This is a genomic window from Lysobacter sp. TAB13, assembly GCF_052113885.1.
Lineage (GTDB): Bacteria > Pseudomonadota > Gammaproteobacteria > Xanthomonadales > Xanthomonadaceae > Lysobacter > Lysobacter gummosus.
Window position 1 is genome coordinate 1 of record NZ_JBFRDR010000018.1, and the last position, 57,308, is coordinate 57,308.

Below are 57,308 nucleotides of genomic sequence, written 5' to 3' on the forward strand. Positions count from 1 at the left end.
TTCAACGGCCTGGCCAAGACCACCTTCTACCTGCACCTCAAGGAGTGCGAGTTTCGCTTCAACCATCGCCACGACGACCTCTATCGGGCGACCCTTAAGTTGCTACGATCCAACCCCCTCTGAGGGGCGTTTGCTTCCTAAGACCCTTTGTTTTAACCGCTACGCTCAGCGCACTGCTTCGATCCGCGCCAACGCATCGCGGGCGGTCATGATCGCAATGCGCTGGAATTGTCCGAGGTCGAGCAGATGGCGATCGCCGGAGACGATCAAATCGGCGCGAGCATAAATGCGCTGTTTTTGAGTGCGGCAGGCTTGCTGTTGTTTATATTGGGACTTGAAGAGGTAAACGTCCGGCAGCAGTCAGCCGAATCAGGGCCCGGATATGGAGGGGGACGAAGTCCGTGTTCGACATGCAGCTTCCAGGGCAGCGGTACGATGTAGCCGGCGGATTGAATTGCAGCTTTTTTGGGATTACGAGGCTGGGACGGGACGTTACGCGCATGGTCGAAGATCGCCGTTCTCGTCCGGAAGGGTGCGAAATGGCAGCGATAGCGACGCCGTAACCGCGAGGGCCGGCGTTTGAGGGGGCCACTGGCGTATGCGGATGCACATGGGCATGTGCCTGTGAGGCCGTCAACGAAGACCCGGGCCGGTTGCGAGTCGGTTCAACACATGACGTGTTCGCTGGGTTCGCGCGGGCACGCATCCGGCGCACGGCGCTGCCGGCCCGTGCTGTCTACTGGGCGGCTGACAACGCCCTGAGAAACGCCAACAACTGCCTGCGCTCCTCTACCGTCATCGATAACGGCCGCCCCTTGTTAATACCGCGGTAATAGACCTCCTGGTCTACGGCCTCCTCCAGCGTCGCAACCGAGCCGTCGTGCATGTACGGGGCGGTCAAGGCAACGTTGCGCAGCGATGGGGTGCGGAATGCGGCGAGGTCGGCCGGTTTGCGGCTGGCGACGAAATGGCCCAGGCCGGCGATATCGACTTCGGTCAGAACGAGGTGGCCGAGATTGCATTTGCCGTCCAGACGTGGAATCAGCGCCGCCACTTTGCCGGCGATGGCGTTGTCATTGATGCCGAGGTGATGAAAGTGGTCGTCGGTGAAGCGGGGGCGCGGCTTTTGCATCACATGGCATTCGCTGCAGGCAGCCTTGCCGGTGAACAGGGCCAGGCCGGCTTGTTCGTCGGGGCCAAGCGCGTTGCGGTTGCCGGAACGGTAGCGGTCGTAAGCACTGTCGCCGCTGCGCAGCGTGCGCAGATGCGCGGCCAGGGCAGCGGCCACCGCCTCGGCGGATGCTCCGCCCAGATCCGCGAACGCGGCGGTGTACTTCGGATCGGCGCGTAAGCGCTGCAGCAAATCGTCAATCGAACCCAGCCCCATCTCGACCGGATTGGTCAGTGGTTGCAGTACGACCTGTTCTAGCCGGGTCTCACGTCCATCCCAGAACAGATGCGGCAGCTCGCCAACATCGAGCAAGGTCGGCGCATTGCGGGTGCCGGTTTGGCCGTACACGCCCAGCGAGAGCGGACGCCCGTCGGAGAACGCATGCTCTGGACGGTGGCAGGAGACGCAGCCGGTGCGACCGTCGGCGCCGAGCCGGGTGTCGGCGAACAGGCGACCGCCGAGAACGGCCCACCGGGCGTCCGTCGCCGCCGGCGCGGGCGTTTGGCCGCATCCTGCCGCGAGCACGACCAGTGTGATCGCCAAACACGACAGCCATCGACGGGGCTTGAGTGAAGTGCGCATTGCATTCAGTCCATTGAGGCGAAAAGGTCGCGATCTGGCGCCGCGTCCGGTCACGATAACGCGGCTTCGGCTCGTGCTATTCGTCCACCAACGACCCACCCGGCAAGAAATTCCACGTCCGCGTGACATGCAGAATGTCCGGATTCTCTTCGGTCTTAGGCAACGGCGGATACGGCTCAGCCAGCCGGGCGATACGCAGGGCCGAGGCGTCCAGCAAAGCGATGCCGCTGCTGCGCACGATATCCGCGCGCTCGACGCTGCCGTTGCGGCGCACCGCCACGCTGATCACCACTTGCCCGGCCAGCCGGCGGCGGCGGGCTTCGTCGGGGTAGTTGAGGTTGCCCACGCGCTCGACCCGGTCCACCCACGAGCGCAGGTAGCCGGCCCAGGCGTATTCGGTGGTGCTGGCGGAGACGAACTTGCGGGTCGGGCGCTTGGCGTAGCGCTCCGAGCGCATGTGGATCTCGGCGGCTAGGCGCGCCATCTCGATGTCGTGTTCGATCTTGCGCTCGCCGGGCGGCAGCGGCCGCTCGGTCGGAGTCTGGGTGGCGCGGTCGCGGGCGACCACGGTCTCGCCGCGGGTGCTGCTGACCACGCGCGCGACCGGCTCGGGCTGCGCGGTGGGCGACTGCGCGCGCAGCGCCATCTGCGCCACGCCGGCCTCGGCCTGCGGCGCCGGCCCGGATTGGTTGTCGCGCGGGCGGGTGCTCTTGTCGTGCTCGCCGCCGCCCTGGTTGTTGGCCTGGGCGAGGAAATCGGCCTGCTTGGGCGTCAGCGCGGTCTGGGTCTGGGTCAGGATCACGTCCAGCGTCGGTACCACCGGCGCGGCTTTCTCCAGGGTGTAGCCGACGCCGAGCAGAAGAATGCCGTGGACGATGACCGACAGCACCATGGTGGCGCTGAAACGTTGCGGCTCGGCCAGGCCGCCGCCGGGCAGGGGTGGCGCGATGGAACTCATGCGGCGCGGGCGGCTTGCAGGCGGGCCTCGATGGCGTCGAACAGCAGGCCGGCGATATTGAGGCCGAATTGTTCGTCGAGTTCGCGGATGCAGGTCGGGCTGGTGACGTTGAGCTCGGTCATGTAGTCGCCGATCACGTCCAGGCCCACGAACAGCATGCCGCGGCGCTTCATCTCCGGGCCGACCTCGTGGGCGATCCAGCGGTCGCGATCGCTCAGCGGGCGGCCTTCGCCGCGGCCGCCGGCGGCGAGGTTGCCGCGGAACTCGTCGCCCTGCGGGATGCGGGCCAGGGCGTAGTCCACCGGCACGCCATCGACCAGCAGGATGCGTTTGTCGCCGGCGCTGATCTGCGGCAGGAATTTCTGCGCCATGACCAAATGCCGCCCGCCATCGCCAAGGGTTTCCAGAATGACGTTGAGGTTGGCCTCGCCCGCGCTGGCGCGGAAGATCGAGCGCCCGCCCATGCCGTCCAACGGCTTGAGCACCGCCTGGCCGTGCTGCTGGACGAAGGCCTTAAGCTGGGCCGCGTCGCGGCTGACCAGGGTGTCGATGCAGCACTGCGGAAACAGCAGGGCGGCCAGTTTCTCGTTGTAGTCGCGCAGCCCCTGCGGGTCGTTGACCACGAACGCGCCGGAGCGCTGGGCGACGGACAGGATCTGGGTGTCGTGCAGGTACTCGGCATCGACCGGCGGGTCCTTGCGCATCAGGATCACGTGCGCGGCGCCGAGTTCAATTTGTGACCAGCCACTCAATTCGTGCCAGCCGGCCTTGTCGTCGCGCACGGTCAAAGCAGCGACTTTCGCCACGGCTTTACCGCCCACCAGGCTCAAACCGCCCGGTTCTACATACCAGAGCCGATGTCCGCGCCGCTGGGCTTCCAGTAGCATGGCGAAAGTCGAGTCCTTGGCGATCTTGATCGACCCGATGGGGTCCATCACGACGACGATGTCCAACGGCATGGGAACGGAATCCTGAAAGATTGACGTGATGGTAGCAGGCGGGTCACCGGTATCTGTCATGATGTCGGGGTCGCAAACGGCCGCCCTGCGTCCATTTGCGACACGCAACGATCAGGTCATCGCACGATGCCAGGGGCGACGATACGCAGGTCGATGGAGGGGTTCTGCCGCATCGTGTGATGCGCGGCAGATGTCCTTCGTGACGCCGGTGCGTTGCGTATTCAGTTTCCAAGCACGGAATGCGCGCTTGACAGCCTGCGTGCGGCTTGGAATAAAGACGGCTTCGCAACGCCCGGGGATTTCACGGCGTTTGCAATGGGGGATACAAAGAATGCTCGACGAGGTTCGTAGCGGCAGCCTCGATGGTCTCAGGGTCATGGTGATCGACGATTCCAAGACCATCCGTCGAACCGCCGAGACGCTGTTGAAACGCGAAGGATGCGAGGTGGTCACGGCCATCGACGGGTTCGAAGCGTTGGCGAAGATCGCCGACCAGCAGCCACAGATCATTTTCGTGGATATCATGATGCCGCGTCTGGACGGCTATCAGACCTGTGCGCTCATCAAGAACAATCAATTGTTCAAGGGCACGCCGGTCATCATGTTGTCGTCCAAGGACGGTCTGTTCGACAAGGCGAGGGGTCGCATCGTCGGCTCCGAGCAATATCTGACGAAGCCTTTCACGCGCGAGGAACTCCTCGACGCGATCCGCAAGCACGTACACGCCTGACCGGGGGGTAAGGCACACCATGGCACGCATCCTGCTTATCGAGGACTCGCCGACGGATACCGCGGTCCTGACTCAGTTGCTGCAGCGCAACGGGCACGAAGTCTTCGCCGCGGGCAGTGCCGAGGACGGTATCGAGACCGCCAAGCGGGAACGGCCGGACCTGGTGATGATGGACGTGGTGTTGCCGGGCATGAACGGGTTCCAGGCCACGCGCGCGCTCAGCCGCGACGCGCAGACCAAGGAAATCCCGGTCCTGATCGTCAGCACCAAGGGCATGGAGACCGACCGCGCCTGGGGCATGCGCCAGGGCGCGCGCGACTACATCGTCAAACCGCCGCGCGAGGAAGACCTGATCGCGCGGATCAAAGAATTGCTGGGTAACTGACACGATGACCTTGAAGACGCCGTTCGATGTGCTGAGCGATTACGAGCGCCGCTCCCTGGCGCACGTACCCGGTCTGCCCGAACAGCTCGATGCGCCCGGCCTGTGGCGCGGCGTCGGCTACCGCATCGGCGGGCGCCGGCTGGCCTCGACCTTCACCGAGGTGGTGGAAATCCTCTCGCTGCCGCAGGTCACCCAGGTTCCCGGCGCGCAGCCGTGGATGCTCGGGCTGGCCAACGTGCGCGGCAGCCTGCTGCCCATCGTCGATCTCAAGCAGTTCCTGGAAGGCGAGCGCACCGTGCTGCACGAAGGCCAGCGCATCTTGCTGGTGCGCCAGCCCGGCGGCGACGTGGCGGTGCTGATCGACGAGCTCTACGGCCAGCGCAGCTTCCACGACCAGCAGCAGGTCAGCCTCGAAGAAGCGGCCGGCGACGGCCTCATCGAGGGGCGTTACACCCATTTCATCGATCGCGCCTACCGCATCGATGGCCAGCCCTGGGGCATCTTCAGCCTCGACCGGCTGGCGCGCACTCCCGAATTCCGACAAGCAGCGGCCTGAAGCCGCTCCCTTCAATCCAGCACGCAAACGCACGTACACCTGAGGTTTCCGAACCATGAGCACTGTGATGGACAACGCCGGCAAGAGCCGCCTACTGGGCGCCAATACCTGGCTGATCGTGCTGGGCCTATCGGTGTTGGTGTTCGGCCTCAATACAGGCTACGCGACCTGGAAGGCGGCCCGGTTGGGCGGCGCCAGCTCGGCGGCCTCGCGCCTGCAGGTCAACTCGCAGAAGCTCGCGGTGCAGGGGCGTGAAGCGGTCGGCGGCAACAAGGACACCTTCGCCGAGTTCAAGAAGACCAAGGCGGCCATCGACGGCGACATCCAGCGCCTCAACGACAACTACGGCAACACCGCCGGCGTGTCCGGCCCGATCGGCGTGGTCAGCAAGAGCTGGGAGCCGATGGGCAAGAGCGCCGATCAGGTGATCGCCTCCGAGCAAGCGGTGCTGGCCCTGGCCGGCAACGCCGACAGCTTCTCCGGCCGCGTGCCGCAGCTGCAGGCGCGCCTGGACGAACTGGTCCGCGCGATGTCGGCCTCCGGCTCTCCCTCCTCGCAGGTCTACATCGCCCTGCGCCAGGTGGTGCTGTCGGCGACCATGGCCCGCCGCATCACCGAAATCCGCGCCGGCGGCAGCGGCGCCGGCATGGCCGGCGAAGCGCTCGGCCGCGACGCGATCGTGTTCGGCAACATCCTCACCGGCCTGCGCAAGGGCGACACCTCCTTCGGCGTCAACGCCCTGTCCAACGGCGGCGCGCTCGCCGCGCTGGGCCAGGCCGAGACCCTGTGGCAGGAAATGAAGAAGGACCTGGACGCCATTTCGGCCAGCTCCAAGAACCTGTTCCAGGCCCAGGCCGCGGCCGAAGCCATCACCGGCGGCTCGGACAAGATGCTCAGCGAGAGCGAGTCGCTGTTCAGCGCCTTCACCTCGTTCGGCTCGGTGCGCGACACCAGCGTGTTCGGCAACATCTGGGTATCGATCATCTCCGGCGTGGCCGCGCTGATCGCCATCGGCGGCTTGCTGTTCTCGCTGAACTACGCCCAGCAGCGCCGCTACCAGACCACGAAGGAACTCAACGACCGTAACCAGGAAGCGATCATGCGCTTGCTGGACGAAATGGGTTCGCTCGCGGAAGGCGACCTGACGGTGAAGGCCACCGTCACCGAGGACATGACCGGCGCGATCGCCGACTCGATCAACTTCGCCGTCGAGCAGCTGCGCAGCCTGGTACAGACCATTACCGACACCTCGGTGCAGGTGGCCTCCAGCGCGCAGGAAACCCAGGCCACCGCCATGCATCTGGCCGAGGCCGCCGAACACCAGGCGCAGGAAATCAACTCCGCCTCCGACCGCATCAGCGAAATCGCGGCCTCCATCGACCAGGTCTCGAAGAACTCCGCCGAGTCGGCCGACGTGGCGCAGCGCTCGGTGCAGATCGCGACCAAGGGCGCGGGCGTGGTGCGGCAGACGATTCAAGGCATGGACTCGATCCGCGACCAGATCCAGGAGACCTCCAAGCGCATCAAGCGGCTGGGCGAAAGCTCGCAGGAAATCGGCTCGATCGTCGAACTGATCAACGACATTTCCGAACAGACCAACATCCTCGCGCTCAACGCGGCCATCCAGGCGGCCTCGGCCGGCGAAGCGGGCCGCGGGTTCGCGGTGGTGGCCGACGAAGTGCAGCGACTCGCCGAACGCGCGTCCAACGCGACGAAGCGAATCGAGACATTGGTCCAGACAATTCAGTCCGACACCAACGAAGCTGTGAGCTCGATGGAACAGACGACTTCCGAAGTGGTCGCCGGTGCGCGCTTGGCGGAAGACGCCGGTACCGCACTGGGCGAGATCGAAAAGGTGTCGTCGGATTTGTCGAACCTGATTCAAGGCATTTCCAGCGCGGCCCAGCAGCAGTCCAGCGCGGCCTCGAATATCACCCAGACGATGAACACGATTCAGCAGATCACCTCGCAGACCTCGCAAGGCGCCAATCAAACGGCAGCATCGATTGGAAACCTCGCGCAGTTGGCCGCCGACCTGCGCCGTTCGGTCGCCGACTTCAAGCTGCCGGCCTAAGGGCGGGCAGCCGAGCCGTTTGAGCGAGGTGCGGTGATGGACCGGCAGTTGCAGCAGGCGGCACAGACATACGAAAGGGTTGTACCGAGGATGAAGCGTCCGACACATCGCTGGCTGAGCCATGGACCGCGTCTGCGATGCGGCCGCGTAGAAGGGCGGATCACGTCATGACCGCCCTGCGCGAAGCCATCGACACCACCACGCTGGGCTGGATCAAGCCCGAGCTGGACGAAACCCTGCGTCAGGCGCGGCAGGAGATCGAGGCGTTCGCCGAAGATCCCGCCGACACCTCGCGCATGCGCGTGTGCGCCAACCATCTGCATCAGGTGCACGGCACCTTGCGCATGGTCGAGCTGTACGCCCCGGCGATGGTCGCCGAGGAAATGGAGCGCCTGGCCGTGGCGCTGCAGCAAGGCGCGGTCCACGACCGCGACGAAGCCTGCGCGGCGCTGATGCGCGGCGTGGTGCTGCTGCCCGATTACCTGGAACGCCTGCAGGGCGGCCATCGCGATATTCCGATCGTGCTGCTGCCCTTGCTCAACGAACTGCGCGCCACGCGCGGCGAGTCGGGCCTCAACGAAAGCGTGCTGTTCGCGCCGAACCTCGACCGTCCGCTGCCGGCGCATCTGCCGCCGCCGCTGCCGGTCGGCGCCGCCGGCGGACGCAACACCAGCGCTCCGCATCTGGCCTCGCTGCGCGACGCCCTGGCCGCATGGCCGGAAGACGGCGCGCCGGGCAACGCTTCGCAACTGGCCTCGGCCATCGACGGCCTGCTGGCCGACGTGGTGCTGGAACCGGTGCGGCGCATGCTGTGGGTCGCATCCTCCGTGGCCCACGCGCTGCGCGACGGCGCCTTGCCGCCGACCCGCGCGCTGCGCCAGGCCTTCGGCGGCGTCGAGCGCGAAGCCCGGCAGATGCTGGCCGACGACGGCTTCAGCGCGCCGCGCGGCGAGCCCGCCGCCGAGCCGACCCGCCAACTGCTGTACCACGTCGCCCACAGCGACGGCCGCCATCCGGCGCTGGACGACCTGCGCCAGACCTTCGAACTCGCCGCGCACCTGCCCAGCGAGTCGGAACTCGAACACGCCCGCGGCAGCCTCAGCGGCCGCAATCGCGCCCTGCTCGACACCGTCGCGGCGGCGATCAAGGAAGACCTGCTGCGGGTCAAGGACGCGCTCGACCTGCACCTGCGCACCAACCAGACCGACCCGGGTGAACTGCGCCCGCAGGTCGAAGCCCTGGCCCGGGTCAGCGACACGCTCGGCATGATGGGGCTGGGCATGGCCCGCACCGTCGTGCTGCAGCAGCGCGAGGCCATGAGCGAAATCGCCGAAGGCCGCCGCGCCGCCGACGAAGGCACCTTGCTCGATGTCGCCGGCGCCCTGCTGTACGTGGACGCCTCGCTCGACGACCAGGTCTCGCGCCTGGGCCTGCCCGACGACAAGGCCGAGGAAGACCTGCTCGCCGGCGAAGCGCGCAAGGTGCTCGACGTGGTCGCGCGCGAAGCCATCGCCAACTTCGGCGACGCGCGCCAGTCCTTCGTCGCCTTCGTCGAGACCAAGTGGGATCACGAAGAACTCATCGAAGTGCCGCGCGTGCTCGACGAAGTCGCCGGCGCCCTGCGCATGATCGAGCTGCCGCTGGCCGCCGATTACCTCACCGGCGTCAAGCGCTACACCGAAGTCGAACTGATCGGCCGCCGCCGCGTGCCCAGCGGCCAGCAGCTCGACACCCTGGCCGATGCCCTGGCCAGCCTGGAGTACTACCTCGAAGCGCTGCGCGAGCAACGCCCGAACCGCGACGACATCCTCGACATCGCCCGCCAGAGCCTGGAAGCGCTGCGCTACTGGCCGCTGCCGGACGTGGTCCGGGCCGAGCCGCAGGCCGAACAGGCCGTCGCGCCGGCGACCGCCGAAGCCGCATCCCAGAACGGCGCGCAGGCGCCTGTCGCAACTCCGCCCGCGCAGAACCAGATTCCCGCCGCCGCCGAATGGACCCTGTCCGACGTGCAGGCGCGCGAGCTGTCGACTTCGTCCGAGTCGGTCGACGCCGAACACGGCGCCGCCCAGTACGCCTCGGCCTTCGACGCCGAGCCGAGCACGGCGCAGCAACCGGCCGAAGCGGCCGACATCACCGAACGCGTTTCCGGCGGGCTGGTCAACAGCGCGCTGATGGAAGCGGTGCCATCCTCGCCGCCGTCCTTCCTCGGCCAGTCGCAGCCCGCCCACGGCGGCTTCGAGACCGTGGACGACATAGACGACGAAGTGCGGGAAATCTTCCTCGAGGAATTCGAAGAAGAAATCGCCAACCTCGATCACCTGCTGCCGGCCTGGCGCGAAACGCCGGAAGACCTGGCGCGCGTGCAGCCGGTGCGGCGCGTGTTCCATACCCTCAAGGGCAGCGGCCGCCTGGTCGGCGCGCGTACCCTGGGCGAATTCAGCTGGAAGATCGAAAACCTGCTCAACCGGGTGCGCGAGCACGGCCGTCCGGCCAGCCCGCAGGTCATCGATCTGATCGAGCACGCGCATCGCGCGCTGCCGGGCTTCTACGCCGCGCTGCGCAACGAAGCGCCGCTGAGCGTGGACGTGGCCGGCATCGAAGCGCATGCCGACCTGCTCGCCAGCGGCGAAGAAACGTTCTATCAGGCGCCCGCGCCGGTGTCCGCCGAGGCGCCGGTCGAAGCCGCCGCGCCGCCGGCGGTCGTCACCGAAGGCCCGTACGTGCCGGCCTCGGTCGATCCGGTGCTGCTGGAAATCCTCGACGGCGAAGTCGCCGGCCACCTCGTCACCATCGAGGCCTGGCTCGCCAGCGCGCAGGCCAAGCCGCAGCTGGCCAGCGATCAACTGCAGCGTTCGATCCACACCTTGAACGGCGCCTTCGCGATGACCGAAGTGCCGGTCATCACCGACGTCACCGCGCCCACCGAAGCCTACGTCAAGCGCCTGCTCGCCAGCGGCGCGCCGGCCAGCAGCGAAGGCATCTCCGCGCTGAGCGCGGTCGCCGACGCGATCCGCCGCACGGTCGAGGCGCTGAAGTCGCCGACCCCGCACGTGCCGATGTTCCTCGGCCTGCCCGAACGCATCGCCGCGCTGCGCGACAGCCTGCCCGACGCGCGCTCGCCGATGATCGTGGAAGAGTTCGAAGTCGAACTCGACGAACTGCCCGACGGCCAGGAACTGTCCGAACTCACCGCCACCGATCTGAGCGCTTTCGAAGGCTACGATCTGCAGCGCGAGAGCGAAGACGGCCCGGCGCCGTCGCAGACCGCCACGCCCGCGTCCAACGAAGAAGCCTTCGAGATCAATCTCGACGAGCTGCCGGGCGAACTCGACGCGCACACCCTGGGTGCGTTGGGCCTGAGCGATAACAGCATCGAAAAAGCCCGCGTCGACGCCGAGCGCGCCGTCGCCGAACAGGCCGCGGCCGAACGCATCGCCGCCGAACAGGCGCAAGCCGAGCGTGCCCAGGCCGAACGCGCCGAAGCCGAGCGCGTGGCCGCCGAGCAAGCGCACGCCGCGCGCATCGCCGCCGAACAAGCCGCCGCCGCGCGCGCCGAAGCCGAGCGCGTCGAAGCCGAACGCCTCGCCGCCGAACGCGCCGAAGCCGCGCGTCTGGAAGCCGAACGCCTCGCCGCGGAACAGGCCGAAGCCGCACGCCTGGAAGCCGAGCGTCTGGCAGCGGAGCAAGCCGAAGCCGCACGCCAGGAAGCCGAACGCCTCGCCGCCGAGCAAGCCGAAGCCGCGCGTCTGGAGGCCGAGCGCCTCGCCGCCGAGCAAGCCGAAGCCGCGCGTCTGGAGGCCGAGCGCCTCGCCGCGGAACAAGCCGAAGCCGCGCGTCTGGAAGCCGAACGCCTGGCCGCGGAACACGCCGAAGCCGCGCGTCAGGAAGCCGAACGCCTCGCCGCCGAACGCGCCGAAGCTGCGCGCTTGGAAGCCGAGCGCCGCGAAGCCGAACGTCTGGCCGCCGAAGAGCAGGCCGCCGCCGAACGCCTCACCGCCGAGCAGGCCGAAGCCGCGCGCTTGGAGGCCGAGCGCCTGGAAGCCGAGCGCGTCGCCGAAGAAGAGCGCCTGGAATACGAACGCCTGGAAGCCGAGTACGCCGCCGAAGCGCAACGCGCCGAAGCCGAGCGTCTGGCCGCCGAGCAAGCCGAAGCCGCGCGCCTGGAAGCCGAACGCATCGCCGCCGAACAGGCCGAAGCCGAACGCCTGGAAGCCGAGCGCCTCGCCGCGGAACAAGCCGAAGCCGAGCGTCTGGAAGCCGAACGCCTCGCTGCGGAACACGCCGAAGCCGAACGCCTGGAAGCCGAACGCCTCGCCGCCGAACAAGCCGAAGCCGAGCGTCTGGAAGCCGAACGCCTCGCCGCCGAACAGGCCGAAGCCGAGCGCCTGGAAGCCGAACGCCTCGCCGCCGAACAGGCCGAAGCCGAACGCCTGGAAGCCGAACGCATCGCCGCGGCGCAACGCGACGAAGCCGACCGTCTGCAGGCCGAATATCTGGAAGCGGCCAACAGCGAGCCGGACGAACTCGTCCAGGCTCATCTGCAAGACCTGGCCCGCGAAGCCGAAGCGGCCGCCGCCGCCGAAGCCGCGCAGGCCGCGCGCCGCGCGGCCATGCCGAGCAGCGCCGTGGCCGGTATCTCCGCCGCGCTCGCGGCCGCGTTCGCGCAGGCCTCCAGTGCCGATCCGGACCCGGAAGCCTCGCTCGACCTGAGCGAGCTCGATCCGGAACTGGTCGATATTTTCGTGGAAGAGGGCGGCGATCTGCTCGACCACTCCGACGGCCTGCTCGCGCAACTGCGCGAAGCGCCGAACGAGCGCGAGCCGCTGGTCGGCCTGCAGCGCGATCTGCACACGCTCAAGGGCGGCGCGCGCATGGCCGGCATCATGGCCGTGGGCGAACTCGGCCACGTCATGGAATCGCTGCTGGAATCGGTGGTCGATAACCGCATCGAACTCGGCCGCGACGGCATCGTCCTGCTCGAGCGCGGTTTCGACCGCCTGCACGCGATGGTCACCCGGGTCGGCGGGCGCAAGGCGATCGCCATGCCCAACGCGCTGATCTCGGTGTTCGAAGCGCGCTCGCGCGGCGAAGCGCTGCCGGGCATGGCCGAAGGCTACGAAGGCGAGGGCGCGGCGCAGGCCGAGGCCGTGGACAGCGGCGCGCTCAAGCCGCTGTCGGCGCCGATCGTGGACGCGCCGTTCGCCGACGAAGACGACATCGGCGTGCGCGCTCCGCAGGAACAGGTGCGCATCCGCGCCGACCTGCTCGACCGTCTGGTCAACTACGCCGGCGAAGTGGCGATCTACCGCGCCCGCCTGGAACAGCAGCTGGGCGCGTTCCGCGGCGCGATCGCGGAAATGGCCGCGACCAACCTGCGCATGCGCGATCAGCTGCGCCGCTTGGAAATCGAAACCGAAGCGCAGATCATCGCGCGCTACCAGCGCGAGGGCGAATCGGGCGACCAGTCCTTCGATCCGCTGGAACTCGACCGCTTCTCGACCCTGCAGCAGCTCTCGCGCGCGCTGGGCGAATCGGCGGCCGACCAGAACAGCCTGCAGATCACCCTCGACGATCTGACCCGCCAGTACGAAACCCTGCTGCTGCAACAGTCGCGCGTGAGCTCGGAGCTGCAGGAAGGCCTCATGCGCACGCGCATGGTGCCGTTCGATACGCTGCTGCCGCGTCTGCGCCGCGTGGTGCGTCAGGCTTCCACCGAACTGGGCAAGCAGGTCGCGCTGAAGCTGGAAGGCACCCAGGGCGAACTCGACCGCAACGTGCTCGAACGCATGACCGCGCCGCTGGAGCACATGCTCCGCAACGCGGTCGCGCACGGCCTGGAAAAACCCGAACAGCGCCGCGCCGCCGGCAAGCCGGAAGAAGGCACGGTGCGCATCGCGGTACGCCGCGAAGGTTCGGAAGTCGTGCTGGAAGTGGCCGACGACGGCGCCGGTCTCGACCGCGCCGCGATCCGCCGCCGCGGCGAAGAACGCGGCCTGGTCCGCACCGACGCGGTGCTGTCGGAAGCCGATCTCGACACGCTGATCCTGGAACCGGGCTTCTCCACCGCCGACGAAGTCAGCCGCCTCGCCGGCCGCGGCGTCGGCATGGACGTGGTCGCCAGCGAAGTGCGCCAGCTCGGCGGCACGCTCGACATCCATTCCAACCCGGGCAAGGGCGTTCACTTCACCCTGCGCCTGCCGCAGACGCTCGCGGTCACCCAGGCGGTGTTCGTGCGCATCGGCGACATCACCTTCGCCGTGCCGATCGCCTCGGTGCGCGGCGTCGGCCGCCTGTCGCGCGAACTGCTCGATGCCGGCGATGTGGCTTACCGCTACGGCGGCGAGGACTATCACGTCCACGATCTGGGCGTCCTGGTCGGCCATGCGCCGGCCAAGGCCGAAGGCCAGTTGCAGATGCCGCTGTTGCTGATCCGCTCCGGCGATCTGCGCGCCGCGGTCACCATCGATCAGGTCATCGGCAACCGCGAAATCGTGGTCAAGCCGGTCGGCCCGCAGGTCGCGTCCGTGCCGGGCATCTTCGGCGCGACGATCATGGGCGACGGCCGCGTGGTGGTGATTCTCGACGTCGCCCCGCTGGTGCGCCGTCGCGCCGCGCTGCTGCAGGACTTCGCATTGAACGCGCCGCCGCCGCCGGTTCCGGTGGAAACCCGTCGCGTGCCGCTGGTGATGGTGGTCGACGACTCGGTGACCATGCGCAAGGTGACCGGCCGCGTGCTGGAGCGCCACAACTTCGAAGTGGTCACGGCGAAGGACGGCATCGACGCGCTGGAGCGTCTGGCCGAACGCGTGCCCGACCTCATGCTGCTGGACATCGAAATGCCGCGCATGGACGGCTACGAGCTGGCCACCCAAATGAAGGCCGACCCGCATCTGCGAGACGTGCCGATCGTGATGATCACCTCGCGTACCGGCGAAAAACACCGCCAGCGCGCGTTCGAGATCGGCGTCGAGCGCTATCTCGGCAAGCCTTATCAGGAGCCCGAATTGATCCGCAACGTGTTCGAACTGCTTGGAATTTCGCGTAGTCATGGCTGAAGCAGAACGTCGCGTAGTGTTGTTGGCGCGGGCCGGCGTCGCCTGCGAGCGCCTGCGCGGCGCGCTGGTGGAAGCCGGCGCGAACCTGGTGCTGGAAGGCGACCCGACCGTGCTCGATCCGGCCGCGCTGGATTCGGCCGAGCCGGACGTGGTCGTGGTCGTGCTGGATCCGGCCGCTGAAGACGCGCTGGACCGGTTCGAGAACGTGCTGATCGATCCTTCGATCGAAGTGATCTTCGAGGAGGCCGAACTGGCCGCCTCGCGCGAAGGCTGGGACGCGGCGCGCTGGGCGCGCCACCTCAGCGCCAAGCTCAACCGTCACGACGACGTGCTGCCGCCGGGCCGCGAGCCCGAGCCGGAAGCCGCGCCCGTGCTGGTCGCCGACGGCTTCCAGCGTCCGCAGTCCGATACCTCGCCGCTGGCGCAGGAACCGGTGGCGGCCGATGTCGGCCTGGTGCCGTTGCAGCAGGTCGAAGCGGCGGATGCATCGCCGTTCGGCGAGATCGAGGAAATCGAAGCGGTCGAGGCGTTCGAAGCGGAAAGCTTCGACGCGGCCGATGCCGCTGCGGACGATTTCCATTCCAGCCCGGCCATGCCGCCGCCGGCTTTCGATGCCGCCTCCGTCGAACCGGCGTCCGATCCTTCTTCCTTCGCCGCCGCCGAACAGCTCGGCGAACTGGCGCGCGTCGCGCCGACCGGCTCGGCCGGCGACCGCATCCTGTCCGAACCGCCGCCGCTGCCCGACGAGGCGCGCGAGTTCTTCGCCCGCCAGGCGCTCGGCACCGCCGTGCCTGGCGGCGACACCGATTTCATCGAGATCGACGCCTATCCGGCCGACGAGCCGGTCGAAGAACTGACCGCGCAACCGGCGGCGTTCGACGACAAGCGCGATTCGGATTTCGATTTCGAAGGCCTCACCCTGGAAGCGGTCGACAAACAGTCGGCGGTGCCGGGCGAGGCGCAGCCGTATTCGCCGGCGGTCGGCCAGTGGGTCGAGGCCGATCACATCGACACCGGCCTGCCCGCGCTCGACGAAGCCGGCCTGGGCGACCTGGAAGTGTGGCGCGCGCCGGCGCCGAACCAGGTGCAGGAACTGGTCGATCTGGATGCCTCCTTCGCCGCCGAAGGCGCGCGCATCGATTTCGACGCCACCCATCGCGACGCAACGCCGATCGCGCCGATCGACTTCGACGACGGCCGCGGCGAGCGTCGCGACGGCGGCGCGGAAAACTTCACCTTCGAATCCGGCATGGATTTCGACCTCAGCACCGAAGCGGCGCCGCTGGTCGATCGCATCCCGGTCGCGTCGGCACCGCCGGTGCCGGATTGGTCCTTCAGCGACGAGGCCAGTCTGGTCAGCGCCGCCACCGGCCAGAGCGGCGCGCATGGCGCGGCCTCGATGGGCAAGCACGATCTGGACGAAATCGAGCGCCGCATCTCCGGCCTGGAACTGGTCGATGACCGCCTGCCGGCTTCGACCCGCAGCGGCGCGGTGCTGGTGCTCGCCGGCATCGGCGGCCCCGATGCGGTGCGCCAGTTGCTCGGCGCGCTGCCGGAAAATTTCGATCGTCCGGTGCTGGTGCAGCAACGCCTGGACGGCGGCCGTTACGACAAGCTGGTCGCGCAGATGCAGCGCGCGACCTCGGTGCTGGTCAAGCTCGCCGAACCGGGCTCGCGCACCATCGACGGGGTGATCTACATCCTGCCGGCGGGCGTGGGCATCGAAGCGAGCGACAACGGGATCCAGTTCGTGGAAGGCGGCGACGTGCTCGAGGCGCTGCCCGCGTCCGACAGCGCGGTGCTGTTGTTCAGCGGCGCCGATCCGGGCCAGGTCGATGCGGCGATGAAGCTGTCCGCGCACGGTGCGCTGATCGCCGGCCAGGCGCCCGACGGCTGCTACGACGCGGCCGCCGCCAGCGCGGCGATCGCGCGCGGCGCCGGTCACGGCCAGCCGGCCGATCTGGCGGCCAAGCTGGCGGCGCGCTGGTCCAGGCAAAGCTCGATCTGATCGCGCCGCGCGGCGACGCGCAGCGCGGCATTGTTCCAAAGCGGTCGCCCGATGGCGGCCGCGACGCGTCAACCACCGGCTTCGCCCGTCGAAGCCTTCGCAACAAGCCGCGGCCGCCGCGGCGAGGATTCGCGCGATGTCGAACGAAAACCAAACCAGCGACTCCGCCGGCGACGCCTCGGCGTCCGTCCAGACCGACATCCGCGGCGTGTTGATCCAGGTCGGCGGCGCCCGTCTGCTGCTGCCCAACGCGACCATCGCCGAGGTGCTGTCGTACGCGCCGCCCGCGCCGATCACCGGCGCGCCGCGCTGGCTGCTCGGCCAGACGCGCTGGCGTGGTTGGACCTTGCCGCTGATCGCGTTCGGCGAACTGTCCGGACTGGCGCGCGAACCCGGCGGCCTGGGCAGCAAGGTGGTGGTGCTGAAGGCGCTCAGCGCCGCCTCGCGCCTGCCGTATTTCGCTCTGCTGACCCAGGGCTTCCCGCGCCTGGTCACGGTGGCCGCCGACAGCCTGACCCTGGAAGGCCGCGAAGGCGACGTGCTGCCGCACGGCGTGCAGGCGCGCGTGCGCCTCAACGACGATGCCGCGCTGCTGCCCGACCTGGAAGCGGTCGAGGCGATGATCGGCGAAGCGCTCGCGCAAGCGGCGTGAGTCCGGCGCCGCAGCACGGCGGCGCCGCGTCGTCCGTGCCCGCGCCGCTCGCGTCCGTCAAACGCTATGCCTCGGTCGATGCGCTGCGCGGATTGACCGTCGCGGCGATGCTGCTGGTCAACGATCCGGGCGACTGGGACCACGTCTACGCGCCGTTGCTGCACTCGGCCTGGAACGGATTCACCCCGACCGATCTGGTCTTTCCGATGTTCTTGTTCATCGTCGGCGTGTCGATCGCGCTGGCGATGATGCCGCGCCGCGAGAGCGGCGTGCCCGCCGCCGACCTGCTGCGTCCGGCGCTGTGGCGCGCGCTGCGCATCGTCGGCCTAGGTCTGCTGCTGCACACGCTCTCGATGTGGGTCACCGGCCACGAACACCTGCGCCTGCCCGGCGTGCTGCAACGCATCGGCCTGTGCTTCGCTGCCGCGGCCGTGCTGGCGCTGTACGTGCCGGCGCGCGCGCAGTGGATCGCCTTGTTGGCGTTGCTGGCCGGCTACGCCGCGCTGCTCGCCGCCGGCGGCAGCTACGAGCCGTTCGTCAATATCGCCAGCCGCATCGACAGCGCGCTGTTCGGCGTGCACGTCTATCAGATCGACCCGGTCAGCGGCCGCGGCCACGATCCGGAAGGGCTGGTCTCCGTGCTCGGCGCCCTGGCCACGACCTTGCTTGGCCTGCGCGCCGGCGATTGGCTGCGCCGCGGCCGATTGCGCGCGCTGCTGCTGGCCGGCGGCGTGTGCCTGGCCGCGGGCTGGGCGCTGTCGTACACGCAGCCGATCAACAAAAACCTGTGGACGCCGGCCTACGTGCTGTGGGCGGGCGGTTGGTCGTGCTGGATTCTCGCGCTGTTCCATCGCCTGATCGATCGCGCCGGTTGGCCGCCGATCGGGCGTGCTTTCGGTGTCAACGCGATCGCCGCCTACGGCGGTTCGGCACTGATGTTGTATGCGCTGATGGGATTGGGGTGGCTGGAACCGGTCTATCGCCACGGCTTCGCCGACTGGATGACGCCGCGCTTCGGTCCCTACCTGCCGTCGCTGGCGTTCGCGCTGGCCTTCGTCGCGCTGTGGTGGGCGGTGGTGAAGCTGCTAAATGCGCGGCGCATCTACTTCAAGATTTAGTCCGTGCGTGCCGCACTCGCGGCGAACGGCGCCGAGTCATCGCGAAGTTGTGCCGACGCTACTTAATCAGCGTGCCGATCAGCACGCAGCTCTCGCGCTCAAGATAAACGTCATGTGATGTGTGTCACGTTTATATCGTCGATGCCGGCAGGTTTTTCGTTCTTTTTCCGTCATCCCGGGTTTCAGGCATAAGGCCTCACCCGATTGGCGCACATCGCATGCCTCTCCATCGCTTCCGCCGTGCGCATGAGCGTCGAGGAATGCAGCGATTCCTTTGCGGCGATTCGCTATCGCATTGAAGCGGCGATGTTCGCCGCGCGATCGCGGCCGGCGCGGCCCCTGAGCGCGACGGCGCGTCATTACGATTCGGTAATGCATGCGCGATATGCATGCGATGCACGCAATTGACCTTCAACGTGCACATGCGATGCGGCTATCCGCCGCACCCCGAATTTTTCCCGCTGGACAAGCTTCATTCGTCTCGTTATCGAACGCATGAAGTCCGCGATGTGATGAGCAGCACGTAAGTCGTTTCGCAGACCCGATTGCAGGGATAGGGAAAGCAGGGGAGGAAAGGCGCGGCGCGCCGCATCGATCCCGGTCGCGGCACGCGGATCATCGAGCCGCGGGCGATTTCCACGATGCGGACGCGCCGCGGGGCGCGACAAGGACATCGGCGTCGCGTTCGCGGACCACGCGAGCTGCGTGATCGAAGTAAGCGGACAGCGCGCCGACACACGCGGCGATGCAGACAAGACATGACGTCGGCCCGGCCGCGGCGGTTCGCCGCGCCTTGCCGATAAGCAAAACAGGGGCCGGCACGGCCGGAAAATACAGGGGAAGCAACCATGCGGATCAACACTGCGCTCGCCGGCGCGATGTCCTTGGCGTTCGCCGCGACGGCTCATGCGCAAGCGGCGGACTACAGCCTGCTGGGCGATTGGCCGGTCAAGCTGACCACCGGTTCCGGCGTGGAACTCGGGTTCAAAGGCAATCTGAGTTACGACTACAACGAATTCGGCGACGACCGCTTGCCGTCCGGGGCCGATCGCTTCGTCGATGACGACGCCTGGCGCCGGCAGGAACTCAACGCCTTCGTGCGCAGGCCCGGCGTATTCGAACTCGCGCTCGGCTACGACTTCAAGAGCAAGCTGTGGCTCGACAACTTCCTGCGTCTGTCGAGCAAGGTCGGCGGCGATCTGCGCATCGGCCAGTTCAAGACGCCGGTCGGCTATGAGGAAAGCGCGGTCAGTTCCAACGCCGCCACGTTCATGGAGCGCGCGCTGCCGGTCGGCCTGATGTACGAAGGCCGCCGCCTCGGCGTGGACTGGACCTACGACAAACTCCCGGGCTGGTACTTCAACGCCGCGCTGATGAGCGGCGGCGACCTGCAGGGCGACAACGACGGCCGCACGCTCGGCGCGCGCGTGGTGTTCAACCCGATCAAGACCGACGCCGACGTGATCCACCTGGGCCTGTCGGCCTCCAACGAAAAGCGCGACGACGACCAAGTGCGCGCGCGGGTGCGGCCCGAGGCCTTTCTGACCGACGTGCGCCTGGTCGATTCGGGCGCGCTCAGCCAAGTCGAAGCGATCAATCGCCAGGGCCTGGAAGCGATCTGGCGCCACGGCCCTTTGCTGGTGCAGAGCGAATACCTGCGCATGGGCGTGGACCGCTACAGTCAGCCCGACTACAGCACCGACGGCTATTACATCGCAGGCTCATGGGTGTTGACCGGCGAGGCGCGTCCGTACAAGAACTCGGGCTTCGGCAATCTCAAGCCCAGCCGCGCGTTCGGCGCGGTGGAGGTGGCCGTGCGTTATTCGCAGGTCGATCTCGACGATCGCGGCGTGTCGCTCGGCGGACGCCAGCGCGACTGGACGCTCGGCGCGAACTGGTACATCGGCCAGCACTTCAAGTTGCAGGCGAACTACGTCTGGGCCGACAGCAAGCGCCGCGGCCTGCAACTGGACCCGGACATCGCGCAGCTGCGCATGCAGATCTATTTCTAGGCGCGATCGCGCGAGCGCGGCCGGTCGGGTCCGACCGGCCGGTGCGTTCCAGCCAAGTCCACAGGGGGAAGCCACCATGCAACAGGCCAAGAGCAGCAGCTTCTGGAAGCGCTATTACATTCTGATCGTGGCGGTGAGCCTGTTCCTGCTCATCTCCGGCGCGTTGATCGCCGCCAGCCTGCTGCTGTCGGGACAGATCGCGCAAGGCACCCAGGCCCGCGACTTGAGCGGCGCGGCGCGAAGCGCTTCGCAGATCGTGTTGCGATCGATGCTGGAAATGGATCAGGACATCAAGAACGGCAAGCCGGTTCCGGCCGATCTGCGCGAAACGCTGCGCAAGCGTTCGCAGGTGATCGACAACACGATCAAGCTGTTCCGCAGCGGCGGCCGGTTGCCGGGCGACACCAGCGGCGTGGCGTTCGACATCGCTTTGGCCTCGCCGGAGATGATCCAGACCGACGCCCAACTCGCCAAGCTGTGGGGCCCGTACGAAACGCGGATCAAGGCGGTGCTGGCCGGGCCGAGCGCGGACCCGGCCGAACTGGCCTCGGCGATGGAATACGGCCGCGCCAACAACACCGAGTTGTTCGAACTGTTCAACAAGCTGGTCGCCGGTTCCCAGGCGATCACCGAACAAGCCAACAGCCGCCTGACCCGCGCGCAGACCATCGGCGCGGGCTTGATCATGCTGAACTTCCTGTTCACCGCGCTGGTCGCGTTCCGCCGCCTGCTGGCCGGCGACCGCGCCGTCACCCAGTCGCGCAAGCAGACCGACGACATCCTGGCGACGGTGAAGGAAGGTCTGTTCCTGGTGACCGGCGACTTCACCGTCGGCGAGCAGATGTCGCACTCGCTGCCGCAGATCATGCAGCGCAAGGTCGAGCCGGGCATGAACCTGATCGAAGTGCTGCGACCGATGGTCGCGGCGCAGACGCTGGAGGCCACGCGCGACTATCTGGGCTTGCTGTTCGGCAAGCGGGTGAAGGAAAACCTGGTGGCCAGCCTCAACCCGCTGTCGGAAGTGCCGGTGGCCGGCGGCAGCGACGGACGCGGCCAGCCGCAGTCGCGTTACCTAAACTTCCAGTTCAACCGCGTGCAGGAAAGCGAGGACACGGTCTACCTGCTGGTGACGGTGTCGGACGCGACCGAACGCGTGCGCCTGACGCAGGAAATTGCCGCCGCCAAGACCCGCACCCGTGAGGAAATGGAAGGCCTGCTGCGCGTGCTCAGCCGCGAATCGAGCGAGGTGCGCCTGTTCCTGCATCGCATCGGCGTGGTGCTCGAACGCGTCAACGACGATCTGCGCCAGGCCGCCGCGCGCCGCACCGGCACCGACTACGGCGAACTGGTCAACGCGATCTTCCGCGACGTGCATTCGCTCAAGAGCGAAGCCGCGGCACTGGGCCTGGAGATGATCGAGGCGCTGGCGCATACCTTCGAGGCCGATCTGATCGGGCTGCGCGATCGCGGCAGCATCGAAGGCGCCGACATGGTCAAGATGACCGTGCACTTGGACGACATGTTCGAATGCGTCGCCACCATCCGCGATTTTCTCGACCGCATCGGCGGCGGCCGCGACGCGGGCGCGGCCAAGAGCGCGGCCTCGCCCTCGCAGCGCGCGGTCGAAGGCTGGAACACCCTGGCCGAACGCATCGCCCGCGAGCAGGGCAAGCAGGTTCAGTTGGACATGCAGTTGCAGGCCTTCGACCGCGTGCCGGGCGAAGCCTTGAACGCCTTGCGCACGATCGGCCTGCAATTGCTGCGCAACGCCGTGGTGCACGGCATCGAGACCATGGACGAACGCCGCGCGGCGTCGAAACCGCCGGTCGGCACGGTCAGTTTCCGCAGCGAGGACCTGGGCACGCGCCAGATCGAACTGGTGGTGCGCGACGACGGCCGCGGCATCGACGCCCGGCGCGTGCGCGAGGCGCTGGCCGCGACCGGGCTGTACTCGGCCGAGCGGCTGTCTTCGCTGAGCGACCGCGACGTGATCATGAAAATCTTCGAGCCGGGCGTGTCCACCGCCAGCCACAGCAGCGACCGCGACGCCGGCCACGGCGTCGGCATGGACCTGGTGATGAAACAGGTTCGGGCGATGTCGGGAACGATCTCGATGGCGACCAAGGTCGGCGCCTACACCGAGTTCCGCATCCGCCTGCCGGTCGCCGAGATCAAGCCGGCGCCCGCCGCGACCGCCGGAATACAGGCCGATCCGGGCGAGTTCCAACTCACCTTCTGACGAGTCCAGATCATGATGAAGCTTTTGATCGTCGACGATTCCAACGTGATCCGCCAGCGCATCGCGCGACTGGCCGGCGACACCCGCTTGCCCGGACTGGAGATCGTCGCCCAGGCCCACAACGGCGCCGAGGCCTTGAACATGTTCGTGCGCTATCGCCCGGACGTGGTGACGATGGACCTGACCATGCCGGAAATCGGCGGCGTGGAATGCACCGAGCAGATGGTCGCCATCGACGACAACGTGAACATCCTGGTCGTGTCGGCGCTGAGCGACAAGACCACCGCGATCAGCGCGCTGAAGAAAGGCGCGCGCGGATTTCTCTACAAACCGTTCACCGACGACCAACTGGTCGGGGCCTTACTGGAGATGCTGCCGTAATGAGCGACCTCAACGAAACCGAAATCAAGGTCTTCATCGACGCGGTGACGAACTATTTCAACCAACTCACCCAGGAGGCCGCGGTGGTGCGCGGCGCATTCCTCGACGACAACAGCGGGACCGTGCCGGTGTACGACTACAGCGGCCAGATCGCGATCAGCGGGCAGTTCCGCGGCACCATCACGGTATCGGCGCCGCGCGCGATGATCCGCCATCTGTTGCTGGCGCTCAACGAAAGCGATCAGTCCGACGCCAACCTGCGCGACACCGTCGGCGAGTTGGCCAACACCCTGGCCGGCAACGCGCGCAAGCACTTCGGCGGCGAGATGGAGATTTCCGTGCCCAAGACCGCGGCCGGCGCGATCGGCCACTCCGGATCGCGCAAACGGCCGTACGTGATCATGGTGAGTTGGAAAACCTATAGCGCCTCGCTGGTGGTCGATATCGAACGCCTGGACTGAGTCTGCGTGGGCGAGAGCTTCGCGAAGGCGGCCCCGGCCGCGTGGGAGCGTCGCCGCGGCGCCGAAACCCCCTTGAACCATCGGCGCCGCGATGGTCCGTGTTCCGCGGGTCGGGGCCGTCCTTCGCGATCTTGATCGGAACCGCGGGGCAGCGCGGCGCAAGCGGGGCGATGGCCGCGTCGCGCGATTCGCCAGTCGGGAAGCGGCAAACGCAGGCGAGGAGTGCGCAAGGGCGAGGCGTGCGGAGTCAGGCAGTCGTTTGTTGGGTGCGTTTGCGGTTTCAGGTTCTCGATCGCACAGGGAGGAGCGGGAGATGTCCGATACGATGAAAGGCATCCGCATGCGTTATGCGCGGTTGTTCGGCGCGGTCGCCGCGATCGCGGTCTGCGCCGCGGTGATGGCAGGAGCGGCGGCGGGCTTGATCGCGCGGGATGCGGAAAGCGACGGGCTGTTCGGGATCGTCGGCGACGGCCCGCGCATGATGATGATCGGCGCCGGATTGTCGCTGCTGGCGGCGGTCGCGTATCTGATCCTGGGGCCGCTGCGGCGCCTGTACGCGCACGAGCGCGAGCAGGCGGCGTGGCGCGAGTTCACCGAGGATGCCTTGCGCGCGGTGCCCGACGGGCTGTTCCTGATCGATTCGAACTTCATCATCCGCGATCCGGTCTCGCCGGCCTTGCTGCAGGTGCTGCAACGCAAGCTGTGGCCGGGCATGGACCTGATCGAAGTGCTGCGGCCGATGCTCGCGGACGATACCCTGGAGGCGACGCGCGGCTATCTGAAGCTGTTGTTCGCCGAACACGCGCGCGATCGCCGCATCGCCGCGCGCAATCCGCTGGCCGAAGTGGTATTCGCTGGGCCGCCGTCGCGGCAGGCGCAGGTGGGGTTCCGTTTCGAGCGGGTCGAGCGCGACGGCGCGGCGCAGTATCTGCTGGTGAGCGTCAGCGACATCGGCGAGCGTCTGCGCCTGGGCAAGGAACTGGCCGGCGCCAGACTGCGCTTGCGCGCGCAGCTCGAAGGTCTGGTGCGCGCCTTGGGCCACGACAGCGCGCGGATTCGCGCCTGCCTGAATCACGGCGACGCGGCCGTGGAGCGCATACGCGTGCGATTGCAGCGTCTGTGCACGGCCGCGGACATGGACGAGCGGTCAGCCTCGTATCGGGCGCTGATCGCCGACGCGCAGTCGCTCAAGAGCGAGGCCGGCGAGATCGATCTGGACCTGATCGAAACGCCTGCGCATGGCCTCGAACTCGATCTGGTCGAACTGAGCCATCGGCCCGAGTTCGGCCATGAGGATGCGCGCCGGCTCGGCGCGGAGGTGGAGTATCTGGGCGAGCGCATCGGCACGATGCGTGAGTTGTTGGTCCAGATCGACGGCAGGGCGTCGGCGGCCGTGGTGGCGAGCGAGCCTGTGCCGCTTGCGCCGTTGTCGGTCGAGGCGGGGCAGGCCTCGGTGATCGAATCGACCTTCGCGCAAGCGATCGCGCCGCAAGCCGCCATGGCGACGCTCGCGCAGGCGTCGATCGATGCGACCACTGCACGTGTATCCGATGCGTTGGTCGCCGGCGAATCCGCGCAGCCTCCGGTATCGGTATCTGCGCCAGCACCCGAAGCGGGATCGCGCGACGATCCGGATCATGGCCAACTCACGGAACAGATCCCGATCGCCGCCAGCGCCGCCGCCATCGCGGGCGGCCCGGAGCGCGCGGCGGCGTTTCTTGAGCGCATGCAATCGCGTATCCCCGCGCGGGTGAGCGGCTCCGAGCCGCCGCAGCCGCAGCAGTCGGCATCGCCTGCGCCCTCGGCGCAACCGCCGCTCGTGCGCCCAGGCTTACCCACGCGGCCGGTAAAGGCCACGCAACCCGAGCAGCCACCGCTACTGTCGCCAACGCCCGCGACCGCATCGCCAAAGATCGAATCGCAGCCGCCTGCCGCGCTGCGATTGAGTCCGTCGCTGCCGTGGATGAACCCGCTCGCCGCGTCGGGCGGTGCGGCCGAAGTCGGCTCGCGTTCGCCTGCGAACAGTGCTTCGGCTCAGCCGCAGGCATCGCCAACGCCGCAGACACCGGCGCCCGCGGAAACCGACACGGGAATCGTGCCGGCAGCCATGCCGTCCACCGAGTCGTCGCCTTCGATCAAGATCGAACCCGCCGACCCGCCCATGCCCGCCGCTGCGATAACCAATGCGCCGAGCAAAGCCGTCGTCGAAACAACGAGCAACGCGACAGACGCCAACGCTTCGACTGCGACGACTCCGCCCCTCGCCAGCCACGACACCGGCGCAGCCACGCAAGCCGACATCGAACTGACCATCGATCCCGCCTCCACTCCCGCGAAGGCGACCGCCGACGATCCGGCCAGGATCGCCGCCGCTCAAGCCTTCGACAACGGCGCCGAAGAAGCCTTCGCACTGGTGCCGCTGCTGGCGCTGTCCGGCGGCGACACCGTGCTGTCGTCGTCGAAGGCGGCATTCGCCGATTGGGCCGCGCACGCGCGGCAACTGGCCGGGCAGCAGAGCAAGTCGGTGCGGGTGGAGGCGGTGCTGGATCTGTTCGAGCAATTGCCGGAGCCGGCGGTCGCGGTCCTGCGCGAAGTCGGCAGGGAACTGGTCGCTAACGCGGTCACGCACGGGATCGAGTCGATGTCGATGCGCCGCCGGGTCGGCAAGGACCCGGTCGGCGTGGTGCGGCTGGTACTGAGCCGCGAGGAATCGGTCTGGCAGTTCGTCGTGCGCGACGACGGCCGCGGCATCAACCTGGTGCGCCTGCGCGCGGCGCTGCTGCGCGAGGGCCGCTATCGCATCGACGTGGTCAGCCGCATGAGCGAGCGCGATGCGATCCTGAAAATCTTCGAGCCCGGCGTGACCACGGCGGCCAGCAGCGAAGGCGACAGCGGCTTGGGCATGGGTCTGCCGGTGGTGATGGAACGCCTCCGCGGCCTGGGCGCGCGCATGGCGCTGGCGACGGTGGCGGGGAAATCGACCGAGTTGCGGATGCGCTGGACGCAGCGGTGAAATTTGCCGGCGATCGCGGAGCCGCCGCGATCGCCGCCGCTGCTCAGGCCAGATCGCCGAAGCGCGCCTGCAGCGCCGCGATCGCCGCCAGCCCGGCGGTTTCGGTGCGCAGGATGCGCGGGCCCAGCCGCAATCCCTGGAAACCGGCATCGCGCAGTTGTTGACGGTCGAGCGGCGACCATCCGCCTTCCGGGCCGATCGCCAGCAGCACCGGCGCATCAAAGGCGAGCGCGAGCGTGGCGAACGCCAACTCGCCGTCCGGGTCGAGGATCAAGCGCGCGCCGCCGGCTGGCAACGCCGCCAGCACCGCTGCCAGCGAACGCGGCGTGGCGACCTCGGGCACGCAGGCGCGACCGCTTTGTTCGCAAGCCGAGGCGACCACGCTGCGCCAATGCGCCAGGCGTTTTTCCGCGCGCGCTTCGTCGAGCTTGACCTCGCTGCGCTGCGACCACAGCGGCAGCACCGCGCTCACGCCGAGCTCGGTGGCCTTCTGCAGGATCAGGTCCATCTTCTCGCCGCGCGCCACGCCCTGCAGCAGATGCAGGCGCAGCGGCGATTCGCGTTCGACTTCTTGCGCGGAGTCGATCCGCACCCGCACTTCGCGCTTGCCCAGCGCGCTGATCTGGCCGTGGTAGTCGCGGCCGTCGCCGTTGAACAGCACGCAGGCGTCGCCGACTTCGTGCCGCAGCACCCGCGCCAGGTGAGTGGCCGGGCCTTCCGGCAACACGACCTCGCTGCCGAGCGCGAGCTGCGCATCGACATGGACTCGGGTCAGGCGCATGCGTCGGCCTCCTGCACGGCGTGGTCGATCGCCGCGCGGGTGGTCGCGGCGAGCAGTTGCAAGGCTTCTTCGTCGATCGAATACGGCGGCATCCAGTACAAGATATCGCCCAGCGGCCGCAGCAGCACGCCGCGTTCCAGCGCGGCGCGGTAGGCGCGCAGGCCGATGCGCTGGGCCGGGTCGAAACCCTTGCGCTTGTCGCCGCCGCGGCTGAGTTCGAAGGCGACGATCATCCCGGCCTGGCGCACGTCGGCGATGTGCTGATGATCGGCGAAGGGCGCGGCCAGTTGGCGCATGCGTTCGCTGGTGACGCGGTTGCGCGCGATCACGTCGTCGTCGCTGAAGATGCTCAGGCTCGCCAACGCCGCCGCGCACGCCAGCGGGTTGCCGGTGTAGCTGTGCGAATGCAGGAACGCGCGTTCGCGCGAGTCGTCGAGGAAGCCGTCGTAGATGTCCTGCGTGGTCAGTACCGCCGCCAGCGGCAGCGCGCCGCCGGTCAGGCCCTTGGACAGGCACAGCAGGTCGGGCATCACCCCGGATTGCTCGCTGGCGAACATGGTGCCGGTGCGACCGAAGCCCACCGCGATTTCGTCCGCGATCAAGAACACGCCGTGCTCGTCGCACAGTTCGCGCGCCAGCTTGAGATACAGCGGGTCGTGCATGCGCATGCCGCCGGCGCATTGCACGCGCGGCTCCAGGATCAGCGCGCAGACTTCATCGGCATGGCGTTCGAGCAATTCGCGCAAAGCCTGCGCGGCCCGGCGCGCGCGATCGGCCGGGGTTTCGCCGGGTTCGCACAGGTAGGCGTCGGGCGAGGGCGCGAAGATCGACTCGGCCAGCAGCGGCGCGTAAATGCGCCGGTACAGCGGAATGTCGCCGACCGCGAGCGCGCCCAGGGTCTCGCCGTGATAGCCGTTTTCCAGGGCGATGAACTTGGTCCGGCCGTCGACGCCGCGATTGCGGAACCAGTGGAAGGCCATCTTCAGCGCGACCTCGACCCCGGCCGAGCCGTTGTCGGCGTAGAACACCTTGCTCAGCGGCGCGCGCCCGTCCTGGCGCGGCGCGATCGCGAGCAGGCGCTCGGCCAGCTCGACCGCGGGCGGGTGCGAGCAGCCGGCCAGGATCACGTGCTCCAGCGTCAGTGCCTGGGTGGCGATGGCCTGGGCGATGCGCGGCTCGGCGTGGCCGAAAATATTCGTCCACCAACTGGAAATCGCGTCCAGGTAGCGTTTGCCGTCCTGGCCGATCAGCCAGGGCCCGCGGCCGCTGGCGATCGGCAGCAAGGGCAGTGTGTGGGGATGCTCGCGCATCTGCGTGCAGGGGTGCCACAGCACCTTCAGGTCGCGTTCGCGCCAGGAGTTCGCCGCGGCGCTGCCCGGCTCTGTTAGCATCTGTGGGTCGTGAGTGATCTCTCGCATGCCCCTATTATCGTGCCTTTCCGCTCTTCGCTCATGCCCGGATCGCTAATGCCCGCAGGCGCGCCATGAGCCGACGGCTGCCGATCATCCACAGCGTCACCGAGCACGAGGCCGGTCCGTACCGGATGGAACTGCTCGACCTGGAATTCTCCAACGGCGAGCGCCGCCGCTACGAGCGCCTGCACGGCCGCAACCGCGCCGCCGGGCCGGGCGCGGTCATCGTCGTGCCGATGCTGGACGCCGACACCGTGCTGCTGGTGCGCGAGTACGCCGCCGGCATGCACCGCTACGAGCTGGGTCTGGTCAAGGGCCGGATCGACGCCGGCGAGGACGCGATCGAGGCGGCCAACCGCGAACTCAAGGAGGAAGCCGGCTACGGCGCCCGTTCGCTGACCGTGCTGCGTTCGCTGACCCTGGCACCCACCTACATGAGCCATCAGGCCCATCTGGTGCTGGCGCGCGATCTCTACCCCGAGCGCTTGCCCGGCGATGAGCCGGAAGAACTGGAAGTGGTGCCGTTCAAACTCGACGACCTGCATCAACTGATCCTGCGCGAGGACTTCTCCGAAGGCCGCAGCATCGCCGCGCTGTTCATCGCCCGCGAGTGGCTGCGCAACGGCGAGCCGACGCCGCCCGAAGCCGGCGCCGGCGGCGAGTCGCCGCCATGAGCCTGGTCGCGGGTCTGAGCGATCGCGAATTGACCGAAGGCGCGATCGAAATCGCGCGCGCCGCGGCCGCGGCGATCCTGGTGGTCTACGACGGCGAATTCGAAGTCGAACGCAAGGCCGACGCCTCGCCGGTGACCGCCGCCGACATGGCAGCGCATCATGTGATCGTCGATGGGCTGGCGCGGCTGACCCCGGACATCCCGGTGCTGTCGGAAGAATCCGCCGACGAGGTCGATCTGGCCCAGCGCCGGCAGTGGAACCGTTTGTGGCTGGTCGATCCGCTCGACGGCACCCGCGAATTCGTCAAGCGCAACGGCGAGTTCTCGGTCAACCTGGCCTTGATCGAAGACGGCGTGGCGGTGTTCGGACTGGTGCTGGCGCCGGTCGGCGGCGCGCTGTGGTACGCGCAGCGCGGCGGCGCCGCGTTCCGCCGCGACGGCGACCTGACCACGCAAGTGCATGCGCAGGTGCCGCCGGCGCAGCCGATGCGCGTGGCTGCCAGCCGCTCGCATCACAGCCAGCGCAGCGACGATTTCATGGTCCGCGCCCATCGCGAAGCGGCCGGCGGCATCCGCATGGTCAGCCTGGGTTCGTCGTTGAAGTTCTGCCGCATCGCCGAAGGTTCGCTGGACTTGTATCCGCGCTTCGGCCCGACCAGCGAATGGGATACCGCGGCCGGGCAGTGCGTGCTGGAAGCCGCTGGCGGCGCGCTGCTGGACCCGCAGGGCCGGCCGTTCCGTTACAACCAGCGCGAGCATCTGCTCAACGGCGACTTCATCGCGCTGGGCGATCGCGCGTTGCCGTGGAAGGAGTGGCGAGATGGCTGAAGTATTGAACCTGCCGCCGGGCATCGCCGGCCTGATCGAGATCATGGCGCGCCTGCGCGATCGCGAGCGCGGCTGTCCGTGGGATATCGAACAGACCTTCGCCACGATCGCGCCGTACACGATCGAAGAAGCCTACGAAGTCGCCGACGCGATCGATCGCCAGGATCTGGCCTCGCTGAAGGACGAACTCGGCGACCTGCTGCTGCAGGTGGTGTTCCATGCGCGCATGGCGCAGGAGCAGGGCGAGTTCGCCTTCGACGATGTGGTCGCGGCGATCAGCGACAAGATGCTGCGCCGGCACCCGCACGTGTTCGGCGATGCCAGCGTCGAGGACGCCGATGCGCAGACCGTGGCCTGGGAAGAACTCAAGCGCCGCGAGCGCGAGGCCTCGGGCGAAGCCGACACCTCCGCGCTGGCCGGCATCGCCCGCGGTCTGCCGGAGTGGCAGCGCGCGGTGAAACTGCAAAAGCGCGCGGCCACGGTCGGCTTCGACTGGCCCGAGGTGACGCCGGTGATCGCCAAGCTGCACGAGGAGATCGACGAAGTGCGCGCCGAGTTCGACGCGGTCGCCGCCGCGCCCGACGATGCCGCCGCGCGCGATCGGCTGGAGGACGAGATCGGCGACGTGCTGTTCGTCTGCGCCAATCTGGCCCGTCACGGCAAGGTCGATGTCGGCACCGCGCTGCGCCGGGCCAACCTCAAGTTCGAACGGCGTTTCCGCGCGATGGAACTGCTGGCGGCGCAGGACGGTTTGTCCCTGGCCGAGCTGCCGCTGGAAGGGCAGGACGCGTATTGGGACAAGGCCAAGCGGGCCGAGCGCGGCGAGTGAGTGGGTGCTCAGGTCTGTGGCGGGTTAGTCGAGACCTGAGCCGAGAGCATCGGGCCTGAAGGCCCTCTCACAACAAACCTCGCGGCTTCGAAGTCTTTTGTGGGAGAGCTTCAACCACCCACGCCGTTTCGAGGTTTGTTGTGGGAGGGCCTTCAGGCCCGATGCTTTTCGATCAAACCCCGCGAATCCCGCAGCAGCCCCACATAGATTCGGCAACCCGCCGACCGGCTTGAAGCCTCCCGCCCGCAGGCGCAGGATCGGCCCGTCGCCCGCCGAATCCGCCGCATGCACTGTTACCGCCACGCCCCCGCCGAAGCCCTCGGCATCTGCCGCTCCTGCGGGCGCGGGGTGTGCGCGCAGTGCGTGCGCGAGGTCGGCCTGTCGCTGGCCTGTTCGCAGGAATGCGAGCAGCGGGTGCGTCGCGGCGACGCGCTGATCGCCAACAGCGAAGCCAGCTTCCGCCAGGCGCGGCGCGGAAGTGTCGTGTTGGTGATATTTCCGATTCTGCTGGGCGCGGTACTGTGCTATTTCGGCCTGAACGAGCGCGGCTGGTTCAATGCCTTGACCGCGATGGGCGCGATCCTGGTCTTGTTCGGGATCGTGGTCGGATGGCGGCAGCGGCGCATGCAACGGCAACTACAATAACCCGGTCGCGACCGGGTCCGGGGACACTGCGAACAGGAGACACCTGATGGCCAGCCGCTTCGCCAGCTTCAGCGAGTTCTATCCTTTTTATCTCAGCGAACACAGCAACCGCACCAGCCGGCGGCTGCATTTCGTCGGCAGTTGCGGGGTACTGATCCTGTTCGCGCTGGCCCTGGCGCAGGCGCGGCCGTGGCTGTTGCTGGCGGCCTTGCTGTGCGGCTACGGCTTCGCCTGGGTCGGGCATTTCTTCTTCGAGAAGAACCGGCCGGCGACGTTCAAGTATCCGTTCTATTCCTTCGCCGGCGATTGGGTGATGTTCAAGGACATTCTGACTGGGAAGATCAAGTTCTAGACGGTTGTTCGATGGAAATGCGAGGGAATCGCCTTATGTGTCTTCAGCGCCATCCCTCAAGGCCGTCATTCCCGCGAAGGCGGGAATCCAGCGACTTCAAGCGTTCTCGCACGAAAGGCCCTGGATTCCCGCCTTCGCGGGAATGACGAGCAAGGGCAAAGCACAACCCTCGGGCCGCCGCTTCACTCCAAGAAGATCAACCAAGCCGCCACCACGATCAGCCCGAACCCGGCCCAGTGGTTCCACTTCAGCGGCTCGCCCAGGTACCAGACCGAGAAGCCGGCGAACACCAGCAGGGTGATGACCTCCTGCATGCCCTTGAGCTGCGGCGCGGAGTACACCGCGCTGCCCATGCGGTTGGCCGGCACCTGCAGGCAGTACTCGAACAGGGCGATGCCCCAGCTGGCCGCGATGGCGATCACCAGCGGCGAGGACTTGTACTTCAGGTGTCCGTACCAGGCGAAGGTCATGAAAATGTTCGAGCCCAGCAGCAGCAAAATCGGGTAAAGCCGGTCGGCAAGCATCAGTCAGGTGTCCGGAGGGCGTACAAGGGCGGAATCAGACAGCCTAATGGTGGCCTTCACGAGCCGTCCACCTTGTGGACGGCAACCTTCACAAAACTGAAGGAATGGAGAGGCTGCATGCAGGGTACGAGAGACGGGGGCCTGGTCCTCATCGTCGAAGACAACCGCAATATCTCCGAGATGGTCGGTGAATACCTCGAAAGCCGCGGCTTCGAGGTCGATTACGCCGCTGATGGCCTCGACGGCTATCGCCTGGCGACCGAAAACAGTTACGACGTGATCGTGCTCGACCTGATGCTGCCGCGCATGGACGGCATCGAGGTCTGCAAGAAGCTGCGTGAAGAAGCGCGCAAGTCCACCCCCGTGCTGATGCTGACCGCGCGCGACACGCTCGACGAAAAACTCACCGGCCTGAGCGCCGGCGCCGACGACTACCTGACCAAGCCCTTCGCGATCCAGGAACTGGAAGCGCGCCTGCGCGCCCTGATTCGCCGCGAGCGCCGGCAGGTGGGCGGCGAAGTGCTCAAGGTCGCCGATCTGGTGCTCGACCCGGCCAGCCTGCGGGTCACCCGCGGCGGCAGCGAACTGCAGCTGTCGCCGATCGGCCTGCGCCTTTTGACCATCCTGATGCGCGAATCGCCCCGCGTGGTCAGTCGCCAGGAGATCGAACGCGAGATATGGGGTAACGGCTTGCCCGATTCGGACACCTTGCGCAGCCATCTGTACAACCTGCGCAAGACCATCGACAAGCCTTTCGGCAAGCAACTGCTGCATACCGTGCAAAGCGCCGGATATCGCGTGGCGGACATCTCTCAGCCGCCCGACTGACCCGTCGCCGCCGCCATGCCGCAAGGGTTACCGCGCAAGATCAAGCTTGCGTTCATCCTGCAAGCCTTGATCGGCAGCATCGCTATAACGCTGGGCATTCTCCTGGCGGGACTGGCGGTGCGCCACGTGGTGCTGGAACAGCGCATGCAGCGCGAGGCCGACGACTACTGGGCCGGGCGCGCGCGCGATCTCAACTACCCGCTGCCGCGCACCTCGACCACGCGCGGCCATTTCGTCCCCGCCGGCGCCAGCGACGCGTTGTTGCCGGCGTCGATACGCGGCGTCGAGTCGGGCCTGCACAACATGCCCGGCGGCGGCCGGGTGGTACTGGTGGACCGGCGCGAGGCCGGCACGTTCTACATGGTCTATGCGACCGAGCTGATCGATGAGGCCATCCTCTACACCGGCCTGTTCTCGCTGCTGTTTTCGCTGCTGACCACGTACCTGATTTCCTGGCATACCTATCGCACCTCCAAGCGCCTGGTATCGCCGGTGAGCTGGCTGGCCAACGTGGTCTCGCAATGGGACCCGCGCGATCCCGACACCAGCCTGATCGAACCGATCAAATTCCCCTACGACCCCGGCAGCGAAGTGCGCCGGTTGTCGAGCGCGCTCAGCGGACTGGCCGAGCGAGTCAGCGATTTCGTCCAGCGCGAACGCGATTTCACCCGCGACGCCAGCCACGAACTGCGCACGCCGCTGACGGTGATCCGCGTCGCCACCGACCTGATGCTGGCCGACCCGGAAACGCCGATGCGCGCGCAGCGCTCGCTGCTGCGGGTACAGCGCGCCGGCCGCGACATGGAGGCGGTGATCGACGCCTTCCTGATCCTGGCGCGCGAATCCGACGTGGAGCCGCAGTCGGAAGAATTCGCGGTCCGCGACATCGTCGATAACGAGATGGAGCGGATCCTGCCGTTGCTCAACGGCAAGCCGGTGGAGCTGCATCTGTACGACGAAGGCGGCCCGCGCCTGATCGCGCCGCCGCATGCGCTGGGCGTGATGATCGGCAACCTGCTCAGCAACGCGGTGCGCTTCACCGACCAGGGCCGCATCGACGTGCGCCTGAGCCGCGACAGCATCGAGATCCGCGACACCGGCATCGGCATGTCGGTGGAGACTTTGACCAAGGCCTTCACCCCGTTCTACCGCGCGGATTTTTCCGCCAGCGACGGCAAGGGCATGGGCCTGTCGATCGTGCGCCGGCTGGGCGAGCGCTTCGGCTGGCCGGTCACGTTGACCAGCGCGCCGGAGCTGGGCACTACCGCGGTGATCCGCTTCCGGCCGGGGACGACGGTCGTGTCTTCGCCGCTGCCGCCGCCGGCGCCGGTGCCTCGGGTGCCCGAGGCCTGATTCGCCGGACGACTGCCGCGCAGGCAGCGAAGTCTTTGTGGGAGGGGCTTCAGCCCCGAGGCTTTTCGATCCGATGCGGAAGCGTTCCGGCGATCTGAGCGAAAAGCCTCGGGGCTGAAAGCCCCTCCCACAAAAGCCATGAGCCCTTGGAAGTTCGGCGTGGCGCAGAAAGCGTCGCCAGACCGCCCGCGACGCTTTCCCGCCCCGCCGCATCTGTGTGCAAGATCGGTCGCGTCCGGATGCCTGCATTCAACCCGCGACCGATGGCAGCAAGCCGGGCGCGCAGTCGAAACTGAACCGCTACGGCCACATGCGGCCAACCCACCGGCAAATCCTGTCAACCCTGTTCAGCCACGCGCGTTCGCGCCTGCATAGCCCACCGTCCGAGTCCCATGAGCGCAGCCAAACCGTCCACCGCCACCAACAAGTCCCTGCGCCCGCGCAAGTCCCCGTGGCTCAAGCGCGCGGCGATCGCCGTGGTGGTGCTGGCCGCGGCCGGCATCGGCTGGCACTACTACAGCAAACGCAACGCCGAAGAAGCGGCCGGCGCGTATCGCACGGCCAAGGTCGAGCGCGGCGACATCCGCGTGGCGATCTCGGCCACCGGCGCCTTGTCGGCGATTTCCACGGTCGATGTCGGCAGCCAGATTTCCGGACAGGTCACCGACGTGCTGGCCGACTTCAACGATCGCGTGACCAAGGGCCAGGTGATCGCACGGATCGATCCGAGCACCTACGAGGCGCAGATCGCGCAGGGCACCGCCCAGGTCAACAACGCCCGCGCCAGCCTCGCCACCGCGCAGGCGACGCTGCACAACGCCGAGCTGGACTTCCAGCGCAAGAGCGAACTGGCGAAGAACCAGCTGGTGGCCCGCAGCGACGCCGACCTTGCGCGCGCCGCGCGCGATCAGGCGCGCGCGCAGCTGGCCGGGGCGCAAGCGCAGATCAACCAGCAGATCGCTTCGACCCAGACCTCGCGCCTGAACCTGCAGCGCACGGTGATCCGCGCGCCGGTCGATGGCGTGGTGCTGACCCGCACCGTCGAGCCCGGCCAGACCGTGGCCGCGAGCCTGCAATCGCCGGTGTTGTTCCAGATCGCCGAAGACCTGTCGAAGATGGAGATCGTGCTGGCCATCGACGAAGCCGACATCGGCCAGGTCAAGCCCGGCCAGAGCGTCAACTTCAGCGTCGATTCCTTCCCCGACCGCAAGTTCCGCGGCGCGGTCCAGCAGGTGCGGCTGTCGGCGACCAACACCAGCAACGTCATCACCTATCCGGTGGTGGTCTCGGTCGATAACGCCGACGGCGTGCTGTTGCCGGGCATGACCGCGAACGCTGAGATCGAAGTCAGCCATCGCGATAACGTGCTGCGCGTCGGCAACGCGGCGCTGCGTTACAAGCCCTCGGACGACGACGCGGCCGCGGCGGGCGCGCCTGGCGCCGGCGCGGCGCGCGGCGGCCTGGGCAACGATCTGCCGGCGGTGGCCGACAAGCTCAAGCTCGACGCCAGTCAGCGCGCGCTGTTCGACGCCGCACTGGAGCAGATGAAACAGCGCATGGCTTCGCGCACGGCCGCGCCCACCAGCACCGCCGGTGGGCCTCCAGGCGGCGGCCCGCCGACCATCATCATGGGCGGCGGACGCGGCCCGGGCGGCGGCGGTGGCGGCGGCAACAACCGCAGCGGCAATCGCGCCGGCGGCGCGGTTTCCGGCGCGGCGCGCCAGCGCATGCAGGAACGTTTCAACCAACAGTTCGGCGCCTTCCGCGCCACCCTCAACGACGATCAGCGCAAGCTGTGGGACAGCGAAATCGCCGCCCTGGTCAGCGCCCGCCGTGCGCCGCTGTACAAGCTGGTCAAGGGCGAACCGCAGGCGGTGGTGGTGCGCGTCGGCGTCAGCGACGGCAGCTGGACCGAGGTCTCGGGCAACGTGAAGGAAGGCGACGACATCATCGTCGGCAGCGGGCGCGGCGCGAAATGAGTCCGGCCGTCAGCCGCGACAGCGCCGGCATTCCCGCGGTGATCGAGACCCGCGCGCTGGGCAAGGTCTATTCGCCCGGCAGCGAGGCCGAGGTGATCGCGCTGCACGGCGTGGAGATGTCGATCGCGCGCGGCGAGTTCGTCGCGATCATGGGGCCGTCGGGTTCGGGCAAGTCCACGCTGATGAACCTGATCGGCTGCCTGGACACACCGAGCAGCGGCGTGTACCTGTGCGACGGCATCGATGTGGCCACCCTGGACAAGGAAGAGCGCGCGATCCTGCGCCGCGACAAGATCGGCTTCGTGTTCCAGGGCTTCAACCTGCTGCCGCGCATGAACGCGCTGGAGAACGTGGCGATGCCGATGGGCTACGCCAACATCAAGCGCGAAGAGCGTCTGCAGCGCGCGCACGCGGCGCTGGACGCGGTAGGACTGGGGCCGCGCGCCAATCACCGGCCCAGCGAATTGTCCGGCGGCCAGCAGCAGCGCGTGGCGATCGCGCGCGCGCTGATCAACCGCCCGCCGATCATCCTCGCCGACGAACCCACCGGCGCGCTCGACACGCGCACCGGCGAGGAAATCCTGGCGCTGTTCAAGCGCCTGCAGGCCGAGGATCACACGGTGGTGCTGATCACTCACGATCCGGACGTGGCCGCGCACGCCGACCGCATCTTCGTGATGCGCGACGGCGAACTGCACGTGCAGGAGGCGGCGGCATGAACTTCATGGAAGTGCTGCGCACCGCCGTATTCGCCTTGCGCGGCAATTGGCTGCGCAGCGGGCTGACCTCGCTGGGCGTGATCATCGGCATCGCCGCGGTGATCGTGATGGTTTCGGTCGGGCAGGGCACGCAGGCGGAAATCGACAAGCTGGTTTCGGGCCTGGGCTCGAACCGGCTGGACATCAGTTCCGGCGGCGGCGGACGCGGCACCGGCGGCGTGCGCCTGAGTTCGTCGAGTTTCTTCACCCTGACCGAAGGCGACGGCGACGCGATCCGCAACGAAGTGCCGGAAGTGCAATACGTCGCCGCGTCCCTGCGCGGCGGCACCCAGGCGGTGTACGCGGAAAACAATTGGTCCACGCAGTGGCAGGGCGTGCAGGCGGATTTCTTCGACATCAACGGATGGGCCATCGCCTCGGGCGCGAATTTCGAGACGCGCGATTACGGCAGCGGCGCCAAGTCGGTGATCCTGGGCGAAAGCGTGCGCCGCGAATTGTTCGGCGACGAAGACGCGATCGGCCAGACCATTCGCCTGGGACGCGTGCCGTTCACGGTGATCGGCACGCTCAAGCCGAAGGGCCAGGGCGGTTTCGGCCAGGACCAGGACGACATCGTGCTGGTGCCGCTGGAAACCGGGCGCCGCCGCCTGCTCGGCGCGATGGGCTTGCCCAACGGCGCGGTGATGCAGATCGCGGTCGGCGTCGGCCGCGCCGAGGACGTGTCGTATGCGCAGGAGCAGATCGAAGGCCTGCTGCGCCAGCGGCACAAGATCCAACCCGGCAGCGACGACGATTTCAGCGTGCGCAACATCGCCGAAGTGGTGGCCACGCGCACGCAGACGACGCGGTTGATGTCGCTGCTGCTGGGCGCGGTGGCGACGATCTCGCTGATCGTCGGCGGCATCGGCATCATGAACATCATGCTGGTGTCGGTGACCGAGCGCATCCGCGAGATCGGCCTGCGTATGGCGGTGGGCGCGGGGCCGCGCGACATCCAGTGGCAGTTCCTGGCCGAGGCGATGCTGATTTCGCTGATCGGCGGCGCGATCGGCATCGCCATCGGCGTGGTCGGCACCTTGCTGGTGAGCAAGTTCGGCGCGCTGCCCATCGCCTTGAACGGGCAGGTGGTCGGACTGGCTGCCGGGTTCTCCATCGCCACCGGTCTGTTCTTCGGCTATTACCCGGCGCGCAAGGCTTCGCAGTTGGACCCGATCGAAGCGTTGCGGCAGCAGTGAAGCGCCGCGGGCGCGGCGCGCTCGCGGCGGTCGACTACGACTTAAGGCACGGTTGCCGCCGGGGAGGCCGTGGCATCGTTTGCGCACCCCGTGGTGCGGAGCGCGAATGAAGACGCTGTGGCTGAGTGCGTTGCTGTTGATCTGCGCCGGCAGCGCGAACGCCGAGGGTTCCGATCCGAAACCGACGACGGTGATGATCCTTGGCGTCGATCACGCCGCACAGTTGGTCTCGCGCAACGATCAGCCGGCGTTGCTGGACGCGTTCCTGGATCGCGCCAAGCCCGATGCGATCTGCATCGAGCGTTCGCCGGAAGCGTTCGCCCGCGGCGATTTTTATGAGTTCACCTTTGAGGTCCAGGACGTGGTGGTGCCGTTCGCGCGGCGCCATCGCATCGAGTTGTGTCCATTCGATTGGGAGCCGCCGGCGGAAGACCAGAAACTGGGCTTCGGCATGGACCTGGGCGCGTTGCCGCAGCTGCGTCCGCTCAAGGGCTTTCAACAGTTTCTGAGCTTCGCTCCACAAAGCCTGCAGCGGGACTTGTTCCACGCCGACGATCCGAAGAACCTCGCGCGCGTCACCCAATGGGCGTCCACGCCCGCTACCCGCGCCAAGAACGATCTGCCGCGCCGGTTGTATCTGTATCGCACCTACCTCCAGGCCCAGCGCATCGCCGCCGCCGCCCGCGCCCATCCCGGCGGCACGGTGGTGGTCGTCGTTGGCGAGTTCCACAAACTCGATATCGAAGCGATCCTGCAGGACGACGCGAGCATTCGCGTGGTGCAACCCTCGTCGCTCGGACGGCCGAGCCCACAGGAGATCCAAGCGCACGATCGGCGCGAATACCGCGCGGCGATCGCCAGTTTCAATCTGCTCGGCGCGCAGGCATCGAGCGGTGCGATCGATTACGAATTCGTCCGTGCCGCGGTGGAGGCACTGGAGGCGGCCGGCACCACCCCGGAAGCGCGCCTGTTCCGGACCCGGCTCGACCTGCTGCAAAAGCGCATCGGCCGCGCCGAAGCCGTCGAGCGATATCAAGCCATCGCGGCGTCGGCCGGGGACGCGAAGTTTTCCTGGAACGGGGTAAAGGACGCCGCGCGGGTGGATTCCTACTTCGATCCGTTCGGCAATCTGAGCGTGCGCCAGCGCGCGTTGCTGGAAGCGGCGCGAGAGCTGCTCGCGGCCGGCGAAGTAAAACGCGCGAACGAGCTTCGCGATGCTTGCGCCGCCGGGCTCAGCCCGCGTCAGCGCGAACAGTTGCAGGGCTATTGGGACCGGGAAGCCGGCAACGCTGTTTCCAAGCCGCGGTAACGATCCGGCGCTAACAGAGCAAACCACCGGAGCCCTCCGCCGCGTCGCGGCCGCCTGTACCGCGAAGCGGGCGCGGGCCGGCCGCAGCGGCCTCGACAGGTGTGGTCGCAGGCCCGCTGCGACCGCGCAAGTCGCGGCTCTCACCGCCGTCCGGGCCCGGTCCGAGGCCCTCGCAGCCCGCCGCCGGGCGCCCCCGCCGGGGCGCCGCTGCCGGGCTTATGGCAAAATCCCCGGCTTGTAGCGGCCGCCGGCCGCGTCCGCCCGGCCGGTTCCGGCCCATACGACCGAGAAAGCATCTCAATGCCGACCTTCGCGCCGTCCCCGTCCGTGCGTCATCGCCGCCTTGATGCGGCATCCACCACCCAAACGGAGCGCCGCCGGCATGGCTGACGAATACGGCCACCTGCCGCGCGGCCCGGGCCGCATCCTCAAGGCGGCGACCTGGTCCTTCCAGGGCCTGCGCGCGGCCTGGCTGCACGAGTCCTCGTTCCGCCTCGAGGTCTATCTGTTCCTGATCCTGTCCCCGGTCGGCTGGTATTTCGGGCAAACCGGGGTCGAGCGCTCGCTGTTGATCGGCTCGATCCTGCTGGTGCTGAGCATCGAACTGCTCAATTCCGCGGTCGAGGCGGTGATCGAACGCTACGGCCCGGAGTTCCACGAACTGGCCGGCCGCGCCAAGGACATGGGCTCGGCGGCGGTGTTCGTGCTGCTGATGAACGTGCTGCTGGTGTGGGCCTCGATCCTCGGCCCGCGCCTGTGGCAGCACCTGACGGCCTGAGCGCAGCGCTCGGGCCGCATCGCGCATCGAAGGATCGACGCGCACCGTTGCATTTGGGCCGCCGTCCTGGCGGGTCCCGCCCGCGGAGCGTCCGCGGGCTTGAACATCGACACCTTGAGGTATGCCGTACGTGATGGACGTGATTGCCCTGCTGACCGATCCGCAAGCCTGGATCACCCTGATCACCCTGAGCGCGATCGAAATCGTGCTGGGTATCGACAACCTGGTCTTCATCTCGATCGCGGTCAGCAAGCTGCCGTTCGATCAGCGCGAGAAAGCGCGCAAGTTCGGCATCGCGGTGGCGTGCATCAGCCGTATCGCGCTGCTGCTGACGCTGGCCTTGCTCGCGCGCCTGACCAGCGACTTGTTCACGGTGTTCGGCCAGGGCATCTCGGTGCGCGACCTGATCCTGATCGTCGGCGGCGCGTTCTTGCTGGTGAAGGGTTCGATGGAGATCAAGGACCTGATCGTCGGCGAGGAAGAATCCGAGGACGTGCACACCAAGCCTGCGGCGTCGTTCATGATGGTCATCGCCCAGATCGCGGTGATCGACATCGTGTTCTCGCTGGACTCGGTGATCGCCGCGGTCGGCATGGCCAACCATATTCCGGTGATGGTCGCCGCGATCATGCTCGCGGTCGGCGTGATGCTGCTGGCGTCCAAGCCGCTGGGTCATTTCATCGACAACAACCCGACCATCAAGATGCTGGCGCTGGCGTTCATCGTCATGGTCGGCCTGTACCTGATCGCCGACGGCCTGGAGTTCCACATTCCCAAGGGCTATCTGTACGGCGCGATGGGTTTCTCCGCGCTGGTGGAATGCCTGAACCTGTGGGCGAAGAAGCGCGCGACGCAGCGGCTGACCTCCGAGTAAGCGGCGCGGCGGTATCGATACGCGAAAGGCCGGCGAGCGATCGCCGGCCTTTTTTTGTTTTTGTAGGAGGGGCTTCAGCCCCGATGCCTTTCGGCTCAGATCGCGGCAGGATTCCGGCGGCGGAGCGAAAGGCATCGGGGCTGAAGCTCCCTCCCACAAAATCCAAAGCCCTTCTTTAAAGCCCTGGTGTGAGCGCGCCGGCCGCCGCGACTCCACGGTGAGCTTCGGTGGGCCGCGCCCTTGGCGTCGTCACACGCCGTCCATTGCGCCCCCGCGCAACCGGTGCTGCAATGCGGCCGTCCATCCTGTTGGAGAGCCGCGCCATGTTTCGTGCCTTGATCGTGCTTGCCTTGACCGCGCTGCTCAGCGGCTGCGGTTACAACACCATCCAGCAGAAAGACGAGGCGGTGACCGCGGCGTGGTCGCAGGTGCTCAACGTCTACAAGCGCCGTGCCGATCTGGTGCCGAACCTGGTCGCGACGGTCAAGGGTTACGCCAGCCACGAACAGCAGGTGCTGACTCAGGTGACCGAGGCGCGCGCCAAGGTCGGCAGCATCAACGTCAACGCCAACGATCCGGCTTCGCTGCAGCAGTTCGAACAGGCCCAGGGCGAGTTGCGCGGCGCGATCGGGCGGCTGCTGGTGGTCAGCGAAAACTATCCGCAGCTCAAGGCCGACCAGAGCTTCCTGAGCCTGCAGACGCAATTGGAAGGCACCGAAAACCGGATCACGGTCGAGCGTCAGCGTTACATCGCCGCGGTGCAGGACTACAACACTTATCTGCGTCAGTTCCCGACCAACCTCACCGCGAAGATGTTCGGTTACGCAGTCAAGCCGAATTTCACCGTCGAGAACGCGGCACAGATCCAGGAAGCGCCGAAGGTCGAGTTCGGCCAGCCCGCGCAGCCTGCGCCGGCCTCCAATCCGCCGGCGCCGGGCAAGGGCTGATCGCGCCGCGATGCCGGCGATCCCGGCACTGACGGGTGCGGCGATGCGAGGCCTGCGAGGCCGGCTGACCGGTCTGGTCGTGGCCGCGTTGCTGGCGACGATGCCGCTGCTGCCGGCTTCGGCGCAGAACGGCGCGCAGGCGTTGCAGCCGCCGCCGGATGCCTCGGCGCCGGCCGCCGCCGCCGGCGCGCTGACCGACGCGAAGATTCCCGCGATGGATTCGCCGGTGGTGGACACCACCGGCACGCTCGACGCCAATGCGCGCGCTCAGCTCGATGCGCAGGCGCGCGCCTTGCAGCAACGCAAGGGCGCGCAGCTGCAGATCCTGATGGTCGCAAGCACCCAGCCGGAAGACATCGACAGCTACGCGGTGCGCGCGTTCGAGCAGTTCAAGCTGGGGCGCAAGGGCATCTCCGACGGCGTGCTGCTGGTGGTCGCCAAAGACGATCGGCGCGTGCGCATCGAAGTGGGCTACGGCCTGGAAGGCGCGATCACCGACGCCCAGGCCGGGCGCATCATCCAGGAATACATCACCCCCAAATTCCGCACCGGCGATTACGCCGGCGGCCTGAGCGAAGCCAGCGCGATGCTGACCCAGCTGATCGACGGCGAGCCCTTGCCGCCGCCGCTGGCCGATCAGTCCGGCGGCGATGCGCCGGATGAGGACAACTGGATGCTGGCGGTGTTCATCGGTCTGTTCGGCGCGGGTTTCCTGCGCGGCCTGCTCGGCCGCCTGCCGGGGCTGGCGCGCGGGCTGATCAGCGGCGTGCTGGTGGCCGGCGTGGCCTGGCTGCTGTCGCTGGCGTGGTGGGCGATCGGCCTGGCCGGGTTGATCGGTCTGCTGTTCGGCATGTTCGGCGGCGGTGGCGGGCAGTTCGTCGGCGGCGGCGGTTGGGGCGGCTACAGCGGCGGCGGCTGGGGTGGTGGAGGTGGCGGTGGCGGTGGCGGCTGGTCGGGCGGCGGCGGTTCCAGCGGAGGCGGCGGCGCCTCGGGGAGTTGGTGATGCGCATGCTCCGGCATTGGTTCGCGCCGTCCTCGCGGCGGCTGTTTCCCGAGGACAGCATGCGGCGCATCGGCGCGGCGATCGCGGCCGGCGAGGCGCGCCACAGCGGCCAGCTGTGCTTCGCGGTGGAATCGCGGCTGACCTTCGCGGAACTGCTGGAAGGACGCCCGGCGCGCGAAGCGGCGCTGGCCGCGTTCGCCCATCTGGGCGTGTGGGACACCGCGGCCAACAACGGCGTGCTGTTGTATCTGCTGCTGGCCGACCATCGCATCGAGATCGTGGCCGACCGCGGCTACGACACCCGGGTCGGCGACGAGCGCTGGCTGGCGGTGTGCGAGAGCATCCAGCAGGCGCTGGCCGCGGGCGAGGCCGAGGCGGCGGTGCTGGGCGGCGTGGCGGCCTTGTCGGAGATCATCGCCGAGCAGTTTCCGCGCGTGGACGGTGGCGCGGGCGGCGAGGGCAACGAATTGCCGGATCGGCCGGTGCGGCTTTGATAATGCGGGAGGTCTTTTGTAGGAGGGGCTTCAGCCCCGATGCTTTTGTCTCAGATCGCTATGCCGGACCGGAAAGCATCGGGGCTGAAACCCCTCCCACAAAAGACTTCGGGCTTTCGACCTGTTCCAGACCGCAACCGCACGGCGTTGCAACCTGCGCTGAAACGCAGCGTTCGACCGGCCTCAGCGACCGCAACCGGCATCCCTCACGCGGGCGGGCTGGGGCACAATAAGCCGGTCATCCGCCCCCCGAGCCGTCCCGCCGCATGACCATCCTGCATCAGATCGATCCGATCGCGCTCAATCTCGGCCCGCTGCAAGTCCATTGGTACGGGATCATGTATCTGCTCGGGTTCGTCACCGCCTGGTGGCTGGGGCGGCAGCGCGTGCGCGCCGGCCGTCTGCCCGGCGTCAACGAGCAGGCCTACGGCGATCTGCTGTTCTATTCCATGCTCGGCGTAGTGCTCGGCGGCCGCATCGGCTACGTGCTGTTCTACAACTTCGCCGAACTGCTGAAAGACCCGCTGATGCTGTTCCGCATCTGGGAAGGCGGCATGAGCTTCCACGGCGGCCTGCTCGGCGTGATGGGCGCGGCCTGGTGGTGGGCGCGCAGCCATCGCACGCATTTCTTCGACGTGATGGATTTCGTCGCGCCGCTGGTGCCGCCGGGGTTGGGCTTCGGCCGCCTGGGCAATTACATCGGCGGCGAGTTGTGGGGCAAGCCCACCGACGGCGGCTGGGGCGTGATCTTCCCGCGCGCGCCGGAGTTCGCCAACTGGACCAGCCAGCAATTGCAGACCCAGTTCGCCGCCGGCGCGCTGGACCGCTACGCGCGCCATCCCTCGCAGCTGTATCAGGCCGCGCTTGAGGGCCTGACGATGTTCGTGGTGCTGTGGTGGTTCTCGCGCAAGCCGCGTCCGCGCTATGCGGTGTCGGGCATGTTCGCGCTGCTGTACGGCTGCTTCCGCTTCCTGGTTGAATTCGTGCGCGTGCCCGATGCGCAGCTGGGCGACAACGGCTATCTGGCCTTCGGCTGGTTGACGATGGGCCAGGTGCTGAGCACGCCGCTGATCCTGCTCGGCCTGTTCTGGCTGTGGCTGTCCACCCGCTCGCCGACTCTGCAGCCGCAGGTGGCGGCGGCCGAAACCGCGCCGGCGAAGGGCTGAGCCATGCAGCAATATCTCGATCTGCTTCGGCACGTACTGGAACACGGCGCGGAGAAATCCGACCGCACCGGCACCGGCACGCGCAGTGTCTTCGGTTGGCAGCTCAGGTTCGATCTGAATGCCGGGTTCCCGTTGGTCACCACCAAGAAACTGCATCTGCGCTCGATCGTGCACGAGTTGCTGTGGTTCCTCAAAGGCGAAACCAACACCGCCTACCTGAAAGAACACAAGGTCAGCATCTGGGACGAATGGGCCGACGCGCAGGGCGAACTCGGTCCGGTCTACGGCAAGCAGTGGCGGCGCTGGGCCGGCGCGGACGGCGTGGAGATCGACCAGATTCGTTGGGTCATCGATGAGATCAAGCGCAATCCAGATTCCCGCCGCCTGATCGTCAGCGCCTGGAACGTCGCCGACCTGCCGCAGATGGCGTTGATGCCCTGCCACGCGCTGTTCCAGTTCTATGTCGCCAACGGCAAGCTCAGCTGCCAGCTGTATCAGCGTAGCGGCGACATCTTCCTGGGCGTGCCGTTCAACATCGCCAGCTACGCGCTGCTCACGCACATGGTCGCGCAGGTCTGCGGCCTGGGCGTCGGCGATTTCGTGCATACCCTCGGCGACGCGCATCTGTATTCGAATCACTACGACCAGGCGCGCGAGCAGCTCTCGCGCACGCCGCGCGCGCTGCCGACCTTGAAGCTCAATCCAGAAGTGCACGACATCTTCGGTTTCGGCTTCGAGGACATCGCCATCGAAGGCTACGACCCCTTGCCGGCGATCAAGGCGCCGGTAGCGGTTTGACGGTGACGTGGTGACGGCGCCGCTGTCGCCGCGCCGCAACGCCTGGACGGCGCTGATGTTGGCCGCGTGCCTGAGCGCCTGCATGCATCCGGACGAAGACCCGTCGATCGCGCCGCAAATGGCTATCGCCGAGGCGCAACTGCCCGCCGCGGTGTTGCCGCCGACACCGCCGGTGGAGCCGGGCGTGCGGGTCGAGCCCGTCGCCGAACCGGCGCCGGTCGGGGACAGCGCCGCGGACGCCGCGCAGGCGTTCTACCGCATGCATCTGGAATTGAAGGCCAGCGGTTTGCCGGTCGGCGAGGACCTCGCGCGTTACCGGCCGATGCTGTCCAAGCGCCTGCTCGCGCTGATGGCGCCGGCGGCGCGCGAACGCGACCGGGTGATCGCGCAGGAACCGGGCCTGAAACCGCCGTACATCGAAGGCGATCTGTTCACCAGCGCGTTCGAAGGCGCCAGCGCGTTCAAGCTGGGCAAGCGCAGCGTGCTGGGCCCGGATCGGGAAAGTTTCGAAATCGAACTGAGCTACACGCAAGCCGGCGCCGGCTCGCACTGGAAAGACCGCGCGCAGATGCTGCGCGAGGACGGGCGCTGGAAACTCGACGACGTCGAATACGGCGGCGATTGGGATTTCGCCGCGCGTGGACGCTTGTCGGATACGCTCAAGCCCGCTCAATGAAATCGCCGCGTCCCCGGCCGGGGACGCCGCCGCGCAGGAGTCCGTTATGACCCGCTTGGTACTGATCGCCGCACTCGACCGCAAGCACGCCATCGGCCGCGACAACGCCTTGCCGTGGCGATTGTCCGACGATCTCAAGCGTTTCAAGGCGCTGACCCTGGGCAAGCCCTTGCTGATGGGACGCAAGACCGCGCAATCGCTGGGCCGCGCGCTGCCGGGCCGGCGCAACCTGGTGCTGACGCGTTCGGGCGAAGTGCCGTTTGCGGGCATGGAAGCGGTGGGTTCGACCGAACACGCGCTGGAACTGGCCCAGGCCGACGGCGCCGCGGAGTTGTGCGTGATCGGCGGCGGCGAGATTTATGCACTGTGCCTGCCCTCGGCTTCGCGCATGCACCTGACCCGGGTGGACACCGAAGTCGAAGGCGCCGACGCCTTCTTCCCGCGTTTCGACAGCGGCGAGTGGCGCGTGCAATCGCGCGAATCGCACGCGGCCGATGAGCGCAACGAATTCGCGTTCGAGTTCATCGACTACGCGCGGGTCGGCATGGACTGAGCGCCGCAGCCGGTCGGCGTCGGCGAAGCTTGAAAGCCGTTGCGATCCGGCCGCGGCGATTGCGGCACAGTGGAGGCAGACGCGAGCGCGGCGGGCCCGATTACCGCTCGCACGAGGGAGACGACGCATGAGCGGGATCGGTTCCTTACGCGACATCGAAGCTTTGGAAAGCGCGGGCCCGCCGGCGCTGCCGTCGAGCACGCTGGAGATGATCCGCCGCGGCGCGGCGATCGATCCGAACGCGCCGGCGCTGTCGTTCTTCCTGCGCACCGCCGACCACGCCCGCGCCGAGCGCTGGAGCTACGCCGAGTTCCTGCAGCGCATCCATCGCAGCGCCAACGCGTTCCATGCGCTTGGCGCCGACAAGGACACGGTGATCGCCTACGTCCTGCCGAACCTGCCCGAGACCCACCTCACTCTGTGGGGCGGCGAGGCCGCCGGCATCGTCATGGCGATCAATCCGCTGCTCGACGCCGCGGCGATCGGTGCGCTGCTGGCCGAGGCCGGGGCGACGATCCTGGTCACGCTGGCGCCGTTTCCCGGCGTGGACCTGTGGCCGCGCGTGTGCAAGGCGCTGCCGGCGGCGAGCACGCTGCGTCATCTGCTGCTGGTCGATCTGGCCGAACACGTGCCCGGGCCCAGGCGCATCGCCGCGCGCCTGCTCGGCCGCCGCGAACGCTGGCGCCTGCACGGCTGGAGCGGCTTGCGCGGCGCGGTGCCGGCGCAGATCGAGATCCACGATTTCCAGCGCGCGCTGCGCGGCCGCAACGGCGACAGCCTCGACAGCGGCCGGCGCATCGAGCCGGGCGATCGTTCGTCGTATTTCTGCACCGGCGGCACCACCGGGCTACCGAAGATCGCCGTGCGCACCCACGGTAACGAAGTCGCCAACGCCTGGAGCGCGGGGCAGTTCTTCGGCGACGACATGGGATCGAACAAGAACCTGTTCTGCGGGTTGCCGCTGTTTCACGTCAACGCGGCGATGGCGACCGGCCTGATGCCGTTCGCGCGCGGCGCGCACGTGATCCTGGGCACGCCGCAGGGTTATCGCGGCGAGGGCGTGGTGCCGCGTTTCTGGGAACTGGTCGAACGCCACCGCATCCATTTCTTCAGCGGCGTGCCGACCTTGTACGCCGCGCTGATGCAGGTGCCGGTGGCCGGACGCGACGTATCGTCGCTGGAATACGGCCTGTGCGGCGCGTCGCCGATGCCGGTGGAAGTCATCCGCGGCTTTCAGGAACGCACCGGTCTGAAGATTCTGGAAGGCTACGGCTTGACCGAAACGGCCTGCGTGAGCAGTCTCAATCCGCCGATGGGCGAACGCCGCATCGGCTCGATCGGCCTGCGCCTGCCCGGGCAGGCGATGAAGCCGGTGGTGCTGGATGACGGCGGCGCTTACGTGCGCGATTGCGCGGTCGATGAGGTCGGCATCATCGCCATCAGCGGGCCGAACGTATTCGTCGGTTACAAACTCGATGCGCAGAACCAGGGCTTGTGGATCGACTGCGGCGACGGCCGGCGCTGGCTCAACACCGGCGACCTGGGCCGTCAGGACACCGACGGATATTTCTGGCTGACCGGCCGGCGCAAGGATCTGATCATCCGCGGCGGCCACAACATCGACCCGGCGTCGATCGAAGCGCCGTTGCACCGGCATCCGGCGGTGGCGATGGCGGCCGCGGTCGGGCGCCCGGACGCGCACGCCGGCGAGGTGCCGGTGGCCTATGTGCAATTGCAGGCCGGCGCCAGCGCGAGCGAGGACGAGTTGCTGGCGTTCGCGCGCGAGCACGTGGCCGAACGCGCGGCGGTGCCGCGCGCGATCCACATTGTCGAAGCCTTGCCGCTGACGCCGGTCGGCAAGATCTACAAGCCGGCGTTGAAGCAGCGCGAGATCGCCGATGCCTTGGCCCAGGCCTTGCGCGAAGGCGGGGTGGACGCGCCGCGGGTGAGCGCGCGCGAAGACGGATCGCGCGGCGTGGTGGTGGATGTGCGTCTGCGCGATCTTGCCCAAGCCGATGCCGCCGCCAGGATCCTCGGCTTGTTTGCGTTCGCGTTTGAACTGCATGCAGCCGATGACTGACCGCGAGGTCTTTTGTAGGAGGGGCTTCAGCCCCGATGCTTTTCTGTCAGATCGCGATATCGGATCGAAAAGCATCGGGGCTGAAGCCCCTCCCACAAAAGACCTCCTACAAAAGGCCTCCCACAAAAGACCTAGTGCCGAAGCCCGTTGGGCCGGATTCAACGCGCCGCGGTCGCCTCGCCGCTCCGCAACACCGGCCGGTAATGCCCGGTGATCGGGTAATCGAACAACACATCGTCTTCCTGCGTGCCGCGCGCGATGTTGTGCAGCATCAGCGGCCGCCGGCGATCCCAGGATTTGCGGTCGGAGACGATGCCGATATGCGGCACGCCGCTGCGCAGTTCCCAGGTCACCAGATCGCCGGGCCGATAGTCGGCGGCGCTGTCGCTGACCGGCTGCGTCCATCGCTGGCGTTCGAACCAGCGACGCAGGTTCGGCACGCGGCGGTGATCGATGTTGCGGTCGGTGGCGCTGGCGCGCCAGAGGGTCGGGTAACTGGCGAAGTTGGCGCGCATGTCTTCGTGCACGGCCTGCTGCAGATCCAGGCCCTGCGTGCGCAGCGCGCGGATCACCACGTCGGTGCATACGCCGCGGTCGCCGGCGACATCGCCGCCGGGATAGGCCAGTTGCACATAGGCCGGATCGTAGTAGCGGGTGACGCCGATCTGCGCGCGCGCGGCGGCGACCAGCGGCGGCGAAGGCGCGGTTTCGCCCGGCGCCGGTTGCGGCCACACGCGTGCGCCGCTATCGGGCTTCGCCGGTTCCTGCGGCGCGCGCGAGCACGCGGCCGCGGCCAGCGCCACGGTGAAAACGAGGGTCAGGCGAAGTCGCGGCCATCCGTGGCGCATGCGCTGTTCTCTCAGGGCGCCGGCGTCGGGCGCGGTGGCCGCGGGCGCGGCGGATGCGCGGGCACGTCGCGGCCCGGCACCTGCACCAGCCGCAGTTCGTCGGTGTCGAGCTGCAGAGCGGTGAGCTTGCCGCCCCAGACCGCGCCGGTGTCGATGGCGTGCACGCCGTGGCCGATGAACAAGCCCAGGGTGGACCAATGCCCGCAGACGATTTTCAGATCGCGCTCGACCCGGCCGGGCACTTCGTACCACGGGTACAGACCGACCGGCTGGGTGCCGGGGCTGCCCTTGTCTTCGAAGGCGATGCGGCCGCGCGGCGTGCAATAGCGCAGGCGGGTGAATATGTTGATGATCGCGCGGTGGCGGTCGATGCCGGCGAGCTTGGGATTCCAGGCCGGGCGATCGCCGTACATGTTCTTGAGCAGGCGGCGGTATTGATCGCTGTGCAGACGCTCTTCGATCTCGCGCGCATGGCGCTCGGCCATGGCGGTGGTCCACTTCGGCGCCAGGCCGGCGTGCACCATCATCCAGCCGAGCTTGCGGTCGGTGTGCACCAGCTTCTGCATGCGCAGCCAGTCGAGCAGCATCGGCCCGTCTTCGGCCAGCACGATGCGCTGCAGGTCCGGATTGACCTTGCGCTTTTCTTCCTCGGTGCGCTGGCCGATCGCCAGCAGCGACAGATCGTGATTGCCCAGCACGGTCACGCTGTTCTCGCGCAACGAATGCACCAGCCGCAAGGTTTCCAGCGATTGCCCGCCGCGGTTGACCAGATCGCCGCAGAACCACAGCTGGTCGCGCGCCGGATCGAACGCGATCCGCTCAAGCAGCCGCTGGGTGGCGTCGTAACAGCCTTGCAGGTCGCCTATTGCCCAAACGCTCATACCCGGTCCGCGCTCAATGCAGGGTGCGCGGAATGGTGAGCGTGAACGTCGGAACCGGCGCCTCGAACTGGGTGCCGTCGTCGGCCACCATCGCGTAGCTGCCTTCCATCGTTCCCAGGCTGGTTTCCAGCACGGCACCGGAGGTGTATTCGTAATCGTCGCCCGGGCGCAGCCACGGTTGTTCGCCGACGACGCCGTCGCCGCGCACTTCCTGCACCTTGCCGTTGGCGTCGGTGATGACCCAGTGGCGCGAGATCAGACGCGCGGGGATCTTGCCGGCGTTGCGGATGTGGATGGTGTAGGCGAAGACATAGCGGTCCTGCTCCGGCTCGGATTGGTCGTCCAAGTAACGGGTGGCGACGTCGATGTCGAAGACGTAGTCGGGCGGGGGGTTCATAGCGGCAGTTTAAGCAAAGCGGGCATGAAGCGGGAATGAGTCCGGAAAATAACGGTTGGCGCGGCGAAAAGGCCAGGCAGGTCGGACCGCAGTGACCGCGTCGCGCGCCGGCCGCATGCTCGCGCCGACGGGCGCGGCCGCGCTTTTTTCGAAAGCGGAAACCGAGGCCGACGGCGCGAACTTCGCGCGGGCTAGCGTTGCTCCGGCTCGATCGCACCGTTCGCCTTGAGCCAACTCAGCCGGCTCACACAGTCTCCGGCTCGATCGACCCGTTCGCCTTGAGCCAATTGCTCAGGCGCACGAAGTCGGCGACTTCGATCTGCTCGGCGCGCGCGTCCGGACGCAGGCCGGCGGCTTCGATCGATACGCCTTCGCAAATCTGCGACAGCGCGTTGCGCAGGGTCTTGCGACGCTGGCCGAAGGCGTCGCGGACCACGCGCGCGAACAAGGCGCGGTCGTCGATGCCGATCTTGTCCGGCGCATGCGGAATCATCCGCACCACCGCCGAATCCACCTTCGGCGGCGGACGGAACGCGGCCGGCGGGACGTCGAACAAGGCGATCACCTGGCAGTAGGCCTGCAGCATCACGCTTAGCCGTCCGTAGACCTTGCTGCCGGGGCCGGCGGCCATGCGATCGACCACTTCCTTCTGCAGCATGAAGTGCATGTCGCGGATCGCCGCGGCATGGTCCAGCGCATGGAACAGGATCGGCGAGGACAGGTTGTAGGGCAGGTTGCCGACCAGACGGATCCGGCTTTCGTTGGCCAGCGAGGTGAAGTCCACGGTCAGCACGTCGCGATGGATCACTTCCAGGGTGCCGTGGGCGCGCGCGCCGTCGGTGAGCGGGAAGATCAGGTCGCGGTCGAACTCGATCACGGTCAGCTCGCCGTGGCGGTCCAGCAGCGGGAAGGTGATCGCGCCCTGGCCGGGGCCGATCTCGACCAGGCGGTCGCCGGGTTTGGGGTCCACGGCGTGGACGATCATCGAAATGATCCCCTGGTCGTGCAGGAAGTGCTGGCCCAGGTGTTTCTTGGCCTCGGGCTTGAAGCCTTTGGCGTGGGTCTTGGCGGTGCCGGTCATGGCGTGGCTCCGGATGAGCGGCGGGTGCGCGCGATCTGCGCGCAGGTCTGGGCGGCGGCGATCAGGCTGGACGGGTCGGCCAGGCCGCGGCCGGCGAGGTCCAGCGCGGTGCCGTGATCGACCGCCACGCGCGGGTAGGGTAGCCCCAGGGTGAGGTTCACGGCGCGTTCGAAGCCGCTGTACTTAAGCACCGGCAGGCCCTGGTCGTGATACATCGCCACCACCGCGTCAAAGCCGCGCAGCTTGGCCGGCAGGAAGGCGGTGTCGGCCGGCAGCGGGCCGATCAGGTCCAGGCCCTCCAGGCGCAGGGCGGCCAGGACCGGTTCGATCACCTCGATCTCTTCCATGCCCAGGTGCCCGGCTTCGCCGGCGTGCGGGTTCAGGCCGAGCACGGCGATGCGCGGCCGGTCGATGCCGAAGTCGCCGCGCAGGGCGGCGGCGACGGTGCGCAGGGTGCGGCCCAGCGAGACCGGTTCGATCGCGTCGGCGACCGCGCGCAGCGGCAGGTGGGTGGTGGCCAGGCCGACCCGGACGATGTCGTTGGCCAGCATCATCACCACCTCGCGTCCGGCCTGGCGGGCCAGCAGCTCGGTGGTGCCGGTGTAGGCGATGCCGCCGTCGTTGATCACGGCCTTGTGCACGGGGCCGGTGACTAAGCCCTCGAAGCGCCCATCCAGGCAGCCCTGAGCGCCGTCCAGCAGCGCCTGGATCACCGCCGCGGCATTGGCAGGCTCGGGCGTGCCGAAGGCCGGCAGGACGGGATTGGGGATTTCGACCAGGGCCAGCTCGCCGGGTGCCCGTGAGGGGCGATCGGGCGGCAACAGGGTCAGGGGCAGGCCGAGCGCGTCGGCGGCGGCGCGCAGGCTGCGCGGATCGGCGAAACCGATCAGATCGTAATCGCGCGGCTGCTGCAGCAGCCGCACGCACAGCTCCGGCCCGACGCCGGCCGGCTCGCCCGGCACCAGCGCGAGCCGGGGCGGGGTCATATCAGCCGCCGGCCGGTTTGGCCGGAACGGTGGTCTCGGTGCCGGGCTGGCTGGCGTCGGCGGCCTTGCCGACGCGGAAGTCCACGTAGGCTTCGCCGCGCTTCTCGCGCAGGAAGCGGTTCCATTCCTCTTCCAGCTTGCGCCGGCCGATGGTCTCCTGGACCTGGGCGCGCTTGCTCTGGTCGGCGACGTCGCTCTGACGCGTGCCCAGGCGCTGGACGATGTGGTAACCGGCGGTGGTGTGGATCGGCTGCGAGACTTCGTTGTCGGTCAGCGCGGCGACCGCGCCGCCGAACTCGGGACCGAACTCGTCCTGGGTGAACCAGCCCAGATCGCCGCCCTTGCCCTGGGTGCCCAGGTCTTCCGAGCTTTCCTTGACCACGTCCTCGAACTTGGCGCCGCCGGCGATGCGCGCGCGCAGTGTCTCGGCCTTGGCCTTGGCCTGAGCTTCGGTGGTGGTGTCGTTGATGCGCACCAGGACGTGGCGGGCGTGGTACTGGGTGACCATCTGCGGGCCCGACTGCGAGGCGTCGCGCACTTCGACCAGCTTGAGCAGCTGGAAGCCGCTGGGGCCGCGGATCGGGTCGGTGACTTCGCCGGCCTTCATCGACTTCATCATCTCGCCGAACGCGGCCGGGATTTCGTCGAGGCTGCGCCAGCCCAGGTCGCCGCCTTCCAGCGCGTTGGGGCTGTCGGAGTAGCGCACCGCGGCGGCGTTGAAGTCCATCTCGCCCTTGGCGATCAGGGTCTTCACGCCATCGACCTTCTTCTGCGCCGTGGTGATCTGCTCGGGCGTGGCGCCTTCGGGCAGGGCGATCAGGATGTGGGCGAGGTGGTACTGGGTGCCGGTGTTGGCCTGCGCCTTCAGGGCCGCGTCGATTTCCGCGTCGCTGACCGAGACGCGGGTCTGGGCGAAACGCTGACGCAGGCGCTGGACCAGCAGTTCATCGCGGATCGAGGTGCGGAAGTCGGTGTAGGAACTGCCGTCGCGGGCCAGCTGCTGGCGCAGCTGGTCGATGCTGAGCTTGTTGGACTGGGCGATGCTGCCGATGGCCTGATCGACTTCCTGATCGGTCACGCGCACGCCGGTGCCCTGGGCCTGGGCGACCTGGATCTTGAGCAGGATCAGGCGTTCGAGCACCTGCCGCTCGAGCACGTCGCGCGGCGGCAGCTGCTCGCTGCGGCCGGCGTACTGGGTGAGGATATTGGCGACGGCGCGATCGAGCTCGGTCTTGAGGATGACGTCCTCGTCCACCACTGCGGCGATACGGTCGATCGGCTGCTTGTCCTGGGCGTGGACGCTGCTCAGCAGCAGGCCAGCGGCAAGGAAACCAGCGAACAGCGGGCTCGCGAAACGTTTGTTCATAGGGTCGGGTCGAGGGTCGAGTCGTCGGCGTCGTTGCCGCGGTTTTGGCGGCTGACCGTGGGAGACGGCGGCGCCAGATACAGGTCGTCGCGGTTATAGCCGAGAATAGCACGGCGCAAAACGCGCTCCGTGTTCTGGCCGGCCGAGCCTAGGCCCTTGAGCTCGAACTCCACCTGAAGCGAGCTGTTGAGGTCTTCGGAGCGGTTGCGCTGGTAGCGGCGGGCGATCAGGCGCACCGCCAGGCAGCAGCTTTCCCACTGCACGCCGCCGATCTGCTCGAGCGGACGCTTGTCCTTGATCGAGTAGTAATAGCGGCCGACCACGCTCCAGTTGTTGTTGATCGGGTACAGGAAGGAGAAGTCGGCCTGCTCGTACTGGTCGCGCACGTCGCGCGGGGCATCCAGGGCGGCGCTGAGGTTGCGGCGGTAGCGGTAGGCGAAGTTGACCACGCCGGTATCGCGGAACAGGTAGCGGGCGCGGAAGGTGGCCACGTCCTCGCTGCGCAGGCGCGGATCCCACTGGTAGGTGGCGTTGATGGTCCAGCGGTCGCTGGGCGAGACGCTGACGTCGGCCACCCAGGCCGACTTGCCCTGCTTGATCGGGGTTTCCGCGCCGATCACGGTGCGGATGTCGTCGAAGTACTGGATCTGGCCGATGCTGGCGGCCAGGCGCTCGCGGCCGTCCTCGGAATTGATCAGGCGGGTGGTCAGCGCGGTGGTCAGCTGGTTGGCGTCGGTCTGGCGATCGGCGCCGGAGTAGCGGTTGTCGCGGAACAGCGCGCCCCAGCTGAACGACATCGGGTTGGTGTCGAACAGCGGAATGCCGTTCTGGTCGCGGTAGGGCGCACGCAGGTAGAACACGCGCGGTTCCAGGGTGTGGATGTAGCTGTCGCCGCGGATTTCGGTCTCGCGATCGAAGTACAGGCCGGCGTCGATCGAGGTGATCGGCAGGCTGCGGGTGGGCGACTTGTTGTAGAAGCTGCGCACCAGTTCCGGCGTCTTGGTCACCGTGCCGTTGCTGGCGAGGACGAAGGCGTCGGCTTGCTGGTCGGCCATCTGCTGGGCCAGGTCGCCTTCCAGCTCGTAAGCGGTATAGCGCCAGGCCAGCTTGGGCCGGATGAACCAGGCCGCGCCTTCCAGCGGGAGGCTGACGTAAGGCTTGATGTCGAAGCGGCTGCCGCCGGGAATCGCCCGCCGCAGACTCGTCGGAACGCCGGGACTGGTATCGCCCGGAGTGAACTTCATGTCCTCGTGCTGGAAGCGCACGGCCTCGGTGTCCACGCCGGTCTCGACCCACTTGTTCCACGGCTGCGCCCAATGGAAGGTCGCGCGCGGCAGGCGGTCGTAGGCCAGCGAGTTTTCCTGCAGGGTGAAGTCGGCCAGCTGGTTGTGGTCGGCGGTGAAGCTGGCGTCCCAATAGCGGCCGCGGCCGTAGATGCCCACTTCGCTGCGCAGCGAGATCGCCGACTGGCCGTACAGGCTGTTGCTGAAATCCTGCAGGTAGTACTTGTCGCTGACCCAGGCCAGGTTGGCGGCGGCGTACCAGGTGCCGTCCAGGCGGTGGGTGGTCTTGAGCGCGAACTCGCCGCGGTTCTTCTCCGGCAGACGGTCCTTCGGAATCGGGAACAGCTCCGGGCCGCCGCGGCGGTAATCGGTGTAGCGGTTGCGGTCGTTGCTGGGCAGGTCGTCGTTGGGCATCCAGTTGCCCGAGACCTCGCCGGAGCCGCGCTCGTACAGCCAGCGGAACTCGCCGCCCATCGCCACGCCGCGCTTGCTCATGTAGCGCGGGAACAAGGTCGCGTCGTAGTTCGGCGCCAGGTTGAGGTAGATCGGCTGGCGCCAGTCGAAGCCGTTCTTGCCCGACACGCCGATGTTCGGGAACAGCAGGCCGGTGCGGCGGCGGTCGTCGATGGGGAACATCAGCCACGGCACGTACAGCACCGGCACCTTGCCGATGCGCAGCACCGCGTTGTGGGCCACGCCCATGCCTTCGTCGGTGTTCAGGTCGATGCGGTGCGCGCGCAGCTCCCACACGCGCTGGTTCGGCGCGCAGGTGGAATAGGTCGAGCCGTGCAGAGCGCCCTTGGCGCCGTTCAAGTCGATGCGCTCGGCGCCGCCGTTGCCGCGGCGCGAGGTCAGCTGGTACTCGACGTCGTCGATGCGGTGCTGATCGGCGTTCTGGTCGCCCTCGGCGTGCTCGGCCACCAGGCGCATGCTGGAATCCTGGTAGCGCACGTGGCCTTCGGCCGTGTACTTGCCCGATTCCTGGTTGTAGCTGAGCTTGTCGGTGCCCAGGAACTGGTCGCCGCGGCTGAGCCGGACGTTGTCCTGGACCACGATGTTCTGCTCGTCGCTGCCGCGCTGCAGGGTGCCGCCGTCGATGTCGGTCGGCTGGGCGGCGCGCTGGTCGGCGGTGCCGGTGGGGGCGGGGGCGTCGTCGAAGGACGGCACCGCGTCGATCAGCGGGCACAGCCCCCAATTCTCGTTGTCGTCCGCCGCGTAAGCGGGCAGAGCGATGGCGATGCACAACGACAACGGGAGCAGGCGGAGGGGTTTGCGC

General features: G+C 67.9%; 48 protein-coding genes and 1 pseudogene (1 of these 49 running past the window's edge). 36 read left to right on the forward strand and 13 right to left on the reverse strand.

Annotated features, from left to right (window positions below):
• Window positions 1-123, forward strand: a pseudogene (locus tag AB4Y92_RS18865) (IS1595 family transposase); the annotation flags it as partial.
• A gap of 613 nt (window positions 124-736) precedes the next feature.
• On the opposite strand, the gene AB4Y92_RS18870 reads toward AB4Y92_RS18865, so the two are convergent.
• From AB4Y92_RS18870 to gshB, 3 genes are all read right to left on the reverse strand, one after another.
• Entirely contained in the window at window positions 737-1,753 is a 1,017-nt protein-coding gene (locus AB4Y92_RS18870; RefSeq protein WP_441821058.1) for a cytochrome-c peroxidase, read from the reverse strand.
• A 76-nt stretch (window positions 1,754-1,829) separates the two neighbouring features.
• On the reverse strand, window positions 1,830-2,711 hold the full coding sequence (locus AB4Y92_RS18875) for an energy transducer TonB (protein WP_441821059.1): 882 nt from the start codon (window positions 2,709-2,711) through the stop codon (window positions 1,830-1,832).
• Window positions 2,708-3,670 carry a glutathione synthase gene (gshB, locus tag AB4Y92_RS18880; RefSeq protein ID WP_441821060.1) on the reverse strand — a complete coding sequence of 321 codons (963 nt, stop codon included), beginning with the start codon at window positions 3,668-3,670 and terminating at the stop codon, window positions 2,708-2,710. The genes AB4Y92_RS18875 and gshB overlap by 4 nt, the downstream gene beginning before the upstream one ends.
• Window positions 3,671-4,001: 331 nt before the next feature.
• On the opposite strand from gshB, the gene pilG reads away from it, so the two are divergent.
• The 14 genes from pilG (at window position 4,002) to AB4Y92_RS18950 (ending at window position 26,354) form a co-directional block, all read left to right on the forward strand.
• A complete protein-coding gene (pilG, locus tag AB4Y92_RS18885) occupies window positions 4,002-4,400 on the forward strand; it encodes a twitching motility response regulator PilG (protein WP_031372856.1) in 399 nt (132 codons plus the stop codon).
• Between the two features lie 19 nt (window positions 4,401-4,419).
• Window positions 4,420-4,785 carry a response regulator gene (locus tag AB4Y92_RS18890; protein WP_057943999.1) on the forward strand — a complete coding sequence of 122 codons (366 nt, stop codon included), beginning with the start codon at window positions 4,420-4,422 and terminating at the stop codon, window positions 4,783-4,785.
• Window positions 4,786-4,795: 10 nt separating this feature from the next.
• Window positions 4,796-5,341, forward strand: coding sequence for a chemotaxis protein CheW (locus AB4Y92_RS18895; RefSeq protein WP_441821135.1), 546 nt, complete (start codon window positions 4,796-4,798; stop codon window positions 5,339-5,341).
• A gap of 55 nt (window positions 5,342-5,396) precedes the next feature.
• A complete protein-coding gene (locus AB4Y92_RS18900; protein ID WP_441821061.1) occupies window positions 5,397-7,415 on the forward strand; it encodes a methyl-accepting chemotaxis protein in 2,019 nt (672 codons plus the stop codon).
• 167 nt (window positions 7,416-7,582) lie between these two features.
• Window positions 7,583-14,470: an Hpt domain-containing protein gene (locus AB4Y92_RS18905; RefSeq protein ID WP_441821062.1), complete on the forward strand. Its 6,888-nt coding sequence runs from the start codon at window positions 7,583-7,585 to the stop codon at window positions 14,468-14,470.
• A complete protein-coding gene (locus tag AB4Y92_RS18910) occupies window positions 14,463-16,478 on the forward strand; it encodes a chemotaxis protein CheB (RefSeq protein ID WP_441821063.1) in 2,016 nt (671 codons plus the stop codon). The genes AB4Y92_RS18905 and AB4Y92_RS18910 overlap by 8 nt, the downstream gene beginning before the upstream one ends.
• 136 nt (window positions 16,479-16,614) lie before the next feature.
• Window positions 16,615-17,130: a chemotaxis protein CheW gene (locus AB4Y92_RS18915; RefSeq protein ID WP_441821064.1), complete on the forward strand. Its 516-nt coding sequence runs from the start codon at window positions 16,615-16,617 to the stop codon at window positions 17,128-17,130.
• A 35-nt stretch (window positions 17,131-17,165) separates the two neighbouring features.
• Window positions 17,166-18,248, forward strand: coding sequence for an acyltransferase family protein (locus AB4Y92_RS18920; protein ID WP_441821136.1), 1,083 nt, complete (start codon window positions 17,166-17,168; stop codon window positions 18,246-18,248).
• Window positions 18,249-18,452: 204 nt separating this feature from the next.
• The gene (locus AB4Y92_RS18925; RefSeq protein WP_441821065.1) at window positions 18,453-18,656 is read left to right on the forward strand and encodes a hypothetical protein; all 204 of its coding nucleotides are present in this window, start codon (window positions 18,453-18,455) and stop codon (window positions 18,654-18,656) included.
• 440 nt (window positions 18,657-19,096) lie between these two features.
• Entirely contained in the window at window positions 19,097-20,260 is a 1,164-nt protein-coding gene (locus AB4Y92_RS18930; protein WP_441821066.1) for an OprO/OprP family phosphate-selective porin, read from the forward strand.
• A gap of 76 nt (window positions 20,261-20,336) precedes the next feature.
• Window positions 20,337-22,499 (forward strand): ATP-binding protein, encoded by a 2,163-nt coding sequence (locus AB4Y92_RS18935; RefSeq protein ID WP_441821067.1) that lies wholly within the window; start codon window positions 20,337-20,339, stop codon window positions 22,497-22,499.
• Window positions 22,500-22,511: 12 nt separating this feature from the next.
• The gene (locus AB4Y92_RS18940) at window positions 22,512-22,880 is read left to right on the forward strand and encodes a response regulator (RefSeq protein ID WP_222837518.1); all 369 of its coding nucleotides are present in this window, start codon (window positions 22,512-22,514) and stop codon (window positions 22,878-22,880) included.
• The gene (locus AB4Y92_RS18945) at window positions 22,880-23,341 is read left to right on the forward strand and encodes a chemotaxis protein CheX (protein WP_057943992.1); all 462 of its coding nucleotides are present in this window, start codon (window positions 22,880-22,882) and stop codon (window positions 23,339-23,341) included. Before AB4Y92_RS18940 ends, AB4Y92_RS18945 begins: the two co-directional genes overlap by 1 nt.
• 313 nt (window positions 23,342-23,654) lie before the next feature.
• Window positions 23,655-26,354 carry an ATP-binding protein gene (locus AB4Y92_RS18950; RefSeq protein ID WP_441821068.1) on the forward strand — a complete coding sequence of 900 codons (2,700 nt, stop codon included), beginning with the start codon at window positions 23,655-23,657 and terminating at the stop codon, window positions 26,352-26,354.
• A gap of 43 nt (window positions 26,355-26,397) precedes the next feature.
• Here AB4Y92_RS18950 and AB4Y92_RS18955 read toward each other — a convergent pair whose 3' ends face one another.
• Together AB4Y92_RS18955 and bioA are read right to left on the reverse strand one after the other, a co-directional pair.
• Entirely contained in the window at window positions 26,398-27,135 is a 738-nt protein-coding gene (locus AB4Y92_RS18955) for a 16S rRNA (uracil(1498)-N(3))-methyltransferase (RefSeq protein WP_441821069.1), read from the reverse strand.
• Window positions 27,126-28,526, reverse strand: coding sequence for an adenosylmethionine--8-amino-7-oxononanoate transaminase (gene bioA, locus AB4Y92_RS18960; protein WP_441821137.1), 1,401 nt, complete (start codon window positions 28,524-28,526; stop codon window positions 27,126-27,128). Before bioA ends, AB4Y92_RS18955 begins: the two co-directional genes overlap by 10 nt.
• A gap of 92 nt (window positions 28,527-28,618) precedes the next feature.
• Between bioA and nudE the strand changes: the two genes are divergently transcribed.
• The 5 genes from nudE to AB4Y92_RS18985 all read left to right on the forward strand — a co-directional run bounded on the left by nudE (window position 28,619) and on the right by AB4Y92_RS18985 (window position 31,874).
• Window positions 28,619-29,221: an ADP compounds hydrolase NudE gene (nudE, locus tag AB4Y92_RS18965; protein WP_441821070.1), complete on the forward strand. Its 603-nt coding sequence runs from the start codon at window positions 28,619-28,621 to the stop codon at window positions 29,219-29,221.
• Window positions 29,218-30,048 carry a 3'(2'),5'-bisphosphate nucleotidase CysQ gene (gene cysQ / locus AB4Y92_RS18970; RefSeq protein WP_441821071.1) on the forward strand — a complete coding sequence of 277 codons (831 nt, stop codon included), beginning with the start codon at window positions 29,218-29,220 and terminating at the stop codon, window positions 30,046-30,048. The genes nudE and cysQ overlap by 4 nt, the downstream gene beginning before the upstream one ends.
• The gene (gene mazG, locus AB4Y92_RS18975) at window positions 30,041-30,877 is read left to right on the forward strand and encodes a nucleoside triphosphate pyrophosphohydrolase (protein WP_441821072.1); all 837 of its coding nucleotides are present in this window, start codon (window positions 30,041-30,043) and stop codon (window positions 30,875-30,877) included. The genes cysQ and mazG overlap by 8 nt, the downstream gene beginning before the upstream one ends.
• A gap of 285 nt (window positions 30,878-31,162) precedes the next feature.
• A complete protein-coding gene (locus AB4Y92_RS18980) occupies window positions 31,163-31,522 on the forward strand; it encodes a hypothetical protein (RefSeq protein ID WP_441821073.1) in 360 nt (119 codons plus the stop codon).
• A gap of 46 nt (window positions 31,523-31,568) precedes the next feature.
• Window positions 31,569-31,874, forward strand: a complete 306-nt coding sequence (locus AB4Y92_RS18985; RefSeq protein ID WP_441821074.1) for an Mpo1-like protein — start codon at window positions 31,569-31,571, stop codon at window positions 31,872-31,874.
• 182 nt (window positions 31,875-32,056) lie between these two features.
• On the opposite strand, the gene AB4Y92_RS18990 is transcribed toward AB4Y92_RS18985, so the two are convergent.
• A complete protein-coding gene (locus AB4Y92_RS18990) occupies window positions 32,057-32,398 on the reverse strand; it encodes a DMT family protein (RefSeq protein WP_441821075.1) in 342 nt (113 codons plus the stop codon).
• 117 nt (window positions 32,399-32,515) lie between these two features.
• Between AB4Y92_RS18990 and AB4Y92_RS18995 the strand changes: the two genes are divergently transcribed.
• From AB4Y92_RS18995 to AB4Y92_RS19070, 16 genes are all read left to right on the forward strand, one after another.
• Window positions 32,516-33,226: a response regulator transcription factor gene (locus AB4Y92_RS18995; RefSeq protein ID WP_036112873.1), complete on the forward strand. Its 711-nt coding sequence runs from the start codon at window positions 32,516-32,518 to the stop codon at window positions 33,224-33,226.
• Window positions 33,227-33,241: 15 nt separating this feature from the next.
• A complete protein-coding gene (locus tag AB4Y92_RS19000) occupies window positions 33,242-34,579 on the forward strand; it encodes a sensor histidine kinase (RefSeq protein WP_441821076.1) in 1,338 nt (445 codons plus the stop codon).
• Window positions 34,580-34,971: 392 nt separating this feature from the next.
• Window positions 34,972-36,558 (forward strand): efflux RND transporter periplasmic adaptor subunit, encoded by a 1,587-nt coding sequence (locus tag AB4Y92_RS19005; protein ID WP_441821077.1) that lies wholly within the window; start codon window positions 34,972-34,974, stop codon window positions 36,556-36,558.
• On the forward strand, window positions 36,555-37,277 hold the full coding sequence (locus tag AB4Y92_RS19010; RefSeq protein WP_441821078.1) for an ABC transporter ATP-binding protein: 723 nt from the start codon (window positions 36,555-36,557) through the stop codon (window positions 37,275-37,277). Before AB4Y92_RS19005 ends, AB4Y92_RS19010 begins: the two co-directional genes overlap by 4 nt.
• The gene (locus tag AB4Y92_RS19015; protein ID WP_441821079.1) at window positions 37,274-38,512 is read left to right on the forward strand and encodes an ABC transporter permease; all 1,239 of its coding nucleotides are present in this window, start codon (window positions 37,274-37,276) and stop codon (window positions 38,510-38,512) included. Before AB4Y92_RS19010 ends, AB4Y92_RS19015 begins: the two co-directional genes overlap by 4 nt.
• 106 nt (window positions 38,513-38,618) lie before the next feature.
• Window positions 38,619-39,821 (forward strand): hypothetical protein, encoded by a 1,203-nt coding sequence (locus AB4Y92_RS19020; protein WP_441821080.1) that lies wholly within the window; start codon window positions 38,619-38,621, stop codon window positions 39,819-39,821.
• 382 nt (window positions 39,822-40,203) lie between these two features.
• Window positions 40,204-40,599, forward strand: coding sequence for a diacylglycerol kinase (locus AB4Y92_RS19025; protein WP_441821081.1), 396 nt, complete (start codon window positions 40,204-40,206; stop codon window positions 40,597-40,599).
• A 121-nt stretch (window positions 40,600-40,720) separates the two neighbouring features.
• Complete coding sequence (locus AB4Y92_RS19030) at window positions 40,721-41,473, forward strand: TerC family protein (protein WP_441821082.1); 753 nt, start codon at window positions 40,721-40,723, stop codon at window positions 41,471-41,473.
• A gap of 323 nt (window positions 41,474-41,796) precedes the next feature.
• Window positions 41,797-42,420: a LemA family protein gene (locus AB4Y92_RS19035; RefSeq protein ID WP_441821083.1), complete on the forward strand. Its 624-nt coding sequence runs from the start codon at window positions 41,797-41,799 to the stop codon at window positions 42,418-42,420.
• A 214-nt stretch (window positions 42,421-42,634) separates the two neighbouring features.
• Window positions 42,635-43,423, forward strand: a complete 789-nt coding sequence (locus AB4Y92_RS19040; protein ID WP_441821138.1) for a TPM domain-containing protein — start codon at window positions 42,635-42,637, stop codon at window positions 43,421-43,423.
• The gene (locus AB4Y92_RS19045; protein ID WP_441821084.1) at window positions 43,423-43,917 is read left to right on the forward strand and encodes a TPM domain-containing protein; all 495 of its coding nucleotides are present in this window, start codon (window positions 43,423-43,425) and stop codon (window positions 43,915-43,917) included. Before AB4Y92_RS19040 ends, AB4Y92_RS19045 begins: the two co-directional genes overlap by 1 nt.
• Before the next feature lie 266 nt (window positions 43,918-44,183).
• Window positions 44,184-45,083 (forward strand): prolipoprotein diacylglyceryl transferase, encoded by a 900-nt coding sequence (gene lgt, locus AB4Y92_RS19050; protein ID WP_441821085.1) that lies wholly within the window; start codon window positions 44,184-44,186, stop codon window positions 45,081-45,083.
• Between the two features lie 3 nt (window positions 45,084-45,086).
• Window positions 45,087-45,881: a thymidylate synthase gene (locus AB4Y92_RS19055; protein WP_441821086.1), complete on the forward strand. Its 795-nt coding sequence runs from the start codon at window positions 45,087-45,089 to the stop codon at window positions 45,879-45,881.
• Window positions 45,882-45,891: 10 nt separating this feature from the next.
• Window positions 45,892-46,557 carry a hypothetical protein gene (locus AB4Y92_RS19060; protein WP_441821087.1) on the forward strand — a complete coding sequence of 222 codons (666 nt, stop codon included), beginning with the start codon at window positions 45,892-45,894 and terminating at the stop codon, window positions 46,555-46,557.
• Between the two features lie 46 nt (window positions 46,558-46,603).
• Complete coding sequence (locus AB4Y92_RS19065; RefSeq protein WP_441821088.1) at window positions 46,604-47,110, forward strand: dihydrofolate reductase; 507 nt, start codon at window positions 46,604-46,606, stop codon at window positions 47,108-47,110.
• Between the two features lie 127 nt (window positions 47,111-47,237).
• The gene (locus AB4Y92_RS19070; RefSeq protein ID WP_441821089.1) at window positions 47,238-49,190 is read left to right on the forward strand and encodes an acyl-CoA synthetase; all 1,953 of its coding nucleotides are present in this window, start codon (window positions 47,238-47,240) and stop codon (window positions 49,188-49,190) included.
• Between the two features lie 158 nt (window positions 49,191-49,348).
• Here the strand turns inward: AB4Y92_RS19070 and AB4Y92_RS19075 are convergent, their stop codons facing one another.
• The 7 genes from AB4Y92_RS19075 to lptD all read right to left on the reverse strand — a co-directional run.
• The gene (locus AB4Y92_RS19075; RefSeq protein WP_441821090.1) at window positions 49,349-50,038 is read right to left on the reverse strand and encodes a DUF1287 domain-containing protein; all 690 of its coding nucleotides are present in this window, start codon (window positions 50,036-50,038) and stop codon (window positions 49,349-49,351) included.
• An 11-nt stretch (window positions 50,039-50,049) separates the two neighbouring features.
• Window positions 50,050-50,919: a symmetrical bis(5'-nucleosyl)-tetraphosphatase gene (locus tag AB4Y92_RS19080; RefSeq protein ID WP_441821091.1), complete on the reverse strand. Its 870-nt coding sequence runs from the start codon at window positions 50,917-50,919 to the stop codon at window positions 50,050-50,052.
• Between the two features lie 13 nt (window positions 50,920-50,932).
• Window positions 50,933-51,316 carry a Co2+/Mg2+ efflux protein ApaG gene (apaG, locus tag AB4Y92_RS19085; RefSeq protein WP_057943971.1) on the reverse strand — a complete coding sequence of 128 codons (384 nt, stop codon included), beginning with the start codon at window positions 51,314-51,316 and terminating at the stop codon, window positions 50,933-50,935.
• 244 nt (window positions 51,317-51,560) lie between these two features.
• Window positions 51,561-52,397 (reverse strand): 16S rRNA (adenine(1518)-N(6)/adenine(1519)-N(6))-dimethyltransferase RsmA, encoded by an 837-nt coding sequence (gene rsmA, locus AB4Y92_RS19090; RefSeq protein ID WP_441821092.1) that lies wholly within the window; start codon window positions 52,395-52,397, stop codon window positions 51,561-51,563.
• The gene (pdxA, locus tag AB4Y92_RS19095) at window positions 52,394-53,383 is read right to left on the reverse strand and encodes a 4-hydroxythreonine-4-phosphate dehydrogenase PdxA (RefSeq protein WP_441821093.1); all 990 of its coding nucleotides are present in this window, start codon (window positions 53,381-53,383) and stop codon (window positions 52,394-52,396) included. Before pdxA ends, rsmA begins: the two co-directional genes overlap by 4 nt.
• Before the next feature lies 1 nt (window position 53,384).
• Window positions 53,385-54,749: a peptidylprolyl isomerase gene (locus AB4Y92_RS19100; RefSeq protein WP_215058944.1), complete on the reverse strand. Its 1,365-nt coding sequence runs from the start codon at window positions 54,747-54,749 to the stop codon at window positions 53,385-53,387.
• A protein-coding gene (lptD, locus tag AB4Y92_RS19105; RefSeq protein ID WP_441821094.1) for an LPS assembly protein LptD crosses the window boundary here: on the reverse strand, window positions 54,746-57,308 show its 3' portion. 2 nt of this gene lie beyond the right edge of the window; the window shows 2,563 of its 2,565 coding nt (coding positions 3-2,565); the start codon is cut by the window's right edge — 1 of its three bases falls inside, at window position 57,308; the stop codon is at window positions 54,746-54,748. Before lptD ends, AB4Y92_RS19100 begins: the two co-directional genes overlap by 4 nt.

Bases quoted from the DNA above. Each gene is read 5' to 3' on its own strand.
- AB4Y92_RS18870 (WP_441821058.1), bottom strand. From the start codon at position 1,753: ATGCGCACTTCACTCAAGCCCCGTCGATGGCTGTCGTGTTTGGCGATC.
- AB4Y92_RS18875 (WP_441821059.1), bottom strand. From the start codon at position 2,711: ATGAGTTCCATCGCGCCACCCCTGCCCGGCGGCGGCCTGGCCGAGCCG.
- gshB (WP_441821060.1), bottom strand. From the start codon at position 3,670: ATGCCGTTGGACATCGTCGTCGTGATGGACCCCATCGGGTCGATCAAG.
- pilG (WP_031372856.1), top strand. From the start codon at position 4,002: ATGCTCGACGAGGTTCGTAGCGGCAGCCTCGATGGTCTCAGGGTCATG.
- AB4Y92_RS18890 (WP_057943999.1), top strand. From the start codon at position 4,420: ATGGCACGCATCCTGCTTATCGAGGACTCGCCGACGGATACCGCGGTC.
- AB4Y92_RS18900 (WP_441821061.1), top strand. From the start codon at position 5,397: ATGAGCACTGTGATGGACAACGCCGGCAAGAGCCGCCTACTGGGCGCC.
- AB4Y92_RS18905 (WP_441821062.1), top strand. From the start codon at position 7,583: ATGACCGCCCTGCGCGAAGCCATCGACACCACCACGCTGGGCTGGATC.
- AB4Y92_RS18910 (WP_441821063.1), top strand. From the start codon at position 14,463: ATGGCTGAAGCAGAACGTCGCGTAGTGTTGTTGGCGCGGGCCGGCGTC.
- AB4Y92_RS18915 (WP_441821064.1), top strand. From the start codon at position 16,615: ATGTCGAACGAAAACCAAACCAGCGACTCCGCCGGCGACGCCTCGGCG.
- AB4Y92_RS18930 (WP_441821066.1), top strand. From the start codon at position 19,097: ATGCGGATCAACACTGCGCTCGCCGGCGCGATGTCCTTGGCGTTCGCC.
- AB4Y92_RS18935 (WP_441821067.1), top strand. From the start codon at position 20,337: ATGCAACAGGCCAAGAGCAGCAGCTTCTGGAAGCGCTATTACATTCTG.
- AB4Y92_RS18940 (WP_222837518.1), top strand. From the start codon at position 22,512: ATGATGAAGCTTTTGATCGTCGACGATTCCAACGTGATCCGCCAGCGC.
- AB4Y92_RS18945 (WP_057943992.1), top strand. From the start codon at position 22,880: ATGAGCGACCTCAACGAAACCGAAATCAAGGTCTTCATCGACGCGGTG.
- AB4Y92_RS18950 (WP_441821068.1), top strand. From the start codon at position 23,655: ATGTCCGATACGATGAAAGGCATCCGCATGCGTTATGCGCGGTTGTTC.
- AB4Y92_RS18955 (WP_441821069.1), bottom strand. From the start codon at position 27,135: ATGCGCCTGACCCGAGTCCATGTCGATGCGCAGCTCGCGCTCGGCAGC.
- bioA (WP_441821137.1), bottom strand. From the start codon at position 28,526: ATGCTAACAGAGCCGGGCAGCGCCGCGGCGAACTCCTGGCGCGAACGC.
- nudE (WP_441821070.1), top strand. From the start codon at position 28,619: ATGAGCCGACGGCTGCCGATCATCCACAGCGTCACCGAGCACGAGGCC.
- cysQ (WP_441821071.1), top strand. From the start codon at position 29,218: ATGAGCCTGGTCGCGGGTCTGAGCGATCGCGAATTGACCGAAGGCGCG.
- mazG (WP_441821072.1), top strand. From the start codon at position 30,041: ATGGCTGAAGTATTGAACCTGCCGCCGGGCATCGCCGGCCTGATCGAG.
- AB4Y92_RS18980 (WP_441821073.1), top strand. From the start codon at position 31,163: ATGCACTGTTACCGCCACGCCCCCGCCGAAGCCCTCGGCATCTGCCGC.
- AB4Y92_RS18985 (WP_441821074.1), top strand. From the start codon at position 31,569: ATGGCCAGCCGCTTCGCCAGCTTCAGCGAGTTCTATCCTTTTTATCTC.
- AB4Y92_RS18990 (WP_441821075.1), bottom strand. From the start codon at position 32,398: ATGCTTGCCGACCGGCTTTACCCGATTTTGCTGCTGCTGGGCTCGAAC.
- AB4Y92_RS18995 (WP_036112873.1), top strand. From the start codon at position 32,516: ATGCAGGGTACGAGAGACGGGGGCCTGGTCCTCATCGTCGAAGACAAC.
- AB4Y92_RS19000 (WP_441821076.1), top strand. From the start codon at position 33,242: ATGCCGCAAGGGTTACCGCGCAAGATCAAGCTTGCGTTCATCCTGCAA.
- AB4Y92_RS19005 (WP_441821077.1), top strand. From the start codon at position 34,972: ATGAGCGCAGCCAAACCGTCCACCGCCACCAACAAGTCCCTGCGCCCG.
- AB4Y92_RS19010 (WP_441821078.1), top strand. From the start codon at position 36,555: ATGAGTCCGGCCGTCAGCCGCGACAGCGCCGGCATTCCCGCGGTGATC.
- AB4Y92_RS19015 (WP_441821079.1), top strand. From the start codon at position 37,274: ATGAACTTCATGGAAGTGCTGCGCACCGCCGTATTCGCCTTGCGCGGC.
- AB4Y92_RS19020 (WP_441821080.1), top strand. From the start codon at position 38,619: ATGAAGACGCTGTGGCTGAGTGCGTTGCTGTTGATCTGCGCCGGCAGC.
- AB4Y92_RS19025 (WP_441821081.1), top strand. From the start codon at position 40,204: ATGGCTGACGAATACGGCCACCTGCCGCGCGGCCCGGGCCGCATCCTC.
- AB4Y92_RS19030 (WP_441821082.1), top strand. From the start codon at position 40,721: ATGCCGTACGTGATGGACGTGATTGCCCTGCTGACCGATCCGCAAGCC.
- AB4Y92_RS19035 (WP_441821083.1), top strand. From the start codon at position 41,797: ATGTTTCGTGCCTTGATCGTGCTTGCCTTGACCGCGCTGCTCAGCGGC.
- AB4Y92_RS19040 (WP_441821138.1), top strand. From the start codon at position 42,635: ATGGATTCGCCGGTGGTGGACACCACCGGCACGCTCGACGCCAATGCG.
- AB4Y92_RS19045 (WP_441821084.1), top strand. From the start codon at position 43,423: ATGCGCATGCTCCGGCATTGGTTCGCGCCGTCCTCGCGGCGGCTGTTT.
- lgt (WP_441821085.1), top strand. From the start codon at position 44,184: ATGACCATCCTGCATCAGATCGATCCGATCGCGCTCAATCTCGGCCCG.
- AB4Y92_RS19055 (WP_441821086.1), top strand. From the start codon at position 45,087: ATGCAGCAATATCTCGATCTGCTTCGGCACGTACTGGAACACGGCGCG.
- AB4Y92_RS19065 (WP_441821088.1), top strand. From the start codon at position 46,604: ATGACCCGCTTGGTACTGATCGCCGCACTCGACCGCAAGCACGCCATC.
- AB4Y92_RS19070 (WP_441821089.1), top strand. From the start codon at position 47,238: ATGAGCGGGATCGGTTCCTTACGCGACATCGAAGCTTTGGAAAGCGCG.
- AB4Y92_RS19075 (WP_441821090.1), bottom strand. From the start codon at position 50,038: ATGCGCCACGGATGGCCGCGACTTCGCCTGACCCTCGTTTTCACCGTG.
- AB4Y92_RS19080 (WP_441821091.1), bottom strand. From the start codon at position 50,919: ATGAGCGTTTGGGCAATAGGCGACCTGCAAGGCTGTTACGACGCCACC.
- apaG (WP_057943971.1), bottom strand. From the start codon at position 51,316: ATGAACCCCCCGCCCGACTACGTCTTCGACATCGACGTCGCCACCCGT.
- rsmA (WP_441821092.1), bottom strand. From the start codon at position 52,397: ATGACCGGCACCGCCAAGACCCACGCCAAAGGCTTCAAGCCCGAGGCC.
- pdxA (WP_441821093.1), bottom strand. From the start codon at position 53,383: ATGACCCCGCCCCGGCTCGCGCTGGTGCCGGGCGAGCCGGCCGGCGTC.
- AB4Y92_RS19100 (WP_215058944.1), bottom strand. From the start codon at position 54,749: ATGAACAAACGTTTCGCGAGCCCGCTGTTCGCTGGTTTCCTTGCCGCT.